The organism is Nonomuraea sp. NPDC005692 (genome assembly GCF_040631115.1).
Taxonomy (GTDB): Bacteria; Actinomycetota; Actinomycetes; order Streptosporangiales; family Streptosporangiaceae; genus Nonomuraea.
On record NZ_JBEXYU010000057.1, the window covers coordinates 1 to 46004 of the forward strand.

The 46004-nt window shown below is 71.0% G+C and carries 46 protein-coding genes and 6 pseudogenes; 34 read left to right on the forward strand and 18 right to left on the reverse strand.

What is annotated here, in order from left to right:
• Together ABZ459_RS51015 and ABZ459_RS51020 are read left to right on the forward strand one after the other, a co-directional pair.
• A pseudogene (locus tag ABZ459_RS51015) lies at positions 1–207 on the forward strand (tRNA (adenosine(37)-N6)-threonylcarbamoyltransferase complex transferase subunit TsaD); the annotation flags it as partial.
• A 30-nt stretch (positions 208–237) separates the two neighbouring features.
• Positions 238–720: pseudogene (locus ABZ459_RS51020) on the forward strand (peptide deformylase); the annotation flags it as partial.
• A gap of 607 nt (positions 721–1327) precedes the next feature.
• On the opposite strand, the gene ABZ459_RS51025 reads toward ABZ459_RS51020, so the two are convergent.
• Positions 1328–2308, reverse strand: coding sequence for an alpha/beta hydrolase fold domain-containing protein (locus ABZ459_RS51025; protein ID WP_357988271.1), 981 nt, complete (start codon positions 2306–2308; stop codon positions 1328–1330).
• A gap of 92 nt (positions 2309–2400) precedes the next feature.
• Here ABZ459_RS51025 and ABZ459_RS51030 point away from each other — a divergent pair, with 92 nt between their 5' ends.
• The 4 genes from ABZ459_RS51030 to ABZ459_RS51045 are packed head-to-tail and all read left to right on the forward strand — an operon-like array spanning position 2401 to position 4710.
• Positions 2401–2553 (forward strand): hypothetical protein, encoded by a 153-nt coding sequence (locus tag ABZ459_RS51030; RefSeq protein ID WP_357988274.1) that lies wholly within the window; start codon positions 2401–2403, stop codon positions 2551–2553.
• Positions 2547–2867, forward strand: a complete 321-nt coding sequence (locus ABZ459_RS51035) for a hypothetical protein (protein ID WP_357988277.1) — start codon at positions 2547–2549, stop codon at positions 2865–2867. Before ABZ459_RS51030 ends, ABZ459_RS51035 begins: the two co-directional genes overlap by 7 nt.
• Positions 2854–4086 carry an MFS transporter gene (locus ABZ459_RS51040; RefSeq protein WP_357988280.1) on the forward strand — a complete coding sequence of 411 codons (1233 nt, stop codon included), beginning with the start codon at positions 2854–2856 and terminating at the stop codon, positions 4084–4086. Before ABZ459_RS51035 ends, ABZ459_RS51040 begins: the two co-directional genes overlap by 14 nt.
• A gap of 9 nt (positions 4087–4095) precedes the next feature.
• The gene (locus tag ABZ459_RS51045; protein WP_357988283.1) at positions 4096–4710 is read left to right on the forward strand and encodes a helix-turn-helix domain-containing protein; all 615 of its coding nucleotides are present in this window, start codon (positions 4096–4098) and stop codon (positions 4708–4710) included.
• Here ABZ459_RS51045 and ABZ459_RS51050 read toward each other — a convergent pair whose 3' ends face one another.
• Positions 4711–5691 (reverse strand): LacI family DNA-binding transcriptional regulator, encoded by a 981-nt coding sequence (locus ABZ459_RS51050; protein WP_357988286.1) that lies wholly within the window; start codon positions 5689–5691, stop codon positions 4711–4713.
• A 99-nt stretch (positions 5692–5790) separates the two neighbouring features.
• On the opposite strand from ABZ459_RS51050, the gene ABZ459_RS51055 reads away from it, so the two are divergent.
• The 3 genes from ABZ459_RS51055 (at position 5791) to ABZ459_RS51065 (ending at position 9932) form a co-directional block, all read left to right on the forward strand.
• Entirely contained in the window at positions 5791–7026 is a 1236-nt protein-coding gene (locus tag ABZ459_RS51055) for a family 1 glycosylhydrolase (protein ID WP_357988289.1), read from the forward strand.
• 166 nt (positions 7027–7192) lie between these two features.
• Positions 7193–7747 (forward strand): helix-turn-helix domain-containing protein, encoded by a 555-nt coding sequence (locus tag ABZ459_RS51060; RefSeq protein WP_357988292.1) that lies wholly within the window; start codon positions 7193–7195, stop codon positions 7745–7747.
• 16 nt (positions 7748–7763) lie between these two features.
• Positions 7764–9932, forward strand: coding sequence for an MMPL family transporter (locus ABZ459_RS51065; protein ID WP_357988295.1), 2169 nt, complete (start codon positions 7764–7766; stop codon positions 9930–9932).
• Between the two features lie 1105 nt (positions 9933–11037).
• Here the strand turns inward: ABZ459_RS51065 and ABZ459_RS51070 are convergent.
• Entirely contained in the window at positions 11038–11937 is a 900-nt protein-coding gene (locus ABZ459_RS51070; protein WP_357988298.1) for a class I SAM-dependent methyltransferase, read from the reverse strand.
• Between ABZ459_RS51070 and ABZ459_RS51075 the strand changes: the two are divergent.
• A pseudogene (locus ABZ459_RS51075) lies at positions 11830–12734 on the forward strand (IS701 family transposase); the annotation flags it as partial. The gene ABZ459_RS51070 and the pseudogene ABZ459_RS51075 overlap by 108 nt on opposite strands.
• Before the next feature lie 130 nt (positions 12735–12864).
• Here ABZ459_RS51075 and ABZ459_RS51080 read toward each other — a convergent pair.
• Positions 12865–13506, reverse strand: a complete 642-nt coding sequence (locus ABZ459_RS51080; RefSeq protein WP_357988301.1) for a TetR/AcrR family transcriptional regulator — start codon at positions 13504–13506, stop codon at positions 12865–12867.
• A gap of 106 nt (positions 13507–13612) precedes the next feature.
• Between ABZ459_RS51080 and ABZ459_RS51085 the strand changes: the two genes are divergently transcribed.
• The 5 genes and pseudogenes from ABZ459_RS51085 (at position 13613) to ABZ459_RS51105 (ending at position 17184) form a co-directional block, all read left to right on the forward strand.
• Complete coding sequence (locus ABZ459_RS51085) at positions 13613–14524, forward strand: oxidoreductase (RefSeq protein WP_357988303.1); 912 nt, start codon at positions 13613–13615, stop codon at positions 14522–14524.
• Between the two features lie 94 nt (positions 14525–14618).
• A pseudogene (locus tag ABZ459_RS51090) lies at positions 14619–14801 on the forward strand (ISL3 family transposase); the annotation flags it as partial.
• 178 nt (positions 14802–14979) lie between these two features.
• Positions 14980–15678, forward strand: a complete 699-nt coding sequence (locus tag ABZ459_RS51095; RefSeq protein WP_357988306.1) for a hypothetical protein — start codon at positions 14980–14982, stop codon at positions 15676–15678.
• 12 nt (positions 15679–15690) lie between these two features.
• Complete coding sequence (locus ABZ459_RS51100; protein WP_357988309.1) at positions 15691–16266, forward strand: amidohydrolase family protein; 576 nt, start codon at positions 15691–15693, stop codon at positions 16264–16266.
• 9 nt (positions 16267–16275) lie between these two features.
• Positions 16276–17184, forward strand: coding sequence for an amidohydrolase family protein (locus ABZ459_RS51105; RefSeq protein ID WP_357988312.1), 909 nt, complete (start codon positions 16276–16278; stop codon positions 17182–17184).
• Between the two features lie 126 nt (positions 17185–17310).
• Here ABZ459_RS51105 and ABZ459_RS51110 read toward each other — a convergent pair whose 3' ends face one another.
• Positions 17311–17481: a hypothetical protein gene (locus tag ABZ459_RS51110; RefSeq protein WP_357988315.1), complete on the reverse strand. Its 171-nt coding sequence runs from the start codon at positions 17479–17481 to the stop codon at positions 17311–17313.
• 141 nt (positions 17482–17622) lie between these two features.
• On the reverse strand, positions 17623–18921 hold the full coding sequence (locus tag ABZ459_RS51115) for a pentapeptide repeat-containing protein (RefSeq protein WP_357988318.1): 1299 nt from the start codon (positions 18919–18921) through the stop codon (positions 17623–17625).
• Positions 18922–19305: 384 nt separating this feature from the next.
• Here ABZ459_RS51115 and ABZ459_RS51120 point away from each other — a divergent pair, with 384 nt between their 5' ends.
• Entirely contained in the window at positions 19306–20718 is a 1413-nt protein-coding gene (locus ABZ459_RS51120) for a protein kinase (protein ID WP_357988321.1), read from the forward strand.
• A gap of 108 nt (positions 20719–20826) precedes the next feature.
• A pseudogene (locus tag ABZ459_RS51125) lies at positions 20827–21140 on the forward strand (transposase family protein); the annotation flags it as partial.
• Positions 21141–21259: 119 nt separating this feature from the next.
• On the opposite strand, the gene ABZ459_RS51130 reads toward ABZ459_RS51125, so the two are convergent.
• From ABZ459_RS51130 to ABZ459_RS51140, 3 genes are all read right to left on the reverse strand, one after another.
• Complete coding sequence (locus ABZ459_RS51130; protein ID WP_357988324.1) at positions 21260–21589, reverse strand: Imm51 family immunity protein; 330 nt, start codon at positions 21587–21589, stop codon at positions 21260–21262.
• Positions 21590–21827: 238 nt separating this feature from the next.
• The gene (locus tag ABZ459_RS51135) at positions 21828–22169 is read right to left on the reverse strand and encodes a hypothetical protein (RefSeq protein ID WP_357988327.1); all 342 of its coding nucleotides are present in this window, start codon (positions 22167–22169) and stop codon (positions 21828–21830) included.
• 101 nt (positions 22170–22270) lie between these two features.
• A complete protein-coding gene (locus tag ABZ459_RS51140; RefSeq protein WP_357988330.1) occupies positions 22271–22411 on the reverse strand; it encodes a hypothetical protein in 141 nt (46 codons plus the stop codon).
• A gap of 121 nt (positions 22412–22532) precedes the next feature.
• On the opposite strand from ABZ459_RS51140, the gene ABZ459_RS51145 reads away from it, so the two are divergent.
• The 11 genes from ABZ459_RS51145 to hypE all read left to right on the forward strand — a co-directional run bounded on the left by ABZ459_RS51145 (position 22533) and on the right by hypE (position 31643).
• The gene (locus ABZ459_RS51145) at positions 22533–23837 is read left to right on the forward strand and encodes a hypothetical protein (protein WP_357988332.1); all 1305 of its coding nucleotides are present in this window, start codon (positions 22533–22535) and stop codon (positions 23835–23837) included.
• Positions 23834–24346 (forward strand): hydrogenase maturation protease, encoded by a 513-nt coding sequence (locus ABZ459_RS51150; RefSeq protein WP_357988335.1) that lies wholly within the window; start codon positions 23834–23836, stop codon positions 24344–24346. Before ABZ459_RS51145 ends, ABZ459_RS51150 begins: the two co-directional genes overlap by 4 nt.
• Positions 24339–24692 carry a hydrogenase maturation nickel metallochaperone HypA gene (locus tag ABZ459_RS51155; protein WP_357988338.1) on the forward strand — a complete coding sequence of 118 codons (354 nt, stop codon included), beginning with the start codon at positions 24339–24341 and terminating at the stop codon, positions 24690–24692. The genes ABZ459_RS51150 and ABZ459_RS51155 overlap by 8 nt, the downstream gene beginning before the upstream one ends.
• A 56-nt stretch (positions 24693–24748) precedes the next feature.
• Positions 24749–25789: a hydrogenase expression protein HypE gene (locus ABZ459_RS51160; RefSeq protein ID WP_357988341.1), complete on the forward strand. Its 1041-nt coding sequence runs from the start codon at positions 24749–24751 to the stop codon at positions 25787–25789.
• Between the two features lie 33 nt (positions 25790–25822).
• Positions 25823–27619, forward strand: coding sequence for a nickel-dependent hydrogenase large subunit (locus tag ABZ459_RS51165; RefSeq protein ID WP_357988344.1), 1797 nt, complete (start codon positions 25823–25825; stop codon positions 27617–27619).
• Positions 27612–28148, forward strand: a complete 537-nt coding sequence (locus ABZ459_RS51170) for a NifU family protein (RefSeq protein WP_357988347.1) — start codon at positions 27612–27614, stop codon at positions 28146–28148. The genes ABZ459_RS51165 and ABZ459_RS51170 overlap by 8 nt, the downstream gene beginning before the upstream one ends.
• On the forward strand, positions 28145–28738 hold the full coding sequence (locus ABZ459_RS51175; protein WP_357988350.1) for a DUF5947 family protein: 594 nt from the start codon (positions 28145–28147) through the stop codon (positions 28736–28738). The genes ABZ459_RS51170 and ABZ459_RS51175 overlap by 4 nt, the downstream gene beginning before the upstream one ends.
• Before the next feature lie 10 nt (positions 28739–28748).
• On the forward strand, positions 28749–28958 hold the full coding sequence (locus ABZ459_RS51180) for a hypothetical protein (protein ID WP_357707651.1): 210 nt from the start codon (positions 28749–28751) through the stop codon (positions 28956–28958).
• 140 nt (positions 28959–29098) lie between these two features.
• Positions 29099–29368 (forward strand): HypC/HybG/HupF family hydrogenase formation chaperone, encoded by a 270-nt coding sequence (locus ABZ459_RS51185; protein ID WP_357707649.1) that lies wholly within the window; start codon positions 29099–29101, stop codon positions 29366–29368.
• An 11-nt stretch (positions 29369–29379) separates the two neighbouring features.
• On the forward strand, positions 29380–30507 hold the full coding sequence (gene hypD, locus ABZ459_RS51190) for a hydrogenase formation protein HypD (protein WP_357988353.1): 1128 nt from the start codon (positions 29380–29382) through the stop codon (positions 30505–30507).
• Entirely contained in the window at positions 30504–31643 is a 1140-nt protein-coding gene (gene hypE / locus ABZ459_RS51195) for a hydrogenase expression/formation protein HypE (RefSeq protein WP_357988356.1), read from the forward strand. Before hypD ends, hypE begins: the two co-directional genes overlap by 4 nt.
• A gap of 48 nt (positions 31644–31691) precedes the next feature.
• On the opposite strand, the gene hypF is transcribed toward hypE, so the two are convergent.
• Genes hypF through ABZ459_RS51220 form a run of 5 tightly spaced genes read right to left on the reverse strand, consistent with a single transcriptional unit; the run spans position 31692 to position 35808 of the window.
• Complete coding sequence (gene hypF, locus ABZ459_RS51200) at positions 31692–33968, reverse strand: carbamoyltransferase HypF (RefSeq protein WP_357988359.1); 2277 nt, start codon at positions 33966–33968, stop codon at positions 31692–31694.
• Positions 33958–34620, reverse strand: coding sequence for an SIS domain-containing protein (locus ABZ459_RS51205; protein WP_357988362.1), 663 nt, complete (start codon positions 34618–34620; stop codon positions 33958–33960). Before ABZ459_RS51205 ends, hypF begins: the two co-directional genes overlap by 11 nt.
• Positions 34617–34832, reverse strand: a complete 216-nt coding sequence (locus tag ABZ459_RS51210) for a HypC/HybG/HupF family hydrogenase formation chaperone (protein ID WP_357988365.1) — start codon at positions 34830–34832, stop codon at positions 34617–34619. Before ABZ459_RS51210 ends, ABZ459_RS51205 begins: the two co-directional genes overlap by 4 nt.
• Positions 34829–35422 carry an SIS domain-containing protein gene (locus tag ABZ459_RS51215; RefSeq protein ID WP_357988368.1) on the reverse strand — a complete coding sequence of 198 codons (594 nt, stop codon included), beginning with the start codon at positions 35420–35422 and terminating at the stop codon, positions 34829–34831. Before ABZ459_RS51215 ends, ABZ459_RS51210 begins: the two co-directional genes overlap by 4 nt.
• A complete protein-coding gene (locus tag ABZ459_RS51220; RefSeq protein ID WP_357988371.1) occupies positions 35419–35808 on the reverse strand; it encodes a helix-turn-helix transcriptional regulator in 390 nt (129 codons plus the stop codon). Before ABZ459_RS51220 ends, ABZ459_RS51215 begins: the two co-directional genes overlap by 4 nt.
• Positions 35809–36076: 268 nt before the next feature.
• Between ABZ459_RS51220 and ABZ459_RS51225 the strand changes: the two are divergent.
• A pseudogene (locus ABZ459_RS51225) lies at positions 36077–36262 on the forward strand (DnaB-like helicase C-terminal domain-containing protein); the annotation flags it as partial.
• A gap of 202 nt (positions 36263–36464) precedes the next feature.
• Here ABZ459_RS51225 and ABZ459_RS51230 read toward each other — a convergent pair.
• Positions 36465–36662: a hypothetical protein gene (locus ABZ459_RS51230; RefSeq protein WP_357988396.1), complete on the reverse strand. Its 198-nt coding sequence runs from the start codon at positions 36660–36662 to the stop codon at positions 36465–36467.
• 478 nt (positions 36663–37140) lie between these two features.
• Positions 37141–38139 carry a substrate-binding domain-containing protein gene (locus ABZ459_RS51235; RefSeq protein ID WP_357988374.1) on the reverse strand — a complete coding sequence of 333 codons (999 nt, stop codon included), beginning with the start codon at positions 38137–38139 and terminating at the stop codon, positions 37141–37143.
• 218 nt (positions 38140–38357) lie between these two features.
• Between ABZ459_RS51235 and ABZ459_RS51240 the strand changes: the two genes are divergently transcribed.
• Genes ABZ459_RS51240 through ABZ459_RS51260 form a run of 5 tightly spaced genes read left to right on the forward strand, consistent with a single transcriptional unit; the run spans position 38358 to position 44914 of the window.
• Positions 38358–40025, forward strand: a complete 1668-nt coding sequence (locus ABZ459_RS51240) for a glycoside hydrolase family 13 protein (RefSeq protein ID WP_357988377.1) — start codon at positions 38358–38360, stop codon at positions 40023–40025.
• Positions 40022–41377: an alpha/beta hydrolase-fold protein gene (locus tag ABZ459_RS51245; protein ID WP_357988380.1), complete on the forward strand. Its 1356-nt coding sequence runs from the start codon at positions 40022–40024 to the stop codon at positions 41375–41377. The genes ABZ459_RS51240 and ABZ459_RS51245 overlap by 4 nt, the downstream gene beginning before the upstream one ends.
• A gap of 11 nt (positions 41378–41388) precedes the next feature.
• Positions 41389–42594 (forward strand): maltose ABC transporter substrate-binding protein, encoded by a 1206-nt coding sequence (locus ABZ459_RS51250; protein ID WP_357988383.1) that lies wholly within the window; start codon positions 41389–41391, stop codon positions 42592–42594.
• A 3-nt stretch (positions 42595–42597) separates the two neighbouring features.
• Positions 42598–44061 (forward strand): ABC transporter permease subunit, encoded by a 1464-nt coding sequence (locus ABZ459_RS51255; RefSeq protein ID WP_357988386.1) that lies wholly within the window; start codon positions 42598–42600, stop codon positions 44059–44061.
• 1 nt (position 44062) lies between these two features.
• Positions 44063–44914, forward strand: a complete 852-nt coding sequence (locus tag ABZ459_RS51260) for a sugar ABC transporter permease (protein ID WP_189652656.1) — start codon at positions 44063–44065, stop codon at positions 44912–44914.
• A gap of 115 nt (positions 44915–45029) precedes the next feature.
• On the opposite strand, the gene ABZ459_RS51265 is transcribed toward ABZ459_RS51260, so the two are convergent.
• Together ABZ459_RS51265 and ABZ459_RS51270 are read right to left on the reverse strand one after the other, a co-directional pair.
• Entirely contained in the window at positions 45030–45236 is a 207-nt protein-coding gene (locus tag ABZ459_RS51265; protein ID WP_357988390.1) for a hypothetical protein, read from the reverse strand.
• 531 nt (positions 45237–45767) lie between these two features.
• On the reverse strand, positions 45768–46004 hold a 237-nt coding region (locus ABZ459_RS51270; RefSeq protein ID WP_357988393.1), incomplete at its 5' end, for a MerR family DNA-binding protein.

Sequence of the window (46004 nt, forward strand, 5' to 3'; positions counted from 1 at the left end):
CTGCGGCAGGTCGCCGCCGAGCGCTGCGCCGCCGCGGGCATCACCCTGCGCGTCCCGCCGCCCCGGCTGTGCACCGACAACGGAGCCATGATCGCCGCCGTCGGGGACCTGCTCATCGCCGCCGACACGCCGCCGTCGCCCCTCGACCTGGCGGCCGATCCCTCGGCGCCACTGACCAGAGCCTCACTCACCCCCAGCCGTAGCTGACCATGGGGTCCCGACCGCCGGCTCGACGACGACCGCGAGGGCTGCCTGTCGGTCCCGGGCTGCTCCGCCCCGCTGCCCCGCCCCGACCGGGCCGTCTGCGACGGCTTCGACGTCAGCGGCGCGCCGGTCACCGTGCACGGCACCGGGCTGCCGGCCCGATGCCTGCTGATCCCCGAGACGGCAGCGTTCGAGACCGCCCAGCACCTGGTCAGCCTCGCGGCGGGAGAGACGCCGTCACGCTGGGCGGCCGGCGGCTTCCGCGATGCGGTCGCGATCTGGCTGGCGGCCTTCTCCCATGTCCTGACCCGCCTGCCGGAGGGCGCCCTGTTCCCGGTCGGCGACCTGCTCATCGAGGCGAGCGTCTGCCTCGGCATCGCGCCGGCGGCCGCGGCGACCGCCGTGCGGCTCGCACCCGGACGACAGGCTGCCATGGCCGCCGTGGTGGTCCAGCTGGCGATGCTGCCCCTGCCGTACCTCTGGATCGTCTTCGCAGGGCACGACCTGCGGCGCTGACACGTCGCACTGTCAGGCTGAAGTTCCTCGCGCCGCGCTTCATGGCCATCCGGTACGCCTACCTGCGTCGGGCCGGCGGCACCGAGTCCGTCGCGCTGCTGGAGCTTGCCGATGGCGTGGAGAACCCGCTGTCCCGGAAGACGCTTCCCGTACGAACTGGCTCCCGGCCGAATAGCGCCGAAATCCTTGGCCGTTCACCGCGGCAAGTTACACACAGCGGATCAGCCACCCGAATCGCCCTGAACACTGGGCACGATGGTGGTTGAACGTCGTCCGACGCGCGATGGCAGCCGACCATCTGACGCACCACGGACAGCCCAGCCTGACCGGCGATGGCCAGACCCGCCTCGTTCACGCCTCCTGCCATCTCGGCCACCTCGCCCGCCTGCGCAGGAGCCCGGCACAGCACACCTGAATCGCCCCTCGCGGCTTGCTTGAGCCGTGTGCCGCGACGAGTGGCACGCACGGTTCTGAGGGGCCCCGGTGCAGCGATGCACCGGGGCTACCCAGGCGAGGAGGATGCCGTGCCGCGTTCGCCGTGGAGCAGCCGGGCAGGGGCGAACTCGTAGAGGTTCGACATCCTCGCCGGCACGCGAGAACTGATCCGTCATCCACAGAGAAGATCCCGTTTCACGTGCGTTTCACGCACGTAGGCCGCGTAGACGGCCTCGTAACGGCGGGCGGAGGCCGACAGGGCGGTCATGCCGGACCCGCCGTGGAAAATGTCCGGGGCGTGATAGGTCGTCACCTCCACGCCCTCCCGCAGGAGCTGTTGGGCGTAAGCCTGACCCGAGTCGCGCAGCCGGTCGAACTGATTGGTCATGATCATGGTCTTGATGCCGCGCATGCCGTCCGGGATCGCCGCGCGCAGCGGTGAGGCCGCGAGCAACTGCTCGGACTGGGGAGCCCCGCCGAACAGGTGCCGACGGGCCAGTGCCATGTCGGCGGCGGTGGGAGTGCAGCGCGGGTCCATCTCCGCCTCGTAGATCGCATCGTCGAGCCAGTCGGTCAATGGCACGCTGAGCACTTGGGCGACCAGCTCGGGCCCGTCACCGGCCGCGCACCGCAGGGCGACGACCGCCGCCGCGTTCGCACCCGCGCTCTCCCCGCCGATCGACAGCGACGAGGAGTCGAGGCCCAGTTCCGCGCTGTTGGCGGCAAGCCAGGCCGTCGCCTCCGCGCAGTCGTCGATCGGAGTCGGGTAGGGATGCTCGGGCGCCAGCCGGTAGTCGACCGAGACGATCGCGACTCCGGACAGCTTGGCGAGCCAGCGGCTGTGGACGTCGGACAGCTCCACACTGCCCAGCCAGTAGGCGCCCCCGTGGAAGAACACGTGGGTTCCGACCGCGCCTTCGCAGCGGTAGATCCGCGCGCCGATCGTGCCACCGTTGACCGGGATCTCCAGATCCTCGGTGGCGACGCCCTCGGGGGCGGGTCTGACCACGAACTCGAGCGAGGCCTGCCATAGCCGGGTGATCTCCTCGCGCTGTTCGGCGACGCTTCGCACCTGGCCGAGCGGTTCCGAAGCCATCATCACGCGGAGCACCTCGCCCAGAGGTCCCTCGACCTTGCCTGCTCGGATGGACATCACTACCTCTTCCGCTCGGCCGGTAACGCGATCACCCTAGCCTACCGAGTGCTTGGTAAGTATGCTCGCGGCATCTTTCCGAAAGGATGCCGATGCCTGATCAACTCCAGGGCCGTAGGGCGGGCGTCACCGACCGCGAGCCGGCCCAGGCTCTCGCGCGGGTCGCCCACGCCGAGTTCGGCTCGGTCGAGCCGCTGTGCGACAACGCGGGCGTGCCGCTGTACGGCGGGGGCGGCACGTGCTGAACACCGCCTCCACCCACGCCTTCCTGCCCGACCCGGGCTTCACCGCCCGCTACAGCGCCACCGAGCACGCCATCGCCGGGTTCTCCCTCGGCCTGCGGTCCGGGCCGGGGCCAGACGGCATCGGCGTCACCGTCCTGTGTCCCGGCCGGGACACCCGAATCCTCGACTCCCGGTGCAACCGCCTGGGCACCTTCGGCCGGCCGGCGGCCGAGCCGTTCGGGGCCGGCTCCATCCCGATGGCTGTCGAGCCCCAGGTCCGGGAGCTGCGGCAGCTCGCGGGCGGCGACGCACTGGAGCGCGATGCCCCGCACTGAGGAAGCCCTGCCCGTCTCACTGCGGCGGCTCTTTCTCACCGTGCCCTTCGTCGGCGCCGCCGCGCCCTTGGCCTACGCCGTCTCCGGGTACTTCCTACCGATCCAGGTCCAGGCCATCGACAACGGCGCCAAGGTCGGGAACCTGGCCCTCATCAACACCCTGAGCGCCTGCGCGGCGATGGTCGCCCAGCCCGTCATCGGCCTGCTGTCGGACCGGACCCGCACCCGCTACGGCGCCCGGACGCCGTGGATGGTCGCCGGCGCGGCCGTCGGCGTCGCCGCGCTGCTGCTGGCGGGCCGGGCGAGCACCGTGGCTCTGCTGATCGCGGCGATGACGCTGGTCCAGTTCGGCTTCAACGCCTTCCAGGGCCCGCTGGGGGCGATCATGCCGGACCGGGTGCCCACCCGGCTGCGGGGCCGCTACTCGACGCTGATCGGGCTGGGCCAGATCCTCGGGGCGATCCTCGGGCCGGTCCTGGCCTCCCTGTTCGTCAGCCGCATCCCCGCCGGCTACGCCACCTTCGCGGTCGTCGTCCTGGCGGTCATCCTGCTGTTCGTCGTGATCAACCGCGACCCCGGCAACCTGGACCTGGCCCGCCCGCCCTTCTCCGCGGTGGCCTTCTTCACGGCGTTCTGGGTCAGTCCCGCACGCCATCCCGACTTCTTCTGGGCGCTCCTGGGCCGCTTCCTCATCTTCGGCGGCTACTACATGGCCCTCACCTACGGCTTCTACATCGCCCAGGACTACCTCGGCCTCGGCGCCGAGGAGGCCGCCAGGCTGACGCCTCTACTCGGGCTCGCGGGCCTGCCCGGCTTCCTGGTCGCGATCGTCGTGTCCGGGCCGCTGTCGGACCGGTTGGGCAGGCGCAAGCCGCTCACCCTGATCGGGGGACTGATCATCTCCCTGTCGGCGCTCATCCCGCTGCTGATGCCGACCGTGACCGGCATGTTCCTCTCGGCGATCGTCGCCACCATCGGCTTCGGCGTCTTCATCTCCGTCGACCAGGCCCTGGTCTCGGAGATCCTGCCCAGCCGCGACGACTTCGCCAAGGACCTGGGCGTGCTCAACCTGGCCGCGACCCTGCCCAACACGGTGGCCCCTGCCGCGGCCGGGGCCGTCGTGTCGGCGTTCGGCGGGTACGGCCCGCTGTACGGCGCGGTGACGATCGTCACGGTCCTGGGCGCACTGGCGGTTCTGCTGATCAGGGGGGTGCGTTAGGGTCGGCGGGTGGCCAGGACACGTGACGCCGAGCGCGCCGGGGCGGCGCGGCGGGCCAAGATCCTGAACGTCGCCCTCGATCTCTTCGCGGCCCGGGGCTACCGGGGCACCTCGATCGCGGCTGTCGCCGAGGCGGCCGGGATCACGCAGCCGGGCGTGCTGCACCACTTCGCCAGTAAGGAGGCACTGCTGGCCGAGGTGCTGGCCGAGCGCGACCGGCAGGTCCTGCTCGCCGCCGGCAGCGACCGTGTGGCCGAGGGGCCCTACCTGGTGTTCGCCCTGGAGATCGTGCACGACATGCTCGCCCAGGCCCGCGCCAACCGCGAGCTCACCCGTCTGGGGCACCTCGGCACGTTCGGCTCCGACGACGTTCCCGAGCTGGCGCGGGAGTGGGCCAGGCGGCGCGTCCACACCTTCCGCACGGACCTGGCCACGGTGATCGCGCAGGACATCGCCGCCGGTCGCGTGCGCGCCGACGCCGACCCCGTCGCGACCGCGTCGATCATCATCGCCGCGATCACCGGGCTGGAGGAGCAGTGGCTGCTGGATGAGTCCTTCGACATGCTGGCGGCGATGGACGCCTTCACGCGGGTGCTCTGCCGCGACCTGCTGATCGAGGGCTGATCAGGTGGACGAGCGCGGGATCAGGCGGAAGTGCCGGCCGTCGGTGTCCAGGCCGTACCTTCTGCCTTCGAGGGCCGCCAGCACCGCGTCGGCCAGTTCCCGGCCCAGCGCGTGGCTGTCGAACGCGATGGTGGTCAGCGGCGGCCCGGCCAACCGTGCGGTCGGCATGTCCTCCACCCCCACGACGGCCAGGTCGCCAGGGGCGGCAAGGCCCCACTCGCGCAGGCCGGCCAGGACGGCGACGGCGACCTCGTCGCTGTAGGCGCACACCGCGCTCACACCCTCCTGCCGCCAGCGGGCCACGGCCCGCGCCGCGCTGTCGGCCTCCAGGTCCACGGTCAGCACCGGCGGCGGCGCCAGCCCGGCGGCGGCGCAGGCCTCCCGCACGCCGCGCAGGCGCTCGCTCGCGATCGGCCCGGCGAGTGCGAGGCCGGAGGTGGCGTAGCCGATGCGCCGGTGGCCGCCGGCGATCAGGTGCTCGGCCTGGAGGCGGCCGACCTCGCGCTGGTAGCCGGCGAGACTGTCGGTCTCGGCCGGCAGCACCACGTCGGCGCCGGCCTCGTACAGCGCGGCGGTGGTGGCGGCGTCGAAGGGCTCCAGGCCCAGGACCGCCGAGGCCGCGACGGCGGCGCAGACATCGGGCAGCGGCCGTGTGCCCTCGCCGCCCAGGTGCAGGACGAGCGTGAGCCGCCTGGCCGCCAGCGCGGTGGCCAGGCCCTCGACGAGGCTGGTGACGGTCGGCCCCTGCGTCATCGAGCGCAGCGACAGCAGCACGATGTCGCTGCGTCCGGCCGCCAGGGCGCGGGCCGGGGCGTGCGGCCGGTAGCCCAGGCGCTGGGCGGCCTCCAGCACGCGGCGCCTGGTCTCCTCGGGGATGGACTGGCCTGGCCGGTCGTTGAGCACGAAGCTCACCGTGGTGCGGGAGACGCCGACGGCCCGGGCCACGTCGGCGCTGGTGACCCGCCTCGCGGCTTTGGCCATGCGCCCCTCCCGTTATCAAACCTTGGCTTGCCCTTGCGGCAAAGCCCCATGTTAGCGTGCTAACGCGCGTTGGTAACGCGCGTTAGTGGAGGGGCAGAGATGGGCTTTCCCAACGGTTTCCTCTGGGGTACGGCGACCGCCGCCCACCAGGTCGAAGGAAACAACGTCAACAGCGACTTCTGGGTGCTGGAGAACACCGCAGGAACGATCTTCGCCGAGCCCAGCGGCGACGCCTGCGACCACTACCGGCTCTACCGCCAGGACATCGCCCTGCTGGCCGAGCTGGGACTGACCAGCTACCGCTTCTCCCTCGAGTGGGCCAGGGTGGAACCCGAGCCGGGCAGATACTCCCGGGCGGCCCTGGCCCACTACCGCGACGTGCTGGACGCCTGCCACGAGCACGGCCTGACCCCGATGGTCACGCTGCACCACTTCACCAGTCCGCGCTGGCTGATGAGGCTCGGCGGCTGGAGCGCCCCCGGCACCCCCGAGCGCTTCGCGGCCTACTGCCGCACGGTCATGGCCGAACTCGGCCCGCTCATCCCCTACGTGTGCACGATCAACGAGGCCAACATCGGCCCCGTCGTACGCCAGGTCGCCGGCGACCTGTTCGAACTGGCCCCAGTCGGGCTCGGCGCCTGGATGGCCGCCGCCGCCCACGACCTGGGCACCACCCCCGACCGGGTCAAACCGTTCCTGTTCGCCTACGGCCAGGCCGCCAACGAGGTGATCATGCGGGCACACATGGCCGCCCGCACCGAGATCAGAAAAGTCAGCCCGGACACCCGCATCGGCCTCACCCTCGCCCTGCAGGACTACCACCCCGAGCCGGGAGGGCAGGAGCGGGCACGGCAGATGTGGCGCGAGACCTTCGAGGACTTCCTGCCCGCCCTCGACGGCGACGACTTTCTCGGCGTGCAGAGCTACAGCCGCATGCGCGTCGGCCCCGACGGCCTCCTGCCGGTGCCCGACGGAGCCGAGGTGACCCAGATGGGCTACGAATTCCATCCGCGGTCGCTGGAAAACGTCATCCGCGGCGCGGCCGTCGCCGGCCTGCCGGTGATCGTCACCGAGAACGGCATCGCCACCGCCGACGACACCCGCCGCACCGAGTACGTCCGCCAGGCCCTGGAAGGCGTACGGCGCTGCCTGGCCGACGGCATCGACGTGGGCGGCTACTACTACTGGTCGGCGCTGGACAACTTCGAGTGGATGCTCGGCTACGCCCCGACCTTCGGCCTCATCGCCGTCGACCGCGACACCCAGACCCGCACCGTCAAGGACAGCGCGCGCCACCTGGGCGCGCTCGCTCGCACGAACGGGGAGGCCCTGTGACGGCATGCCTGGCCGGCCGCCGCCCCTACCTGTCCGCCGCCCCGATCCGGCACCTGTGACCAGCTCGTGGGGATCGGCCCGGCCACCTCTGCCCTTTCTGTGGCAGTGATCACAGAACTGGCCGATCGGTCAGGATTTGACCGATCGGTCATGTACTGTGGCGCACATGGCGCGCAACAGCTCCGGCTTCCGCAGAGAGATCCTCGAAACGGCGTCACGGTTGTTCGCCGCCACCGGCTTCAAAGCCACCTCGCTGCAGGACATCGCCGGTGAGGTCGACTGCTCCAAGGCGGCGTTGCTGTACCACTTCAACGGCAAGGACGCGATCCTCACCGAACTGCTGATCCCCGCGGCGGAGGCGCTCGCCGGGCTCGACGCGCGGCTGGGCGAACTGGAAGGCGAGGATGCCGTCCTCCCGGCCGTCGAGGGTTTCGTCGACCTCATGCTTCGATTCCGGCGCGAGCTCAAGATCATCTATGACGACCTCCCCGAGATGCTCCGCCATCCGGCACTGGCCGGGGTGCCGGACAAGATCGACCGGCTGGTCGACGCGTTCGCCGGCCGCTCCACCGATCCCAAGGCTCGCGTGGCCGCGCTGATGGTGCTCGGGGCCGTGCCCATCGTCGGCGTGAGCCCGGTCCCGCTGCCGGATGACGAACTGCGCGCCGTCACCGTCCGCTGCGCGCTGCGCACCCTTGACCATGATCCCAACTGCCCCTGAGAGGGACCACCGTTCCATGGCAACACTGCTCTACCGGCTCGGCCGCGCATCCTTCCGGCACCGGCGGCTCGTGCTCGCCCTGTGGATCGCCGTACTGGCGGCCCTCGGCGCGTCGGCCGCGGCGTTCAACGGCCCGACGGCCGGCAACTTCACCATCCCGGGAACCGAGTCCCAGCGCGCCCTGGACGCCCTGGCCGAACAGTTCCCGCAGGCCGCCGGAGCCACCGGCACGATCGTGGTCGCCGCCCCCGACGGCCAGGCGCTGACCTCGGCCGACAACCGGGCCGCGGTGCAGGCACTCACCAAGGAGGCCGCCGCGCTGCCGGGCGTGGTCGCGGCCCTCGACCTCTTCCAGGTCGGCTCCCTCTCCCAGGACGGCCGCTACGCCCTGGTGCAGGTGCAGTTCGCCGAGTCCGGAGACAAGGTGACCGCCGCCCAACGCACCGCATACGGGAACAGCGGAAAGAGCGCGCAGGCGGCCGGTCTGCGGGTGGAGCACGGCGGCGAGGTGATGACGGCCGAGCCGGAGATCGGCGGGACCGAGGGCCTGGGCGTCGCCGTGGCGGCCGTCGTTCTCCTCATCACCTTCGGCTCGCTCGTGGCCGCGGGGATGACCCTGCTCACCGCGCTCATCGGCGTCGGCGCGGGCATGGCCGGGCTTTTCGCCCTGAGCAGCACCGTCGAGTTGACCAGCACCGCCCCGGTCCTCGCCCTCATGCTCGGCCTGGCCGTCGGCATCGACTATTCGCTCTTCATCACCTCCCGCCACCGGCAGAACCTGCTTGACGGGCTCGACCCGGAGGACGCCGCCGCCCGCGCCGTGGGCACCGCGGGCTCGGCCGTCGTGTTCGCCGGGGCCACGGTGGTGATCGCCCTCGCGGGCCTTGCCGTGGTCGGCATCCCGTTCCTCACCGTGATGGGCCTGGCCGCCTCGGCCACCGTGGCCGTCGCCGTGCTCGTCGCCATCACCCTCCAGCCCGCCCTGCTCGGCTTCGCCGGACTCCGGGTACTGCCCCGCAAGCAGCGGGGGACCGCTCACGACCCCGCCGCGACGCGCCCCGGTTTCGGGTTCCGCTGGGCGTACGTCGTGACCCGCTTGCGGGTGCCGTTCATCGTGGCCGGTGTGCTCCTCCTGGGCGGCCTGGCCGTACCGGCCGCGCAGATGCGCCTCGCGCTGCCCGACGCCGGAACGGCGGCGCAGGGCACCACGGCCCGTCAGGCGTACGACCTCATCAGCGAGGGTTTCGGGCCCGGCTTCAACGGCCGGCTGGCCGCGGTCGTCACCGGCGACTCCGCCGAGGCCACGACCCGTGCCGCGAAGGAGGCCGCCGCCGCGATCCAGGCCACCAAGGGAGTGCTGGCGGTCACGTCGCCGCAGCTCAACGCCTCCGGGACGACCGCCCTGCTGGCCGTCGTCCCGGCCACCGGCCCCACCGACGAGGCCACCGAGACCCTCGTCCACGACATCCGCACCAGGGTCGCGGACATCGGCGACGTCTCCCTGACCGGCCAGACCGCGATCGGCATCGACGTCTCCGAGAAGCTGTCCGACGCGCTGCCCGTCTACCTGTTGCTCGTGGCGGGCCTGTCGGTGCTGCTGCTGATGCTGGTCTTCCGTTCCATCCTGGTCCCGGTCAAGGCCGCGCTCGGCTTCCTGCTCACCGTGGGCGCCACCTTCGGCGTCACCGTCGCGGTCTTCCAGCAGGGATCGCTGAGCGGCCTGCTCGGCGTCGACACTCCCGGGCCGCTGGTCAGCTTCCTGCCCATCCTGATGATCGGCATCCTGTTCGGCCTGGCCATGGATTACCAGGTCTTCCTGGTCTCCCGGATGCGCGAGGACTTCGTCCACGGCGACACCGCACGCCAGGCGACGATCTCCGGGATGGGACACGGCGCCCGCGTCGTCACCGCCGCCGCGCTCATCATGATCTCGGTCTTCGGCGGGTTCGTGCTCATGGACGACCCCATCATCAAGTCCATGGGCTTCGCCCTGGCCCTCGGCGTGGCCGTCGACGCCTTCGTGGTGAGGATGACCATCGTGCCGGCCGTGATGTCGCTGCTGGACGACCGCGCCTGGTGGCTGCCCCGGTGGCTCGCGCGCGTACTGCCCGACGTCGACATCGAGGGTGAGCGGCTGCGCGAGCACCTCGACCACGCGACCCCGGACGCCGCCGCCAAGGTCTGAACACCCGAAGGTGTACGGCGACATCGCAGCCGGTCGGCATCCTCCTCCCGAACGTGTCCCTGGCCCCAAACTAAGCTGATCTGCGCAGGTCAACCGGCTTCCGAGAAGATCGTGTTCTCAGGAGCGGAGACGGTCACGACTTTGAGAACGCGCACGGCTGAGAGGCAGAACCCCAGCTCGGCACCTCTGTGAGCAGGGCTATGTCGCTAGTGGGCGGCTGGGGCCACCTCCGAGAGAAGGACGCCGACCACCGCAGGCCGGGGGGGAAGACTGACGAGTTCCAGGCCGTGAACGCCGGGGAACACCGCCAGACCTTGCCCGGCGAGTCGAAACAGGGCGACCACAGGGCGGCCAAGGGAGGGCCAGTAGCCGTGACCGACACCGCGAACACCACTCGCGTGCACGTCTGCGTGGAGGAGGTGGTCCGCCTCCTGAACGACGCGGAGGGCTACGCGTTCGTGTCAGTGGATGAGAAGTTGGCCTATCTGGAGGACCGGGCTCAACTGCTTCACCAGTTGGTCGACGTCTTCGGTGACGAGCGCGGCCGCTACGTCGCCCAGGACGCCGATGACCGCGCCGAACGTCGTAACGGCCGTACTACGCCGCCTCTGGGTCGCTCAGAAAGTCGACAGGCATATACGCAACGTATGACTCAACAGACACAGCGTCATCAGAGCGACACAACCGTTACCAAGCCCCCGAGACCCGTCCACTCCGCGCACGAGTGGCCAGGAGCACGTGCGAGACTGCGACCCTGAGATGCTCGGCGATGTGATCTTCACCTTGTCATTCATGGCGCTTGCGTCCACGGGAGTAGTGTACGAGTTTGACCTGGTCACAAGCGTGGCGGCCGTGAAATGGAGACGGCCATCGCGTGATCCTTCGAGTGCGAACAACGAAGGAGATCAAGGCGATGGCCGCAGACAACAGTGTGACGCCCGATCAATGGCTGGCGAAGCAGATCCAGACCGATGAGCCCGACGTGTTGCGATCCATGGTCAAGACCATGGCCGAGGCGTTGATGTCGCCGAGGCCGACACCTCCGCTGGCGGTCGGCCCGCATCGGCAGCCTGAGCTCCTTACCCAACTCGGTGATCGTTTCCGGTCACAGCACCAGGTCGGCGAGCTGGGTGCGGGCCGGCATCTGCAATGCCAGGTACGTCCACGAGACGTCGCGGCGGCCGTGCGGATCGACGCGCTCAGCGAGATGGATCAGGTCCAGGCCATGCGTACGGGCCAGGCGGATCGTCTCCTGCGCGGAGACGGCGAACATGCGGCGGCCGTCGGGGACGGGGCCGTGACGCAGGGAGAGCACCACCCGCCCGCCGGGGGCGAGCAGACTGACCAGGTTGGGCATCGCCGCGGCCCGCTCCTGCTCATCCAGGTGCATCCAGACGGCGGTCAGCAGGACGAGATCGAAAAGACGTTCTTCCTCGCGTAGTCTCGCCAGGTCCGGCAGCGCATCATCGACCCACTCCACAGCCTGGTCGGCATGGAGGCGCTCGCCCAGGGCACGTAGTTCAGCCGTGGGCTCGGCGGCGACGACCGTGTGACCGAGGGCAGCCAGCGCCGCCGCATCGCGGCCACTGCCTGCTCCGACGTCCAGCACCCGGCTCGGCCGCGCCGGAAACACGTGCAGCACCTCCCGGTGCACCTCCGCGAACGTGACGCTCTCGTACTGCTCGGCCAACATCTCGGCCGCTTCGGCGTACCCTGCGACGGAGTCCAACCTTTTGTCCTTGTTCACGCGGTCTTTGTTCACGCGTCGAAACTTATCGGGGCATGCTGACGGCCCACTGTCCGAGCGCGTGAGTTGGTCGCGTAGCGACCGGCCCAGGTCCGTCAGCGCGTACTCCATGCGCGCCGGCGCCGGTCCGTACGATGTGCGGCTGACCAGGACGCAGCGCCGGATCGCATGCAACGCCTGCTCAACAGCGCCCGCTGGGACCCGCGCCAAGTACGCGTCGACCTGCGTGAGTACGTGATGAACCATCTCGGCCACCATGACGGTGTGCTGATCGTGGACGAGACCGGCTTCCTGAAGAAGGGCGACAAGTCGGCTGGGGTACAGCGCCAGTACTCTGGCACCGCGGGCCGGGTGGAGAACTGCCAGGTGGGAGTTTTCCTGGCCTACGCTTCCCCGCTCGGGCGGGCACTGATCGATGCTGAGCTGTATCTGCCCAGGTCCTGGACCGACGATCGTGACCGCTACGCCCGGGCCGGTATCCCGGCCGACGTGCCCTTCGCCACCAAGCCGGCGCTGGCGCGTACGATGCTGACCCGCGTGCTTCAGGCCGGCGTGCCGGTGTCGTGGGTCACCGCAGATGAGGCTTACGGCCTGGACTTCAAGTTTCGGCGTTTCCTGGAAGAACACCGCCTCAGCTACGTGGTGGCGGTGCCCAAGAGCCAATGGGTCGGCACCGACTGGGGCGGGGATCGTGCCGACACCGCCACCGCCCAGGCCCCCGCCGAGGCGTGGAAGCGCCGCTCCTTCGGCCGCGGCGCCAAGGGCGAACGGGAACTGGCCTACTACCTGTGCTACGCCCCGGCCGGCACCAGCCTGGAGGACCTCATCGCCGTCGCCGGCAGCAGGTGGCTATCGAGGAATGCTTCCAGAGCGCCAAGAACGAGACCGGCCTGGACCATTACCAGGTTCGCCGCTTCGACGCCTGGCACCGTCACATCACGCTGGCGATGCTCGCCCACGCCTTCCTGGCCGTCACCGCCGCGCATTTCCCAAAAACCCAAGCGAGCTGGTCCGCCTCACACCAGTCGAGATCCGCCGTCTGCTGGCACACCTGACCAGCACTCTCATCCGCCCGCTCGCCCAGGTTCTGGCCTGGTCCCACTACCGACGCCTCCATCAGACCCGCGCCAGGGCCAGCCACTACAGGAGACATCGGCTGAAACATTTCGAAAGCTCGCTGTAGTACTAGCTGGCGCCGCTCCTCAGCAACGCCATCAACTGGCCGGTCGCGGCGCGGGCGCGGGCGGCGATCTCGTCGTCGTCCGGCCGCCGGACGCCGTGGAGCGCGTCCTCGAACAGGTCTCTGCCGAGCATCGCGACGAACGTCGACGCCATCTCGCGCGGCTCGGCGACCGTCCAGCCCTCGCTCGGGGCCCAGTGGCCGAGGTAGCGCGCGAGGACGCCGACCCTGACCTCCATGACCTGGCGGTAGCGCGGCCCCAGCTCGGGGAAGCGCGGGGCGTCGCGCGTCACCACCCGGTAGAGCGCGAGCTCGGTCGGCGAGAGCACCCTGCTCAGGTAGTCGATGCCCGCCATCGGCAGCGCGACCCGCGGCGGCTCGGACAGCCATGGCAGGTCGGCGTGCTCGCCCTCCGGCCCCTCGGGAGCCGAGCAGGCGTCGTGGATGACGGCGCTGAACAGCTCGTCCTTTCCGTCGAAGTGGCGGTAGACGGTCTTGATCGACACGCCCGCGGCCTCGGCGATGCGGTGCATCGAGGTCTCGGCGTAGCCCGTGTCGAGGAACGCCTCGCGCGCGGCGTTGACGATCGCCGTGCGTTTGCGCTGCATGAGCCGCGCCTTGGGGTTGTCGTCGGACCAGCTTCGCAAAGGACCTCTCCGTACGAGCGGCGTTTGACACCAGCATACGACAACGCTCATTGTTACACGTACGACAACGGTCGTTGTTGTTTGCCGACCCCGCTGGGAGAGACCCATGATCGCGCGCTGGACCGAAGACGACATCCCCGACCAGACCGGGAGGGTCGCGGTCGTCACCGGCGCGAGCAGCGGCCTCGGCCTGGCCACCACCAGGGCGCTGGCCCGCAAGGGCGCCCGCGTGATCCTCGCCGTACGCGACGAGGCCAAGGGGCGCCGCGCGGTCGCGGAGCTGGGAGGACCGGGCTCCGCGCTGGACGTGCACCGCCTCGACCTGACCGACCCCGGCTCGGTGCGGGCGTTCGCCGAGCGCCTCCACGCCGACCTCGGCCGCCTCGACATGCTGGTCAACAACGCGGGCCTGATGGCGCCGCCGCGCACGCTCACCGCCGAGGGCCACGAGCTGCAGTTCGCCGCCAACCATCTCGGCCACTTCGCGCTCACCGGCCTGCTGCTCGACCTCCTCGCCAAGGGCGACGCCCCCCGGGTCGTCACGGTCACCTCGGCCAACCACCGGCAGGGGAAGATCTTCTTCGACGACCTGACCGGCGAGCGCGCGTACTCGCCGATGCGGTTCTACAACCAGTCCAAGTTGGCCAACGCCGTCTTCGGGCTGGAACTGCACCGGCGGCTCGCGCGGGCGGGCAGCCCGGTGCGCAGCGTGCTCGCCCATCCGGGCTACGCCTCCACCAACCTTCAGACCAGCGCGCCGGTCGGCCTGGTGAAGCTGCTGTTCGGCCACCTTCTCGCGCCCGTCGCCCAGTCTTGCGCGCAGGGCGCGCTCCCCCAGCTCCACGCGGCCACCGCACCCGGCGTCGAGGGCGGCGAGTTCATCGGCCCCGGCGGCATGGCCGAGCTCCGGGGCGCCCCCGAGCGGGTCCGGCCGGCCCCCGCCGCCGCCGACCCCGAGACGGGCCGACGGCTGTGGGAGCTGTCAGAACGCCTGACGGGTGTGCGGTTCCCCGTCTGAGCCGTCCCTAGCTGTACTGACCTGGCCGGCCAGGGCCTCGGTGACCTGGCAGGTGTTCTGCGCGGCGACGCGGGCCGGCATACGGGCGTTAGCCGCGCTGGCAGTGCGCTTATCGCGGCATACCGCCCTGCGCCTGCTGCTGCGTCTGCCGTTGCCCGCGTTGCGGGTGCCCCGTGTGCCGGGCGTGGACGACTTCGCGCTGCGCCGGCGTCATCACTACGCCACCGTGCTCATCGACGCCGAGACCTGCCAGCGTATTGATGTTCTGCCCGGCCGCACCGTCGATGTGCTCGAGGATGGCGGTGCGCTCGACGCCGAGGTAGCCCAGCGGGTAGACGTGCCAGAAGATCGCCCGCTCAACCGAGGGCGCCGGCGGGCGGCCGACCGGCCTGGGCGGCGCTTTTCGGTGGAGCCTTGCTCGATGGCCAGGGGGGCAAACCAAGTAAGGTCGAAGGGTGGCGGACGCGGTCGCGGAGAGCGCGGCCTTGCGCCTCGTCGGCGTGTCCGGCTACGAAGGCATCGTGGCGCACGAGGCCACACCGGCCGCCCTGCGTAGCATCAGGCACTACCTGCGAACCCTCGGCGGGCTTACCCGGCAGTTCGATGCCGAAGGCCGGTTCAAGCCGGCGGAGGAGATCGTGGTGAGTGCGGGCGGGAGCGCGTACTTCGACATCGTGGCCGAGGAACTGGCCGGGCCGTGGCTCCTGTCCCCGCCGACGCGCGTCCTGCTGCGCAGCGGCGCATATGTGACCCATGACGACGGCTTCTATGCCGGGGTCAGGCCGTCCGCACGCGGCGTGACGGCGGACGCGCTGCGACCCGCGCTGTTGTTGTGGAGCCAGGTGATCTCCCGCCCTGAGCCGGGCCTGGCGCTGCTGGACTTCGGCAAGAGGGACGCTTCCTTCGATGTGGGGCTGCCGGTCCCCCGCGAGATCCGCCGTTCGGATGGCTGCTCGATGCCGGGCGAGGGGCTGAAGGTCGTATCACTCAACGATCAACACGCCTTTGTCGCCGTAGCGGGAGACACGCAGCTCCAGGTCGGCGACTGGGTGGGCTGCGGCCTCTCGCACCCCTGCACGGTCTTCGACAAGTGGCCTTTGATCCCCGTGGTCGAGGACGGCGTCGTCGTCGACCACATCCGTACGCTGTTCTGAGGTGATGGACTCGTGAACCACACCTTCCGGGGCCCCCGGGTCGTGGACGGCAGCGGCCGGCCCTCATACCGCGCCGACGTCGTCACGAAGGCGGGCATGATCACCGAAATCACGGAACCCGGGCAGGCAACGGCGGGCGCCGGACGCGTGATGGACGTCGACGGGCTCGTACTGGCGCCGGGTTTCATCGACATGCACGCGCACTCCGACCTCGCCCTCCTCACGGACCCGCATCATGTGGCGAAGGCGGCGCAGGGTGTGACGCTCGAGGTCCTCGGTCAGGACGGCCTCGGCTACGCGCCGGTCGACGACACGACTCTCCGGCAATTGCGGATCCAGCTCGCCGGCTGGAACGGCGATCCAGAAGATGTCGACTGGGACTGGCGCACCGTGGGCGGCTACCTCGACCGGCTGGACGAGGGCATCGCGGTCAACGCCGCCTACCTGATCCCGCATGGGACGGTGCGCGCGCTCGTCCTCGGCTGGGAGAACCGGCCACCGACCAGCGGCGAGCTCGACATGATGCGCGAACTCGTCGCCGAGGGAATGCGGCAGGGAGCCGTCGGCATGTCGTCCGGCCTGACCTAGCCGCCCGGCATGTACGCCGACACGGAGGAACTGGTGGAACTGTGCCGCGTGGTCGCGGCCCACGGCGGCTACCACAGCCCGCACCACCGCAGCTACGGCCGGGACGCCCTCGCCGCCTACGCCGAGATGATCGAGGTGTCGCGGCGTTCAAGCTGCCCCCTCCACCTCGCGCACACCATGATGAACTTCCCCGACAACGCCGGACGCGCCGCCGACCTCCTGCGCCTGATCGACGACGCCCTCTCCGACGGCTGCGACATCAGCATGGACAGCTATCCCTACACCGCAGGTTCGACCACTCTTGCCGCGTTGCTGCCGAGCTGGGCGGCCGAGGGCGGTCCGCAGGCGTTGATCGACCGGTTGCAGGACCTCCCGGCTCGTATGCGGCTCCGACGGGATCTGGAAGAGCGCGGCTCCGACGGGTGCCACGGCGTACCGGTCGACTGGAGCACCGTCCGGATCAGCGGTGTCCGGGATCCCGCCAACCAGCCCTACGTGGGCGCCACGCTCGCCGATCTCGCCGCACGGGAGGGACGAGCGGCCGGGACGTGTACTTCGACCTGCTCGTCCGCGACCGGCTCGGCACCACATGCCTCCAGCACGTGGGGCACCTTCCCTCGCCTTCTCGGCCGTTACGTCCGTGCACTCAACCTGCTGACGCTGGAGGAATGCGTCGCGAAGATGACGTCACGGCCCGCCCGCCGCCTCGGGCTCGCCACCCGTGGCCTGGTCAAGCCCGGCTACCTGGCCGACCTCGTGCTCTTCGACCCCGAAACGGTCGGCGAGGTGGCGACGTACGACGAACCTCGGCGGCCCCCGCGGGGCATCCCCTTCGTCATGGTGGCCGGCACCTGGGTGATCGATGAGGGGCGGCCCACTGGTGCCCGGCCCGGCCGTTCCGTCCGCCGGCTCCGCTGAGCACCCTCCTTGGCGGCGCGAGACCATCCTGCTGTGGACCGTCGGTTCCTGCGCTGAAGGGCAGGCAGGGCCGTCACGGCTGTGCACGCGAGAAGCGGCCCGGGGTGGTGTGCTCGCCGGCGACGGTCAGCTGACGTAGACGAGGGCAGTGCGCTCCGGGCCGACCAGGAGGAGGCATGAATCCCCTTCGCCGCACAGAACCTCGTCGAGGGGGAACTTCTTGGCGAAGGCGAGTCGGGGTCCGGAAGTGCCGGTGACCCCGGTGGCGATCGTCTCGTAGAGTGCCCCCTTCCTCACGAAAGTTCTTCAGCGAGGGTGAGCCCGAGGACGATGCGAGGTGCAGGCTGGTTTCGGCTCGAACATGACGGGATAAATCAGGCTCGATAACGATCGCCAGCGCACTTTACCAGGTCGTGGTGCTCGATATCGGCCCCTATGTCAACCGGCCGGCCCCGCTTCTCCGTCCGCCGCCTGACCGCCGCCGTCCCCCGCCGCCACCACGCGCAGCGTCTGCCAGCCTTCCGCCGTCACCTCCACCCGCCAGCATGGCGGCCACACCCGCCGCACGTACGCAGCCACCGGCGCGATCCGCACACCGGTCAACTCGGCCGTCTCCAGCCCTGACGCCTCGTCGAACCGGGCGTCGCCGGAGAAGGTCGCCTTAGCGAACCGGGCGTCGCGGGAGAAGGTCGCCCTATCGAACCGGGCGTCACGGGAGAAGGTCGCCCCGTCGAACCAGGCGGCGCGGGAGAAGGTCGCCACGCTGAACACGGCGTAGCGGGTGAAAGTCGCCCCGTCGAACACGGCGGTGCCGGAGAAGGTCGCCACGCGGAACATGGCGTCGCCGGAGAAGGTCGCCCCTTCGAACCGGGCGTCACGGGAGAAGGTCGCCCCGTCGAACCAGGCGGTGCCGGAGAAGGCCGCCCCGTCAAACCGGGCGGTGCCGGAGAAGGCCGCCCCGCCGAACTCAGCCGTGCCCATGCGGCAGGTGCGGAGGTCGAAGTCGATGAGGACGGCGCCGGTGAGGTCGAGCTGGATGTCTGGCCAGTGGCGCGGGTTGCGGTCGGGGTGGCGGGAGGGCCACCGGCGGCGTGGGGCAGAGGAGTCGTCGTAGTGCAGGTGGGCGGTCAGGATGCGCTGGGCGGTCAGGCGAACCTGGCGTTCCTCCTGCGGATCGTGGCCTGTCGCCGGGGCGGAGACGCCGGCGACGGTGGCGCGCGGCACAGCGGGTCCGGCCGGATCGGTCCCGTCCGGCGGCGTGTACGGCATGCGCAGGTAGGAGCAGATCACGTCCACGATCGTCTGCCGCAGCACCGGGGTGTCCTGGGCCAGGCGCTCCAGTGCGTACAGGCCGGCCAGCCGGACCGGGGCCTGGGCGTTGCCGAGTTGCTCGGCGGCCTTGGTGTAGAGCTCGGTCACCCGGCGTTCGGCGGCGTCATGCGTGGTGTGCGCGGTGGCCAGCTCCTGGTGCCGCTGGCGGCGCACGGCCAGCAGCAGCGTCATCGCGGCGCCGACGCCGGCACCGGCCGCCAGCGAGGTACGGACAGCCTCGATCCGGGCGGAGACCTGCTCGGGAACGGGCAGCGTGCCCAGATCCTGCAGCAGCCAGGCGCTGACGCCCCAGACCGCGGCACCGACCAGCAGCGCCGCAGGAAGAGCCCACCACCACATCGAACGCGGCGGCCGCAGCTCGGGAAGAGGGGCGGACGGGCGGGGAGAGCGTCGGAAAGGATCCACGTAGGCGATTCCGCTCCTGGTGGCACACCGTTACGAGGTGGGGACCCACTCATCATCGGGGCATCTCTGACCTGAGGTAACACCCGCCGCTTGGGGCTCATCGCACGGACCCGAGCGAAGGGCCGGCCTACGACTCCTTGGCGTCGATGAGGGTCTTGTGGACGACGCCGATGGAGACGCCGACTCCGGCGGCGATGGTGCGGATGGATTCGGCCCTCCGCTCCCGAACGTGCCCCCAGCCGCCATCCGGGCCGGTGACCCGGCAGAACAGCGGTTCTGCCCGGTCAGTGCCCGGGCGCGGCCCATTTCTGCCATATTCCGGTGGCCCCTCTTTTGGAATCATCGACACCGACCGGCGAAGATCTCGACGAGGAATGAGTCACCATGACCGACCCCCTACGCGACGGCGACCCGGCTCACATCGGCTCCTACCGGCTGCACGCAAGGCTCGGCGGGGGCGGGATGGGAGAGGTGTTCCTGGGCCGCTCCCCGGGCGGGCGCCTGGTCGCCGTCAAAGTGGTGCGCCCGGAGCTGGCCGACAACAGCGACTTCCGGCGCCGCTTCACGTCCGAGGTGGACGCCGCCCGCAAGGTCGGCGGGTTCTACACCGCCCAGGTCGTGGACGCCGACACCGACGCCGTCCGGCCGTGGCTGGCCACCGCCTACATCCCCGGCCCCTCCCTGCACCGAGCCGTCGACGAGCACGGGCCGCTCCCGGTGGAGTCGGCCGCGGTGCTCGGCGCCGGGCTGGCCGAAGGACTCGCCGCCGTGCACGCCTGCGGGATGGTGCACCGCGACCTCAAACCCGGCAACGTCATCCTTGCTGAGGACGGGCCTCGCCTGATCGACTTCGGCATCGCCCGTGCCCTGGACGGCACCAGCCACACCCAGACCTCCACGGTGCTGGGCACCGCCGCGTTCATGTCCCCCGAACAGGCCATGGGCCGGGAGGTCGGGCCGCCCTCGGACGTGTTCTCGCTCGGCTGCGTGCTCGCCTTCGCCGTGACCGGCCGCAGCCCCTTCGGGACGGGGCCCGTCCACGCGGTCGTCTTCCGCGTGGTGCACGCCGAGCCCGACCTTCAGGGAGTGCCCGCCCCCTTGGCCGCTCTGGTGGCGGCCTGCCTGGCCAAGGACCCCGCCGCCCGGCCCAGCCTGGAGCAGGTACTGACCCAGCTCACCGCGCTCGCTTCGCCCGACCAGGGGCGGTGGCTGCCTGAGGCGCTCACCCAGGTCATCGCCGACCGCCGGACCCTGGCGCTGACCACCCTGCACGACCTGGCCACCACGACCGACGGCGGCGGCCCCCGAACGATGTTCGCTAACCCCACCATGTGCACGTTCCAGACGTTCAACATCGGGCACTACCTGACGGCGGTCGGCGGTGGAGGCCAGACAGGAGACGTGATCCACACCGACGCCACCGTGGCGCGCTCGTGGGAGCGGTTCACGCTCGTCGACGCGGGCGATGGCGTGAACTTCGGGATCAAGACGGTGACCGGTCATTTCCTCGCGGCGGTCGGCGGTGGAGGCCGGACCGCCGATGTCATCCACAGTGACGCCACGCTCCTGCAGGCGTGGGAGAAGTTCGCCCTGATCCCGCAGGGCGACGACGTGTACGCGATCCGGACCATCACCGGTCATTTCCTCACGGCGGTCGGCGGTGGGGGCCGGACCACCGATGTCATCCACAGTGACGCGACCCTGGTGCAGTCGTGGGAGAAGTTCCGCGTACGGGCATGGTCCGGCGGCTCGTTTACCGGGACCGGATTGGCGGGCCGCACCATCTCATTGCGCTGACCTGCGAAGTTGCGCCGTCTGGGAGACCGGGCAGAACCCAGGTTCTGCCCGGTCACCGGCCCAGATGGCGGCTGGGGACACGTTCGGGAGAGGATGACCGGCAAGGCCCACGACCTGAGCGCCGCCCGCATCTGGAGCATCTTGCGTGCACTCGAGCAGGCCGGGATCATCACGCTGGCCGATAGGCCTATCAAGGAGCCGAAGGCCTGGTCCGCACCCCGTACAAGGGCAAGAACAAGCCCGAGCCGCAGAAGCAGGCCAACCGCGTTCACGCCAGGCTGCGCGGCCCAGGCGAGCGCGCCAACGCCCAGCTGAAGAGCTGGAAGATCCTCCGGAAGCTACGTTGCAGCCCGTCCAAGGCCGGCCACCTGTGCAAGGCCGTCGCCGTCCTGCAAAATCACCGAGCTGCGCAGGCAGCGTGAGGATAAAAAGCGTTCAGTGATCTGAATTGCGGGTCAGTGGACGGATGGCGGCTTGCTCCGGCCCATGAGCGGCGTGTGGTCGGTGTACTGGCGCCGGGGTGGGTGTGGCCGTGTGCGGATCAGTCGTCGAATTCGAAACCTGCGGCCTCGGCTGCTGCGATAAGCCCGCGCAGACGGTCCCTATCCGTGGCGACCGCGGTCATCAGCTCGGTCAGATCCCGCAATGCCTCTTGATCGTCGCCGTAGGCGCAGAACATGCCCCCCTCCGAGTCGTACTGAAATCGTGCCTCAAGCGTCGGTGCCTCCGTGCTCACGAGGAAACGCGCGACGCCCTCCCAGAAGTATCCGTTCGGCTCGTGACCGGACTCTTCAACGAGTTCGTCCACCTGGGTCGTTCCTGCGTCCAGCAGCAGCGAGAACTTCCCGGGCGTGGTTTCCAGCAATCTCATCGGGCTCATTCGGGGGATCGTCGCACTCTCGGCGCGTACTGGCAACGTTGGCAACCGCCCGGCCGAGGCCCATGGTGTCCTGGGTGTGGCCTCAGCCGGCCCGGTGAGCACACGCAACGGAGGGCGATCGCGCTGAGGAAATGACCCAGATCCAGGGAATCTGGCGGATGACATCGCATAAGGCCCCGTGAGAATGCCCAGGTCGCAGCCCCCGGTAAATGACACGGGCCGCGAGAACCTAGAGGACTGAACGCCGAGCTATTGCAGGCGGCTCACCTCGGCCGTCCGATGGCAGACCGGGTACACCGGGTACCCACCGGCGTCCAGCCCCCACCAGCCGGTCATCGGGCACCACGATGTCCCACTGGCCCGGGGCGACCATGCCCACCACCAGGCCCGTCAGCCAGGGCCACGCCATCATGTCATCGCGCAGCTCCCCGAACACCTGCTTGATCCGCCCGACAGTGTGGTCGTCCAGCAGATGCGGAGACCACCGCGCCGGCTCCAGAGACCGCAACTGATCACGGTTGGCACCCAGCTGCTCGAGAACGACCGCGGTCATCATGTCCACGTCGCTCACCGGCCGCCACTCGGGCTCACCCCGGCCGTCCCTGCCGCCACCATCACCACGCGCCATGCCGCAGATCGTCCCAGCCCTCCACCCACCCGCCCGCCGCACCTTCACCCACATCGAGCCCGGGCAGCCGCCTGTGCGATGGCTTCGGCACGGGCGGCGGCCAGTTGGTCGCGCAGGTCCCGCACCTGACCGGTGGCGCGATCGCGTTCGTCCTGGGCGGCGCTTGCCTGTTGTTCGGCGATCACTGCGCGCTCGCTGCCGTACTGCGGGGGTGGCCACTCCGGTGCCGGTAGCGGTAGGTGACTTCGGTACACACTGTACAAGCTTACTTACCGTACGTGTGCATCTCTTGCTATACCGGACACCGTGGGTCCGGATGACACCTTCGACAGCGTCCGTGCGATCGCCGACGCGATCCTGTACGAGGGGTACCTGCTGTACCCCTACCGCCGCTCCTCCGGCAAGAACCGGGTCCGGTGGCAGTTCGGCGTGCTGCTGCCGCCCGCCTGGGCACGGGCCCGGGGGCTCACCGGCGCGGGCGTGGCGGGCTCGGCCGAATCGTGGTGCCAGCAGACGGAATGCCTGCTCGAAGCGGACGGCGAGGTCACGGTCGAGCTGCGGATCCGCTTCCTGCACCAGCAGCGGCGTCAGGTGCAGCGCCGGGACGCCGACGGCGCCTGGCGGCCGGTCGACTCCCTGGGGGACGGGCCCACGCTGGAACTGAGCTTCGACGAGGCCGTGCCGCGCGAGTTCGACCTGCGTGCCGGCACGGCCGAACTGCTCGCGGGCGAGCGGCGGATCACCGTCGGCGTGCCGGCGGGCGAGGAGATCCGGCCGCTGGACGGCGGCCGGATCGTCGTCAGCCGGTCGGCGATCCGGGCGTTGGTCGCCGTCTCGGCCACGCGGTGCGCGACGGCGTCCCCGCTGCTGCGCCTGCGCTGCCGCGTCGAGAACGACGACCCGGCCACCCCCGCCGACGCCGCCCGCGAGGACGCGCTGCGCGCCTCGCTATTGAGCTGTCACACTCTGCTCGCCACGCGCGGCGGCTCGTTCGTCTCCCTGCTCGACCCGCCGGAATGGGCCGCGGCGGCGGTCCGCGACTGTGTCAACACGGGCACCTTCCCCGTGCTGGCCGGTACGCCCGGCGCGCGGGACGTCGTGCTCTCCTCCCCGATCATCCTGTACGACCACCCGCGCGTGGCCCCCGAGAGCCCCGGCGACCTGCACGACGCCACGGAGATCGACGAGATCCTGTCGCTGCGCACCCTCACGCTCACCGACGCCGAGAAGCGGGAGGCCCGCGCCACCGACGCGCGGGCCGCGGAGATCATCGACCGCGTCGACTCCATGCCGCCCGCCGCGCTGTCACGGCTGCACGGCGCGGTCCGCTCCCGCCGGGCCGCGGCGGCGGTGGACGGCGTGACGGTCGCCGGGGTGGAGGTCTCGAAGGGAAGCCGGGTCAGGCTCCGGCCGCGACGGTCGGGCACCGACCCCCAGGACATGTTCCTCGACGGCAGGACCGGCCTGGTCGAGGACGTGCTCCAGGACGTGGACGACACCTGGCACCTGGCCGTCACCGTCGAGGACGACCCGGGCGCCGACCTGAACCGCTGGTACGGGCGCTACCGCTACTTCACCCTCGACGAGATCGAGCCCCTGGAGGCGGGATGAGCACCGGTGGTTCCCGTAACGTGCTCGTGGCCGGCATCGGGAACGTGTTCCTGGGCGATGACGGCTTCGGCGTCGAGGTGGTCAGGCGCCTGGACCGGGCGGAGCTGCCCGCGACGGCCGACGTCGCCGACTACGGCATCCGCGGCGTCCACCTCGCCTACGAGCTGCTGGACGGCCGCTACGACACCCTGATCCTGGTCGACGCCGTCCCGCTCGACGGCCCGCCGGGAACGCTGGCCGTCATCGAGGCCGACGACCGGCCGTCCGGGGGCGACGTGGCGATCGACGGGCACGGGCTGCATCCGGACGCCGTGCTCCGGCTGCTGAACCACCTCGGCGGCGGCGTCGAGCGGGTCGTGATCGTGGGCTGCCGGCCCGCGGTCCTGGACGAGGTGATGGAGCTGTCCGAACCGGTGGCCGCCGCCGTGGAGGGGGCCCTCCGCCTCGTCGCGGAGCTGGCCTGGCAGGAGGCGGCGGGGAAGATCGAGAAGGAGACCACCGATGCATGAACTGGGGCTGTGCGACGCGATCGTGGAGGCCACGCTGGGACGGGCCGGTGGACGCCGGGTGAGCGCGGTGCGCGTCCTCGTCGGCGGGCACCCGGTGGATCCGCGGGTCATCGACACGGGCTTCCGCCTGGCCGCCGCGGGCACGGTCGTGCAGGACGCGACCGTCGAACTCGTCACCGTGCCGTACGTGATGCGCTGCGCGGGATGCGGCGCCGAGCAGGAGGCCCGCACCGCCACGGACCTGCTCGCCTGCCGGAGCTGCGGCGGGATGGACGTGGAGAGCATCACGGACGAGAGCGTCGTGGTGGAGTCGATCACGTTCGAACCGGTTTCCGGAACCGCCTGACAGACCCGCCGGCACCGGCTGGAGACCAGGCCGCTGACGTGAAGGAGAGACGTGACATGGCCGATCAGAAGAGCGGATTCGACGAGATGCACATCCTGTGGATCTCCGAGGGCATGAGCTGCGACGGCGACACCGTCTCCGTGACGGCCGCGTCCCAGCCTGCCATCGAGGACGTCGTCACCGGCCTCGTGCCGGGGCTGCCGAAGGTGCACCTGCACAACAAGGTCCTGTCCCCCACCTTGGGCGGGGAGGACTTCCTGGCCCCGTTCCGGGCCGCGGCGCGCGGCGAGCTGGAGCCGTTCATCTTCGTCCTGGAGGGGTCCGTCCCCAACGAGAGGATCAACGGAGAGGGCTACTGGACGTCGTTCGGCAACGACCCGGACACGGGCGAGCCGATGACCCTCAACACCTGGATCGACCTGCTCGCCCCCAACGCCTGGGCGGTCGTCGCGATCGGGACCTGCGCCACCTACGGCGGCATCCACGCCATGGCGGGCAACCCGACCGGCTGCATGGGCCTGGCCGACTACCTGGGCTGGGACTTCCGGTCGGCCGGCGGGCTGCCCATCGTCAACGTGCCGGGCTGTCCGGTGCAGCCGGAGAACTTCATGCAGACCCTCACCTGGGTCCTGCAGCACGCGGCCGGTTCGGCGCCGCCGCCGCCGCTGGACGCGCTGCTGCGTCCCCAGTGGCTGTTCGGCAGAACCGTGCACGAGGGCTGCGACCGTGCCGCCTACTACGAGCAGGCCGACTTCGCCAAGGACTACAACTCGCCCAAGTGCCAGGTGAAGGTCGGCTGCTGGGGCCCGGTCGTCAACTGCAACGTGCCCAAACGCGGCTGGATGAACGGGGTGGGCGGCTGCCCGAACGTCGGCGGGATCTGCATCGGCTGCACGATGCCCGGCTTCCCCGACAAGTTCATGCCGTTCATGGACATGCCGCCGGGCAGCAGCCTGTCCTCGATGCTGATCAAGCCCTACGGGGCGTTCATCCGCCGCATGCGCGGCATCACCAACAACACCGCGAACGCCGAGCCGCGGTGGCGGCACAACCGTGAAGCGCTGACCAGCGGCTTCGATCCGCGGTGGCGCCCGTAAGGGCCCGCGACGCCAGAGAGGACACATCAGCACATGGCCATCTCCGAGCAGGAAGCGCCCGACCGGCGACCACCGGGAGAGCTCGTCGAGATGTCGTGGGATCCCATCACACGCATCATCGGCAACCTGGGCGTCTACACGAAGATCGACTTCGCCAACCGGCGGGTCGCCGAGTGCCACAGCACCTCCTCGCTGTTCCGCGGCTACTCGGTGTTCATGAAGGGCAAGGACCCCAGGGACGCGGGCTTCATCACCAGCCGGATCTGCGGCATCTGCGGCGACAACCACACCACCTGCTCGATGTACGCCCAGAACATGGCGTACGGCATCAAGACGCCGCCGATGGCCGAGTGGATCGTCAACCTCGGCGAAGCAGCCGAGTACATGTTCGACCACACGATCTTCCAGGACAACCTGGTCTTCGTGGACTTCTGCGAGGCGATGGTCAAGGAGACCAACCCGACGCTGCTGGCGCGGGCCAGGACCACCGAGGCGCCCGGGGCGGCGATCCACGGCAAGCGCACGATCGCCGACATCATGGAGGCGTTCAACCCGTTCGAGGGCGACATCTACAAGGAGGCGCTGCGGATCAGCCGCGTCACGCGGGAGATGTTCTGCCTGATGGAGGGCCGGCACGTCCACCCGTCGACGGTCTATCCGGGCGGGGTCGGCACGATGCCGGAGCCGACGTTGTTCACCGACTACCTCTCGCGCCTGCTCGGCGTGGTGGACTTCGTCAAGAAGGCCGTCGCGCTGAACAACGACGTGTTCGACTTCTTCTACGAGGCACTGCCCGGCTACGAGGAGGTCGGCCGCCGCCGGATCCTGCTCGGCTGCTGGGGGGCCTTCCAGGACCCGGCCGTGGTCGACTACCGCTACGAGACGATGAACGACTGGGGCAAGGCCATGTTCGTCACCCCGGGCATCGTGGTGGACGGCGAGCTGGTCACCAACAACCTCGTCGACATCAACCTCGGCATCCGCATCCTGCTCGGCAGCTCGTACTACGACGACTGGACCGGCGAGGAGCCGTTCGTCACCCACGACCCGCTCGGCAACCCGATCGACATGCGGCACCCGTGGAACCAGACGACCCTGCCCGCGCCGCAGAAACGCGACTTCGAGGGCAACTACAGCTGGGTCATGAGCCCCCGGTGGCTCGACCCGCGCACCGGTGACCACCTCGCGCTCGACACCGGCGGCGGCGCCTTCGCCCGCCTGTACGTCACCGCCCTGTCGGGCATCGTGGACACCCCGTACGTGAAGGCGACGGGCTCGTCGGTGCAGATCTCGCTGCCGAAGGGCCGCGACCTGCCGGAGACGACCCTGGAGTGGCGCATCCCGCCCTGGTCCAACGCCCTGGAACGCAACCGGGCCCGGGTGTACTTCGTGGCCTACGCCGCGGCCATGGCGGTGTACTTCGTCGAGCAGGCCATGGAGCGCATGCGCGCCGGGGACACCAAGGTGTTCACCGACTTCGCCGTGCCGGAAGAGGCCATCGGCGTCGGGTTCCACGAGGCGGTGCGCGGCGTGCTCTCCCACCACATGGTCATCCGGGACGGCAAGATCGCCAACTACCACCCGTACCCGCCCACGCCCTGGAACGGCAGCCCGCGCGACAGCTTCGGCACGCCCGGCCCGTACGAGGACGCCGTCCAGGACATGCCGATCTTCGAGGAGAACGGCCCGGACGACTTCAAGGGCGTCGACATCATGCGCGCAGTGCGCAGCTTCGACCCCTGCCTGCCCTGCGGCGTGCACATGTACGTCGGCAAGGGACGCACGGTGAAGAAGCTACACTCGCCGATGTTCGGCGCGAGCCATGGCTGAGCCGGACCGCCTGGACGACCAGGCGGTGGCCCGCCTGCTGGAGCGGCTGGAGGAGACCCTGGGGCGGCTGGAGGGCACGCCCGGCCCGACGGCGGAGACGGCGCTCGACGCCGTCGCCATCCTCGCCGAGGTCTACGGCGAGGCCCTGGCCCGGGTCATGGACCGGGCTCCGGCCGGGTCCGCCGTCGCCGCCGCCCTGGCCGACGACGAGCTGCTCGGCCACCTGCTGGTCCTGCACGACATCCATCCCGAGCCGCTCCGGCGGCGGGTCGAGCGCGCGCTCGACGGCCTGGCCGGCGCCCTGCGCGCCCAGGGGGTGGAGGCGCGGCTCGCCGACGTGACGGACGACGTCGCGCGGGTGCGGCTGACGGGCGGCTGCTCGTCCGGGTCGGAGCCCGTACGGCTGGCCGTCGAGCAGGCGGTGCGCGCCGTCGCGCCGGAGGTGGAGACGGTCGAGGTGAGCCGCGCCGCGCCGGTCGCCTTCGTCCCCGCCGACGCGCTGCTGGTCCGGCCCGGCGGCGCCGCGTGAGCACGACCGCGCACGGCCGCCTGCTCAGGCGGACCGCGCGCCGCCGGGACGCGGGCGCGCGCTGCGAGCTGTGCGGGGCGCCGGTCCAAGGCGAGCACGGGCACGTCGTGGACACGCGTTCGGCGGAGGTGCTGTGCGCGTGCCGGGCGTGCGCGCTGCTGTTCGAGCCGGACGGCGACGGCCACTTCCTGCGGGTGCCCGAACGGCGGCTGCGGCTGACCGGGGTGCGGCCGGCCGACCTCGGCATCCCCGTGAGCCTGGCGTTCTTCGTCACCGCGCCTGACGGCTCGGCCACCGCGCACTACCCGAGCCCGCTGGGCGGCACCCGCAGCGACCTGGACGCCACGGCCTGGCAGGCGGTCGCCGCCCGCGCCGCGGAGCTGGGCACCATGCGGCCGATGGTCGAGGCGCTGCTCGTCAACGGCGTACGGGGGGCCGGTGAGTGCTGGCTGGTCCCGATCGACGACTGCTACCGGCTGATGGCCCTGGTACGAGGTGAATGGACCGGTATGTCAGGCGGCGATCAGGTATGGGCAAAGATCGCGCAGTATTTCGCCCAGCTCGACGACGCAGGGCATCGCCGGGGGTAGGACCCGCACCATGGCACACATCAAGGTGGGCAAGCCCGACGTCGCACCCGACGCGACGGCGCACGTCAAGGGCGTCGAGCAGGGCAACCGGCCCGGCGCGTACGAGCAGCAGGCGGGACACCACCGGGACGGCACGGCCGACGCCCGGCGCTCGACGGGGATCAGCCCCAAGAAGCACGACCCGATCCTGCCCGTCATGCCCAACCTCCCGCCAGGCTGAGAAAGAGGACACAGACATGCGGCGACCACGTACGACGCTGCTGGCCGGGCTGGCCGGGGCGGTGCTCCTGGGGATGTTCTGGAAGGAACTCCCGGCGCTGAGGCGCTACCTCAAGATCAAGCAGATGTGATCCCGGAACGATGTGTCTTGGCATCCCCGGAGAGATCGTCGAGCTGCTGCCGGACCGGGCCGACCTGGCCACCGTCGAGGTCGCCGGCGTACGCCGCGCGATCAGCGTCGGCCTGCTGGACGGCCCGGTCCGGCCCGGTGACTGGGTCCTGGTCCACGTGGGCTTCGCGATGTCCAGGATCGACGAGAGCGAGGCCGCGGCGACGCTGGCGCTGCTGAACGGCCTCGGCCCCGCCTACACCGACGAGCTCCAGGCGCTCGCGGAATCCGACATCACGTGAAAGGCGCCGGCATGCGCTTCGTCGACGAGTACCGCGACGCCCGGACGGCTCGGGCCCTGGCCGCGCGGATCGCGGAGCTGTGCGAGCCCGGCCGCCGCTACACCTTCATGGAGGTGTGCGGCGGGCACACCCACACGATCTACAAGCACGGCGTCGAGGACTACCTGCCGCCGAACGTGAACCTCGTCCACGGGCCCGGCTGTCCCGTCTGCGTGATCCCCATGGGACGCGTCGACGACGCGATCGCCATCGCCGGCGAACCGGACGTGATCATGACCTCGTTCGGAGACATGATGCGGGTGCCCGGCGGTGAGGGCTCCTTCCTGGACGCCAAGGCCGCCGGCGCGGACATCCGCATGGTGTACTCCCCGCTCGACGCGCTGCGGATCGCCCGCCAGAACCCCGCCCGCCGGGTCGTCTTCATGGCGATCGGCTTCGAGACCACCGCGCCGTCCACGGCGATGACCGTGCTGCGGGCCGCGGCCGAAGGGCTCGGCAACTTCTCCGTCTTCTGCAACCACGTCATGATCATTCCGGCGATCAAGGCGATCCTGGATTCGCCGGACCTGCGGCTCGACGGCTTCATCGGGCCGGGCCACGTCTCCACCGTGATCGGCTGCCGGCCGTACGCGTTCATCGCCGAGGAGCACGGCAAGCCGCTCGTCTGCTGCGGGTTCGAGCCGCTGGACGTGCTGCAGTCGATCCACATGCTGCTGCGGCAACTCGCCGAGGGGCGGGCCGAGGTGGAGAACCAGTACACGCGGGTGGTGCCGTGGGAGGGCAACGGCCGGGCGCTGGAGGCGATCGGGAAGGTGATGGAGCTGCGCCCGTACTTCGAGTGGCGCGGCCTCGGCTTCATCTCCCACTCCGCGCTGCGCCTGCGCGACGCCTACGCGGCCCACGACGCCGAACGCGTCTTCCAGGTGCCGGGCGTACGGGTGGCCGACCCGAAGGCGTGCCAGTGCGGCGAGGTGCTCAAGGGCGTGCTCAAGCCGTGGGAGTGCAAGGTGTTCGGAACCGCGTGCACGCCGGAGACGCCGATCGGCACCTGCATGGTGTCCTCCGAGGGCGCCTGCGCCGCGTACTACAACTTCGGCCGGTTCACCCGCACGCGGGCCAAGGAGGCGACCACGGCATGACGACCGAGCGTACCGCCGGATGGGCCGAACGGGCCGTCCGCGAGGCGGGCGGGGCCGCCGGCCCGGCGACCCGCGAGGAAGAGGTGCTGCTCCGCATCGAGCGCGCCCGGGGACGCCGGGCCCGGGTGCGGGAGGAGCGCGTCACCCTGGCCCACGGCGCGGGAGGCAGCGCCTCGCACACGCTGGTCGAGGCCGTGTTCGTGGACGCGTTCCGCAACCCGATCCTGGAGCCGCTCGGCGACGGCGCCGTGCTGGAGGTGGCGGACGGGCGGCTGGCCTTCAGCACCGACTCCTTCGTGGTCTTCCCGCTGTTCTTCCCCGGCGGCGACATCGGCGACCTCGCCGTCAACGGCACGGTCAACGACCTGGCCGTCTGCGGGGCCCGGCCCCTGTACCTGTCGGCCGGGTTCATCCTGGAGGAGGGCTTCCCGGTCGCCGACCTGCGGCGGATCGCCACCTCGATGGCCGCCGCCGCCGACCGCGCCGGCGTCCAGGTGGTCACCGGGGACACCAAGGTCGTGGAGCGCGGCAAGGCGGACGGATGCTACGTCACCACCGCCGGCGTGGGCGTGCTGGAGCGGGAGACGGAGCTGACGCCGTCGGCGATCAGGCCGGGCGACGCCGTCATCGTCTCGGGGCCGATCGGCGAGCACGGCGTCACCATCATGATCTCCCGTGGAGAGCTGGACATCGAGGCCGACCTCGCCTCCGACACCGCTCCGCTCAACGGCGTCGTCGCCGCGCTGCTCGACGCCGTCCCCGGGGTGCGGGTGCTGCGGGACGCCACGCGCGGAGGGGTGGCGACGGTGCTCAACGAGCTGGCCCGCTCCTCGCGGCTCGGCATCGTGGTGGAGGAGTCGGCGGTGCCGGTCCGCCCGGTGGTGAACGGCGCCTGCGAACTGCTCGGCATCGACCCCCTGTACGTCGCCTGCGAGGGCCGGTTCGTCGCCGTGGTCGACGGCGAGCAGGCCGGAAGGGCGCTGGAGGCGCTGCGCGGCCATCCTCTCGGCGCGGAGGCGGCCGTGGTCGGCCGGGTGCGTGCCGAGCCCGCGGGGCTCGTGCTGCTCGACACGGCCTTCGGCGGCACCCGGATCGTCGACATGCTCGTCGGGGACCCGCTGCCGCGCATCTGCTGAGCCGCGGCCGACCGGCGCTTCCATCCGGCGTGGTTCATCCGGCGTGGTTCATCCGGCGTGGTCGAGGGCGGCGGCGACGGCGGCCTGGCCCAGGCTGAGGCCGCCGTCGTTGGGCGGCACCCGCGAGTGGAGGAGCACCCGCAGGCCCGCCTCCCGCAGCCCTGCCTCCATCCGCTCCAGCAGGACGACGTTCTGGAAGACGCCGCCGGACAGCGCCACCTCGCGCAGCCCCGTCCGTTCGCTCAGCGCCAGCACCGCCCGCAGCAGGACACGGGCCAGGCCGTTGTGGAAGCGCGCGGCCACCACCGGCGTCCGCACGCCCGCCAGCAGGTCCTCGACCGCGCCGCGGACCAGGTCGGTCCCGGACACGACCAGCTCCGGCCCGGCGGACAGCGCCGCCGGGTAGGCGGCCCGCTCGCCAGGCTCGGCGAACTGCTCCAGTTCGATCGCTGCCTGCCCCTCGAAGAGCACCCGGTCGCGCAGCCCGGCGATCGCGGCCACCGCGTCGAACAACCGGCCCGCGCTCGACGTGAGCGGCGCGTTCGTCCCGGTGCGGGCCAGCGCCGCCACGGCCGCCCACCGGTCCCGGTGCCGCCGGACGAAGGGCAGGTCCGGCGGCACGTCGCCGTAGATCGCGTCGAGGTAGGACACGCCCATGCGCCACGGCTGCCGTACGGCCGCCGCCCCGCCGGGCATGGGCAGCGCCTCCAGGTGCCCCGCCCGCTCGAACCCCCGCAGGTCGGCGACCAGCAGCTCGCCGCCCCACAGGGTGCCGTCGGAGCCCAGGCCCAGGCCGTCCAGGGCGACGCCGATCACCGGGCCCTCCTCGCCATTGTCGGCCAGGCAGGAGGCGATGTGGGCGTGATGGTGCTGCACGCCGACGAGCTCGACGCCGTCGAGGCCGGAGGCGTACTTGGTGGACAGGTACTCCGGGTGCAGGTCGTGGGCGACGAGCCGGGGCCGGACGCCGAACAGCCGGCTCAACTGGCCGATCCCCTCCGCGTACGAGCGCAGGGTCTCGTAGCCCTCCAGGTCGCCGATGTGCTGCGACAGGACCGCGTGGCGGCCCTTGACCAGGCAGAAGGTGTTCTTCAGCTCGCCGCCGCAGGCCAGCACGTGCCGGGACGGCGGCCGTCGCAGCGTCACGGGAGCGGGCACGTACCCGCGCGAGCGGCGGACGGGCAGCTCCCGGCCGCGGAACAGGCGCACCACCGAGTCGTCGGCCCGGACGTGGATGCGCCGGTCGTGGACGAGGAAGCCGTCGGCGATGCCGGACAGCCGGTCCAGGGCGTCGTCGTCCCGGTGCGCGATCGGCTCATCCGACCGGTTTCCGCTGGTCAGGACCGCGGGCCGGCCGAGCCGTACGGCCAGGAGATGGTGCAGCGGCGTCGCGGGCAGCATCACCCCCAGCTCGCGGTTGCCCGGCGCGACCGCCTCGGCGACCGGCGCCCCGCCACGGCGCGGCAGCAGGACGACGGGCCGCCGCGGTCCGCTCAGGACGCGCTCGGCGGCCGGGGTGAGCAGGACCAGCTCGCGCGCCGCGGCCAGGTCGGCGGCCAGCACCGCGAACGGCTTGCCCTCCCTGCGTTTGCGGGCCCGCAGCGCGCCGACCGCCCGCTCGTCCCCGGCCACGGCCGCGAGGTGGTACCCGCCCACGCCCTTGACCGCCAGGATCCTGCCCCGCGCCAGCCAGAGCGCCGCCGCCCCGACCGGGTCGCCCGGTTGGGGGCGGCCGTCCGCGTCCAGCAGCCGCAGCGACGGTCCGCACGCGGGGCAGCACACCGGCTGGGCGTGGAAGCGCCGGTCGCCGGGGTCGCGGTACTCGCGCGAACAGCGGGCGCACATCGCGAAGGGGGCCATCGTGGTGTTGGGCCGGTCGTAGGGCAGGTCGGTGACGATGGTGAAGCGGGGCCCGCAGGCCGTGCAGTTGGTGAAGGCGTAGCCGTGCCGGCGCGCGCCCGGGTCGGCGATCTCGGCCGCGCAGGCGTCGCACGGCGCCGTGTCCGGCGGCACGCACACCTGGCGGGCGCCCTCGCCGCGGCTGGCCACGATCCGGAAGCCCGACTCCGCGACGGGCTCGGCGTCCGCCACGGTGACGCTCTCGACCAGCGCGGACGGCGGCGCCCGCCGCTCCAGCTCCGCGACGAAGGCCCGCAGCGCCGACGGCTCACCCTGGGCCTCGATGAACACGCCGCGCGGATCGTTGCCGACGAACCCGGCCAGCTCGTGCCGTCCAGCCAGGCCACTGACGAACGGCCGGAAGCCGACGCCCTGGACCAGCCCCTCGACCCGGATCCGGATCCGGCCCGGCCCCTCAGCCGTCACCGGTCAGCACCCGCTGCACCAGCTCCCACAGGACGTGGTAGAGGGTCACCTGGGCCTCCTGGATCCGGTGCACCGACGGGGACGGCACGACGAACAGGTGATCGGCCAGGCCGTCGGCCGCCATCCGCCCGCCGTCGCCGCCGGCCAGGCCGACGGTCAGCACCTCCCGGCGACGCGCCTCGGCGAAGGCGTGCAGCACGTTCGCCGAGCCGCCGCTCGTCGACAGGCCCACCACGATGTCGCCGGGCCGGGCGAAGGCGGCGACCTGGCGGGCGAAGGCCAGGTCGTAGCCGACGTCGTTGGACAGCGCGGTGACGACGGCGGCGTCGGCGGCCAGGCAGGTCGCCGCGAGCGCCCGCCCGCGCGGCGGGTGGGCGAAGAGCTGGGCCAGCGCCTGCGCGTCCGTGGCGCTGCCGCCGTTGCCGACGGCGAACAGCCTCCCGCCGGACTCGAAGGCCGCCGCCGTCCGCGCCGCGCAGTGCGCCAGCTCCTCCCCGTGCAGCCCGGCGACCGTCTCCCGCAGCGCGACGATCTCGTGCGCCTTGGCCGCGCAGGAGCGGCGCACCTCCTCCAGCAGGGCATCCGGATCGGTGGACCGGACGTACAGGGACGGGTAGAGGGCCTCGACGCCGGTGCCTTCCGCCGTGCTCATCCGCACTCTCCTCCCACCGCGATGGCCTCACCGGCGTGCACCAGGACGACGTCACCCGGCCCGGCCTCGACCAGGGCCACGCTGATCTCCTGCGGGCCGCCGACGGCCCCCTGCGCGATGGCCAGGCCGTCTCCGAGCAGCTCGACGACGCGCATGGGCAGGGCGAGGTCGGAACAGGTCAGGCACACCCGCTCCCCCGGCTCCTCGGTCATCGGGCCTCCTCCGGCTGGTCGAGGAAGACGTGCACCAACTCCCAGAGCAGGTGGTAGACCGTCATGTGGATCTCCCGCACCACGCACGGGTCGCCGGACCGGACGCCGAGGACGTGGTTCACGGCCGGGCTGCGGCCGACGGCGCCGCCGTCCCCGCCTTCTCCGCCCACGAGCGCGACGGTCAGCAGTCCGAGCCCGTGTGCCGCCTCCAGCCCGCGCAGCACGTCCGCGCAGCCGCCGTCCCAGGAGAACCCGAGCGCCATGTCGTGCTCGGCGGCCAGCAGGCGCACCTGCTCGGCGTAGACCTCCTCGAACCCGCTGGTCGCGGCGACGGCGGTCAGCCGGGCGGCGTCATGACTGAGGGAGAGGGCGGGTAGGGCTCTCTTGCCGACGATGACCGGATGGACGAACTCCACGGCCACGTGCTGGGCGTCCGCCGAGGCGCCGCCGTCGCCGAAAACCAGCAGCCGGCCGCCCCGCGCGAACCGCCGGGCCATGGCCCGGCACGCCAGGGCGATCGAGGCGGCCTCCCCGGCGAGCGCCCGTCCTGGCGCGACCCGGCGCTCGAAGGCTGTCGACACAAGCGTCATCTCACCTCTCCTTGCCACGCCTCTCCCTGCCATGAGGCGGCGTCATGGGACGGCGGCCGGCGCCCCTCATCCCACAGAGCCGCGCAGGCGCGCAGGACGTCCCCCAGGTCCCGCAGCCGGATCATCGCGGCCTTCAGATCGCTCAGGCCCGCAGCGGTGATCTCGTACTTCCTGCGCGGAGGTCCCGTACGCGAGGCGGTCCAGGAGGAGACCAGGCACTGGTCGCGTTCGAGGGCGCGCAGCAGCCGATAGACATGGCCGGGCTCCGCCCCCGCCACGCCCAGCTCCCCCAGCCGATCGATCAGGTCGTAGCCGTGGCTGGGCCGGTTCCAGATCAGCAGAAGCAGGATCGGGGACAACAATCCTCGCCTCTCGCCGCCTTCCATACGAACTCCCCCACCAGCGGAACGCACCCTCCAAGGGGTAGTAGAACGTCCACGCCGGGCGATTCCCCGGCTCCACACGCCGCCCTTGCCAACTTCTGGCAGAAGGCAAGCCAAGGGGTAGCTCCCGGGCGATCAGCGCACCGCGACGTCCCGCCGGCGGCCGAAGGACGGTTCGACCTTGGCTGCTCGACGAGAACCTGTTCCATCTGGGGCAGGAGCGTCATGAGGCCCTGGTCAGGAGCGCGGAAGCTCGTGCAGCGCGCCATTGATGGTCGACGCCCCCGCGTCCGCGACCGTGGCAGACATCGCCTCCCGGGCGACCGACCTTGTAACACAGCATGGGGTGCGCCTGCTGGCCATCGACGGCCTTCAAGCCATCAGACCGGACAAGCGCAACGACCTGCGCGAGCGTGAGATCGGGGATGTCGTCCGCGACCTGAAGACCCATGCCCGTGAGCTGAACGTGGCATCGAAATGCCAGCGGACTCGCCGAGCGCTTGACTGGCGGATGGGCGAGGTATTCAAGCGTTCCCCGTACGGATCCTGCCACCGGACCTCGCCCAGCACGGACTGGACGATACGATCGCGCCCATCCTGCGCGGATGCGAGCCGCCGCCCAAGCATTGCACCGCCACGCTTTCGGAGCGGCGGGTACGTCAGCCGGCGTCCACGCCCGGAGCGCGGTCGACGGGCACGGAGGTGCCGTCGGCCTGCTCGATCTGGCAGCCGTTCTCCATGCCGCTGGACGGGCTGACAAGTCCGGAGAAGGCGTCGAAGAGGGCCAGGCCGACGGCGGCGGCGATGAGCCCGATGACGATGCCGCCGCAACCGTCGATGCTGCCGACGCCCAGCACCGGCCGACGATCTCGGCCACCTCGGCGAAGGAGTAGCCGAAGACGTCGTGCTGGTCGCGGGCGGTTACGCGATGGCGCTGACCGGGCTGCTCGTGCTGCGGCGGGCGCCGCGCAGGCGGTCGTCGCGGCGGCGTGGGCGGGTCCCGAGTGGATGGAGAACGCCGACACGTTCCCAATCAGCCTGAGCAGGCTGATCGTGGAGGTGACGGCGTTCGGGCTGGGAGGCCGGGCTGCTGCCGCGTCCCCCGCTGCGAAACGACTCGGTCCAGGTGCACTACTGCTATCGCCCCAGCCGCCGCAGCGGCCTGCTCGGCGGCGATTTCTTGGACGTGGTGCAGACCGCCGACGGCACCGTGCACGCCGTCATCGGCGACGTGGCTGCCGCACACATCGGTAATGGTTTCGACCAAGCGATGCCGCTGGGGGCGGCCGCCGGCGCGGGGCAGCGGCGGGCCGCTGCAGCTCCCGGGTCGGGGGCTCATAGGTCGCGGGCCTTGCCCGTCGAGGATCTGACCACCAGGCGCGGCGCGAAAACGTGATCCACGTGTGTGGCGTGATATCCCTGCAGCGACTGCCACATCGCCGTCGCCACCGCAGCCGCCATCGCCTCCACCGGTTGCTGTACGGTCGTCAGCGCCGGGTCGCCGTGCACGGCCAGGTAGGAGTCGTCGTATCCGACGACTGACACCTCGCCCGGAACTGCCAGCCCGGCCTCGCGGACGGCCGCGACCGCACCCAGCGCCATCAGGTCGCTTCCTGCGATCAGTGCCGTCGCGCCGACTGCCAGCAGCCGCCGGGCGGCTGCGTGACCGCCGGTCAGCGAGTAGTCCGACTCGACATGCAGCATGTCGTCCACTGAGCCGAACGAGCGTCGCATTTCCCGCCGCCAGCCTGTCAGCCGGTTCTGCGAGGGCCGCAGATAGCCCTGCCCGCCAGCCAGCCCGATCCGCTCATGGCCGAGTTCGCGCAGGTGTGCCACCGCCATCGCCGCGCCCGCCGCCTCGTCGGTGGTGACCGTGGAGACCGGGAGGTCGGGCACCTGGCCGCCTACCAGCACCATGGGGATGCGCTGTTGGTGGAGCTGCCAGTAGAAGCCATGGTCGGCGGCCGGGTTGGCGTGTCGTCCCGAGATGAGGACCAGGCCTTGGATGCCCCGCCGTACCAGGGCGGAGATGTAGTCGAGCTCGGTCGGGCCCTTGGCGGTGGAGCTGCCGATCAGCGCGGTGACGCCGTGGCTGCCGAGCTTGGCCTCGATGGCGCCTGCCAGTAGCGGGAAGACCGGATTGTCCAACTCGGGGACGATGATGCCGACGAACGGCTCAGCTGCGGGTGCGATCAGGCCGTGTTCCCGCATGCCCCGCAGGACCTTGGCCCGCAGTTCCTCCGAGACGCCGGGCCGGCCGTTGAGCACCCTGCTGACCGTCGCGGCGCTCACTCCCACGCGGGTGGCGATCGTCCGCACGGATGGTCGAGGCATGGGGGACCCTTCGAGAATCCGGTGAAACATGTTTCCAAGTGTTGCGGCGCTGTTTCCACGGCTCCTAAGCTCGCGACACATCTGACCTGGTGAACAGCGCATTTTGGAGCATTAACAGCATGGGGCATCGAAGAACACTCTGCAACACCCGGGCGCACCACGACGGGTCGCCGCTGTACGTCAGTGATTCGTCGCCGTCACTGGGTGATCACGTTCAGGTGTTCCTGCGTACCTCGCTCGACCTGGACGTGCGGCAAGTCCACGTGCGTACCACGCCGGACGGCGAGCCCCGGTTCGCCGAGGCGACGGCCGACCGGGTCACCGGTTCCGAGATCTGGTGGCGCGCCACGGTCAAGATGGTGAACCCGGAGTGCGGCTACCGTTTCCTGCTGCGGACCGCGACCGGCCCGCTGTGGCTGACCGCTGCTGGGCTGTCGCCGCTGGACGTGCCGGACACCACCGACTTCATGCTGACCGCCTACCCGCCCCCGCCCGCATGGGCCGCCGACTCAGTGATCTACCAGATCTTCCCCGACCGTTTCGCCCGCTCAGGCAGAGACCATGGGCCCGACCCCGCGTGGGTACGGCGGGCTGACTGGGACGACCCAATCCCCTGGGGCAGAGACGGCGCGTTGCAGCAGGTCTACGGCGGAGACCTGTGGGGCGTGACCGACCGCCTCGACCACATCGCCGACCTGGGTGCGAACCTGCTGTATCTGACGCCGTTCTTCCCCGCCCGTTCCAACCACCGTTACGACGCGACCACCTTCGACAGAGTGGACCCGCTACTCGGCGGCGACGAGGCGCTGCGCGCGCTGACCGATGCGGCCCACCTTCGCGGCATGCGCGTCATCGGCGACATCACGCTCAACCACTCGGGCGACGGCCACGAGTGGTTCGCCGAGGGCAGTCCTGTACGCGAGGACTTCTACTACGTGGACGGGCCCGACTACGCCACCTTCGCCGGCGTCAGGACGCTGCCCAAGTTCGATCATCGTTCCGCCACACTGCGCCGCCGCCTCTACGACGGCCCAGGCTCGGTGATCGCCCGTTATCTGCACGAGTTCGGCCTGGACGGCTGGCGGGTGGACGTCGCCCAGTCGGCGGGCCGCCACGGCGGGGTCGAGCTGAACGACCAGGTCGCCAGGCTGACGCGAGCCACAGTGGGCGACGCGCTGCTGCTGGCAGAGCACCAGTTCGACGCCTCCGACTCGCTGCGCGGCACCGGCTGGCACGGCACGATGTCCTACGCCGGTTTCGCCCGGCCCGTCTGGTCATGGCTGGCGCGGGAACGCTCCACAGAGTTCTGGGGCGTGCCCGGCCCGATCCCGCAGTACGGCGGCGCGGATGTGGCGGAGGTGATGCGCCGCTACGCCGCGCTCGTCCCGTGGCGGGCCTATACGCACAACCTGACGCTGCTCGACTCGCACGACACGGCCAGGTTCCGTTCGATCGCCGGGCGCGAGCACCAGCATCTGGGCGCCGCGCTGCTGCTCACGCTGCCGGGCCTGCCGATGATCTTCGCCGGTGACGAGGTCGGGGTCGAGGGGGTGCATCTGGAGGACGGCCGCCGTCCCTTCCCCTGGGACACCGCCCGCTGGGACCACGGAACCCACCGGCTCTACCGCAACCTGGTGGGGCTGCGCCGCTCGCACGAGGCCCTGCGCACCGGCGGCCTGCGCTGGCTGCACGCCGACGCCGACACCCTCGTCTACGAGCGGGCCGCGCCGGGGCAGACACTGCTCATCCAGGTCAGCAGGGCCGCGCACGAACCGTTCCACGCCCCCGCGGCCGGAGCCTGCCTCACCGGCGGCCCCGACCTGCGGCCGGGAGCGCCCATGCCCGCCGACGGGCCCGCCTTCCACGTCTGGGAGCTCGAAGCATGATCGACGTTCTGCGCGGCGTCCACTCCGCCGCACTCGGGAACGCGCGTGACGTGTTCGTCTACCTGCCGCCCGGCTACGACCCCGTGGACGGCCCCTACCCGGTGGTGTACCTGCACGACGGGCAGCACGTGTTCGCGGCGGCCGGGCTGGAGCCGAGCTGGCGCCTGGACGAGACGCTCGACGCCCTGATCACCGCCGGGACGCTGCCGCCGCTGGTCGCGGTCGGGGTGTCCAACGCGGGCGAGGCTCGCGGCGCGGAGTACTCCCACGTCGCGCCCTACCCCCGCGACCCGTACGGCAGGCTCGCCGGGCAGTCCTACGAGGACTTCCTGATCGACGAGTTGATGCCGCTGATCCGCTCGCGGTACGCGGTGACCGGCGCGGCCGGGCGCACGGCGGTCATGGGCTCGTCGATGGGCGGCCTGGTCAGCTACCACCTGGCCTTCCGGCGGCCCGAGGTGTTCGGGCTGGCGGCGATCATGTCGCCGTTCCTGGTGTTCGTCGACCCGCAGACGCTGGAGGAGACGCCCGTCTACCGGCGTTTCACCGAACGGGGGCCGCGCCGGGTGTGGCTGGACATCGGCGGGATGGAGGGCCTCATCACCGTCCACCACGCCCGGGAACTGGCCGAGCAGCTCATCGGGCTCGGCTACCGCCCGGACGCCGAGCTGCGCTACCGGCACGACCCGGCGGCCCCGCACCACGAGAGCGCGTGGGCGATCCGGGCGGCCGACGCGCTGCTGCACCTGTTCGGGACGGAGGGCCCGCCGGTCGAGCTGTCCGTCCCCTCCCCCGCCCCTGACGCCGAGGTGGCCGCGGTCGGCCAGGCCGTGGACGTCGCGCCGCTCGCGCTGCGGGCCGACGGCTGCACGTACTCCGCGCTCGGCGCCGGCCTCTCCTGGGACCCCGAGCCCCTGCTCAAGCCGGCGGGCACAGCCCTGCTCACCCCCACCGCGCCCGGCCTCGCGCGGGTGCGGGCCACAACGGGCGGCCTGACCGTCGAACGCGAGCTGTCCGTCGTGGACGGCGAGCCCACCGCGACGCTCGACGTCACGGTCATCACCCCAGCCGGCACCCCAGAAGGCGACACCGTCTACTTCTCCGGCCTGGTCACCACCCCGATCGCGCCCGGCGTGCACCACGGCGTCTGGCGGCTGCCCCGGGGGCTCGGGCTCAACGGCTCGGTCGGCAGGGGCTGGCGCTGCGACGGCCTGGACTCCGACGGCCTGCCCGTCAGCGAACCGCTCAGGCACGACCGCGACCGCCGCTTGGTCGTCCACGTCCACGGCTGGAGCGACCCCGGCGCCCAGCACGACCCGCACCAAGGCACCGACGGCACCGACGGCTCATGAGGAGCACCCACATGCGCACGACCATCCTGGCCGTGACCGGCCTGGCCCTGCTGGCCGCCGGTTGCGCCACCGCCACCCCAGCCACCCCCGCCCCCGCCGCGAAGGCGGCGGCCGTCCTCACCGTCTGGGCCGACGACAGCCGCGCCAAACCGCTGCAGGACCTGGCCGCGGCCTTCCAGAAGGCCAGAGGCGTCCAGGTCAAGATCGTGCAGAAGAGCATGGGCGGCCTCCGCGACGACTTCATCTCCCAGGCCCCCACCGGCCAGGGCCCGGACCTGATCGCCGGGCCGCACGACTGGCTCGGCAAGCTCGTCCAGAACGGCGTCGTCGCCCCGATCGACCTCGGCGCCACCGCCGCGGCCTTCCCGAAGCTCGCGCTCGACGCGATGCGCTACGAAGGCCAGACGTACGGTCTGCCGTACGCGATCGAGAGCGTGGCGCTGCTGCGGAACACCAAGCTCGCGCCGAAACGGCCGCAGACGTTCGGCGAACTGGTCGCCGCCGGCCAGAAGCTGGTCCGCGACGGCAAGGCGGACTTCCCCGTCGGGCTGCCCGTCGACCCCAAGGCGGGCTCGCCCTACCATCTCTACCCGCTGCAGACCTCCTTCGGCTCCAGCGTGTTCGACGGCGGCGAGCTGGGGATCGACGACAAGGGCGGGCTGGCGTTCGCCGCCTACCTGCGCGGGCTGGCCGAAGCCAAGGTGATCTCCACTTCGCTGAGCGGCGAGATCGCCACCGACGCCTTCCGCGAGGGTCGCACCCCGTACCTGGTCACCGGGCCGTGGGACGCGCCCGCGCTGGCCAGGTCCGGCCTGGCCTTCTCCGTCGAACCGGTGCCCCCGGCGGGCGATCAGCCCGCCCGGCCGTTCGTCGGCGTGCAGGGCTTCTACGTCAGCGCCAAGTCGGCCAACCCGATCCTGGCCAACGACTTCCTGCTCAACTTCCTGGCCACCCCCGACGCGCAACGCGAGCTGTACGCGGCGGGTGGCCGGCCGCCGGCCCTGACCTCCCTACGCGAGGAGCTGCGCGGCAACCTGGTGCTGACCGGATTCGCCGAGGCGGCGCTGGCCGGCAGCCCCGCGCCCAACGTCCCGGCCATGGACGCGGTCTGGGGCGACTGGGGCCTGTCGCAACTGGCGATCATCACCGGGGACGGCGATCCGGCGAAGTTGACCAGGGACGCCGCCGACCGCATCCGAGCGAAGATCGCGAACTGACCGATGAACAGGTACGTGAAGCCGCTGGTGCTGGGCGTGGTGGACGCGTTCGCGGTCTACGGGCTGGTGGCGCTCGCCAGTCAGCGCTCGTGGTGGGCGTTCGCCGCGATGCTGGCGGGCACGCTCGCGATCAACGTCATCTACCTCGGCAAACGGCGCGTCCCCGCGAAGTACCTCGCGCCGGGCGTGGTCCTGCTGCTCCTTTACCAGGTGTACGTCGTCCTCTACACCGGCTATGCGGCCTTCACCAACTACGGCGACGGCCACAACGGCACCAAACAGGACGCGGTGGCCGCGATCCTGGCGGCCAGCGAGGTCAGGGTGCCGGGGTCGCCCGTCCAGCCGGTCCGGATCGTGGAGCGGGGCGGCGAGCTGGGGTTCCTGGTGAGCGGCAGGGTCGGTTCCGCCACGCGGCCGCTGATCCCGGGGGCGGACCCGGACGGGTGGCGGCCGCTGACGTACGCCGAGGTCGTGGCCCAGCAGGCAGAGATCACCGCGCTGCGCGTGCCGGTGCCGGGCCAGGGCAGCCTGCGCACCTCCGACGCCGTGACGGTGGCGACCTACCGTTCGACGCTTCGCTACGACGAACGCGCGGGCACCGTCACCGACCCCGCCGGCATCGGCACCGTCTATCGTGACGACGGCCGCGGCCGGTTCGTGGCGCCCGACGGGAGGGCGCTCAGTCCCGGCTGGAAGGTGTTCGTCGGACTGGAGAACTTCCGCACGGTCCTCACCGATCCCGGCATCAGAGGCCCGTTCCTCGGCGTGCTCGGCTGGACCTTCGCCTTCGCCGGGCTGTCGGTCGGGCTGATGTTCGCCCTCGGGCTGGGCCTCGCGCTGGTGCTGGACCGGCCGGGACTGCGCGGGCACCGGGCCTACCGCTCCCTGATCGTGTTCCCCTATGCCTTCCCCGCCTTCATGGCGGCCATCCTCTGGCAGGGGCTGCTCAACCCCGATCACGGTTTCGTCAACGCCGTCCTGCTCGGCGGCGGGCACGTGCCGTGGCTCACCGACCCCTGGCTGGCCAAGCTGAGCGTGCTCGCCGTCAACGTCTGGATCGGCTTCCCCTATATGTTCCTCATCTGCACCGGCGCGCTGAAGGCCATCCCGCCCGCGCTCACCGAGGCCGCGCAGCTCGACGGCGCGAACCCCTGGCGGGTGCTGCGCCACGTCAAGCTGCCGATGCTGCTGGCCGCGACCGCGCCCGTACTCGTGGCCACCTTCGCCTTCACCTTCAACAACTTCAACGTGATCTACATGCTCACCGGCGGCGGCCCCAGGGACGCGTCCTCACCGGTCGACATCGGCTCCACCGACCTGCTCATCTCGCTGGTCTACAAGCTCGCCTTCGGCGGGAGCGCCAGGAACTACGGCCTGGCCTGCGCGGTGTCCATCCTCATCTTCGCCGTCATCGCGGCGATCTCGCTCGCCGGGTTCCGCAGGGCGCGCCGGCTGGAGGAGAGCTGACATGGGCCGCTGGTTCCTCAGGTACGGGTGGCGCCACGCCGTCGGCGTGGCGGCGGTCGCCGTGGCGCTGTTCCCGCTGCTGTTCGTCCTCGCCGCCTCGACCAACCCGAGCGGCACACTGACCGGCTCGAACGACCTGTTCACCGAGCCGACCCCGGCGCACTACCTGGCGCTCTTCACCGACCCGCTGCACCCCTTCCCGAGCTGGTTCGCCAACTCCATGATCATCGGCCTGACGACGGCCGCCGGGGCGGTCTTCCTCGGCGCGTGCGCCGCCTACGCCTTTTCCAGGTTCACCTTCACCGGACGCAGGGCCGGGCTGCTCGTACTGGTCTTCGTCCAGCTCTTCCCGCAGCTCCTGGCCTACGTCGCGATCTTCCTGCTGCTGTCGGCGCTCAAGGACGTCTTTCCCGCCATCGGCCTCGGCAGCAGGCTCGGCCTGGTCATGGTGTACCTGGGCGGGGCGCTGGGCGTGAACACGTACCTGATGAAGGGCTTCTTCGACACCGTCCCCAGGGAGCTGGACGAATCCGCCCAGATCGACGGCGCCTCGCACGCGCAGGTGTTCTTCCGCGTGCTGCTGCCGCTGGTCGCCCCGATCCTGGTGGTCGTCGGACTGTTCTCCTTCGTGGCGACGCTGAACGACTTCGTCATCGCCGGGCTGGTCCTGACCGACCCCGACCAGCAGACGCTCGCCGTCGGCCTCTACCAACTCGTCTCCGACAAACTCGGCCAGAACTGGGGGCTGTTCGCCGCTGGCGCGCTGGTCGGAGCGCTGCCTGTGCTCGTGCTGTTCCAGTTCTTGCAGCGCTTCATTGTCGGTGGCCTGACCAGCGGCGCGGTCAAGGGCTGAGGCCCGTACAGGCCTCAGCCCTGCGTGGCCAGGGATGCCGGCCGAGACCATTCGCCATAGCCGGTTGTCGAGGTGCCGGGTCCACGTTTCCGGCGCGCCGACGTACCGGCGTCAGTCAGGCATTGAGAGGGGGGCGGCTGCTTGGCGCGGAGGCAAGGATTTCACGTAAGGCGGCGTCGCCGATTTGACAGCTGACAGCGGCGAGTGAGGCACCCATCATCAAGTCAACGTGATCGATCTGGCGGAAGTTGAACGCGGCGATGCTGCGCAGCCCGTCCGATGGCACGTAGGGCTGCGATCCCTCCAAGGTGATGAGTGACAAACCTCGTGCCGTACGGATCATGTGAGCCGGCAAGCGGCTGCGCGACCTGGTAGCGCCATGGTCATGGCAACCAGCGCCCCTGAGGCCGTGGGCAGTGGCCACCTTGAAGGGGTTACACCTACATGAAGTCGAGGTCCGCCCCAAGGGATCGCCTCGCACCCTGCAGACGGGGCCGAAGGCTGGTGCCGATGGTCACCACTTCACCGCCCATCTGTGGTGTTCACGCCGATCCGGCAGGGCTGAGCACAGGCCGCAAGCGCATCTCTGGCACGCCCGCCGATCATCCACAGCGACGTCTCCCGGCCGCGGCGGGTGACTGCCGGCTGGATCGCCTACCCCAAGCCCGTACGGACGGCTCGGCCAAGGGACTGCTCACCGGGCCCATCCCCGGATCTCATGTCCGTCATCTTGGGCCTTTTTCGCCACGGCGGGGATCCGGTTCCTGTAGACCTGTTGTGAAGGGACTGCACAGATTCAGGAGCGCCTGAGAAGGCTCGTCAGGGCTTGTTGCACGGTCACCCCGACCGCCGGTCAGCCTTCTGGGTGCCCATCGTAGACGCGGATCTTGTATTCGGTCGTCTCCAGGGCGAGAGTGAGTTCGCGGATCTGTCGCACGATGCGGTCGCGCTGGTCGAGCATGACGCGCCGGCGTTCCGGGATGGTGCTCGGGCCCTGCTCGACGAGGGCGATGTAGCGCTTGAGATCCTGCATGGTCATTCCCGACAGCCGCATCCGGGTGAGGAAGATGAGGCGGCGCAGGTCGAACGC

Excerpts from the sequence above, each read along its gene's own strand:
- ABZ459_RS51025 (WP_357988271.1), bottom strand. The coding sequence starts at position 2,308 with ATGTCCATCCGAGCAGGCAAGGTCGAGGGACCTCTGGGCGAGGTGCTC.
- ABZ459_RS51030 (WP_357988274.1), top strand. The coding sequence starts at position 2,401 with ATGCCTGATCAACTCCAGGGCCGTAGGGCGGGCGTCACCGACCGCGAG.
- ABZ459_RS51040 (WP_357988280.1), top strand. The coding sequence starts at position 2,854 with ATGCCCCGCACTGAGGAAGCCCTGCCCGTCTCACTGCGGCGGCTCTTT.
- ABZ459_RS51050 (WP_357988286.1), bottom strand. The coding sequence starts at position 5,691 with ATGGCCAAAGCCGCGAGGCGGGTCACCAGCGCCGACGTGGCCCGGGCC.
- ABZ459_RS51055 (WP_357988289.1), top strand. The coding sequence starts at position 5,791 with ATGGGCTTTCCCAACGGTTTCCTCTGGGGTACGGCGACCGCCGCCCAC.
- ABZ459_RS51060 (WP_357988292.1), top strand. The coding sequence starts at position 7,193 with ATGGCGCGCAACAGCTCCGGCTTCCGCAGAGAGATCCTCGAAACGGCG.
- ABZ459_RS51065 (WP_357988295.1), top strand. The coding sequence starts at position 7,764 with ATGGCAACACTGCTCTACCGGCTCGGCCGCGCATCCTTCCGGCACCGG.
- ABZ459_RS51070 (WP_357988298.1), bottom strand. The coding sequence starts at position 11,937 with ATGGTGGCCGAGATGGTTCATCACGTACTCACGCAGGTCGACGCGTAC.
- ABZ459_RS51085 (WP_357988303.1), top strand. The coding sequence starts at position 13,613 with ATGATCGCGCGCTGGACCGAAGACGACATCCCCGACCAGACCGGGAGG.
- ABZ459_RS51105 (WP_357988312.1), top strand. The coding sequence starts at position 16,276 with ATGTACGCCGACACGGAGGAACTGGTGGAACTGTGCCGCGTGGTCGCG.
- ABZ459_RS51120 (WP_357988321.1), top strand. The coding sequence starts at position 19,306 with ATGACCGACCCCCTACGCGACGGCGACCCGGCTCACATCGGCTCCTAC.
- ABZ459_RS51130 (WP_357988324.1), bottom strand. The coding sequence starts at position 21,589 with ATGAGATTGCTGGAAACCACGCCCGGGAAGTTCTCGCTGCTGCTGGAC.
- ABZ459_RS51150 (WP_357988335.1), top strand. The coding sequence starts at position 23,834 with ATGAGCACCGGTGGTTCCCGTAACGTGCTCGTGGCCGGCATCGGGAAC.
- ABZ459_RS51155 (WP_357988338.1), top strand. The coding sequence starts at position 24,339 with ATGCATGAACTGGGGCTGTGCGACGCGATCGTGGAGGCCACGCTGGGA.
- ABZ459_RS51160 (WP_357988341.1), top strand. The coding sequence starts at position 24,749 with ATGGCCGATCAGAAGAGCGGATTCGACGAGATGCACATCCTGTGGATC.
- ABZ459_RS51165 (WP_357988344.1), top strand. The coding sequence starts at position 25,823 with ATGGCCATCTCCGAGCAGGAAGCGCCCGACCGGCGACCACCGGGAGAG.
- ABZ459_RS51170 (WP_357988347.1), top strand. The coding sequence starts at position 27,612 with ATGGCTGAGCCGGACCGCCTGGACGACCAGGCGGTGGCCCGCCTGCTG.
- ABZ459_RS51180 (WP_357707651.1), top strand. The coding sequence starts at position 28,749 with ATGGCACACATCAAGGTGGGCAAGCCCGACGTCGCACCCGACGCGACG.
- ABZ459_RS51185 (WP_357707649.1), top strand. The coding sequence starts at position 29,099 with ATGTGTCTTGGCATCCCCGGAGAGATCGTCGAGCTGCTGCCGGACCGG.
- hypD (WP_357988353.1), top strand. The coding sequence starts at position 29,380 with ATGCGCTTCGTCGACGAGTACCGCGACGCCCGGACGGCTCGGGCCCTG.
- hypE (WP_357988356.1), top strand. The coding sequence starts at position 30,504 with ATGACGACCGAGCGTACCGCCGGATGGGCCGAACGGGCCGTCCGCGAG.
- ABZ459_RS51205 (WP_357988362.1), bottom strand. The coding sequence starts at position 34,620 with ATGAGCACGGCGGAAGGCACCGGCGTCGAGGCCCTCTACCCGTCCCTG.
- ABZ459_RS51210 (WP_357988365.1), bottom strand. The coding sequence starts at position 34,832 with ATGACCGAGGAGCCGGGGGAGCGGGTGTGCCTGACCTGTTCCGACCTC.
- ABZ459_RS51215 (WP_357988368.1), bottom strand. The coding sequence starts at position 35,422 with ATGACGCTTGTGTCGACAGCCTTCGAGCGCCGGGTCGCGCCAGGACGG.
- ABZ459_RS51220 (WP_357988371.1), bottom strand. The coding sequence starts at position 35,808 with ATGGAAGGCGGCGAGAGGCGAGGATTGTTGTCCCCGATCCTGCTTCTG.
- ABZ459_RS51235 (WP_357988374.1), bottom strand. The coding sequence starts at position 38,139 with ATGCCTCGACCATCCGTGCGGACGATCGCCACCCGCGTGGGAGTGAGC.
- ABZ459_RS51245 (WP_357988380.1), top strand. The coding sequence starts at position 40,022 with ATGATCGACGTTCTGCGCGGCGTCCACTCCGCCGCACTCGGGAACGCG.
- ABZ459_RS51250 (WP_357988383.1), top strand. The coding sequence starts at position 41,389 with ATGCGCACGACCATCCTGGCCGTGACCGGCCTGGCCCTGCTGGCCGCC.
- ABZ459_RS51255 (WP_357988386.1), top strand. The coding sequence starts at position 42,598 with ATGAACAGGTACGTGAAGCCGCTGGTGCTGGGCGTGGTGGACGCGTTC.
- ABZ459_RS51260 (WP_189652656.1), top strand. The coding sequence starts at position 44,063 with ATGGGCCGCTGGTTCCTCAGGTACGGGTGGCGCCACGCCGTCGGCGTG.